Source organism: Nitrobacter sp. CN101 (assembly GCF_055390255.1).
On record NZ_AP038833.1, the window covers coordinates 3,997,044 to 4,051,434 of the forward strand.

The window sequence follows — 54,391 nt, forward strand, 5'->3', positions numbered from 1 at the left end:
AAATACGACGCTTTTCGCGCTGTTGCCGCTGCTCTACGGCGGCCTCGTTCTCACCATCTGGAATCGGCTACGATTCGCGCTCCCCGATAAATGCAAGGCCTCTTGATGAATTTGCTCTCGCGTTACGACGAGTCCGTAGCCTTTCTCTCCAATCACGATGAGGATTGGGCCAGGTTGATCAAACAGATCGGTCCCTGCCGACACACTCCCAAAGCCGCCCGGGAACCATATGAGGCGCTCGTCCGGGCAATCGCCTACCAACAGCTCACCGCCAAGGCCGGTGACGCGATCATCGGACGTCTCAAGGACCTCTTCGATCACCGCGATTTCCCCGCGCCGGAAGACCTTATCGAGGCGAAGTTCGACCTGTTGCGGACATGCGGCTTCTCGTCCAACAAAATCGCCACGATCAAGTTGATCGCTCAGGCGACAGTCGACGGGGTGATTCCTGCGCGCGACATCGCCACCACGATGGACGATGAGGAACTGATCGATCGCATGGTCGGCATCAAGGGCGTCGGCCGCTGGACCGTGGAGATGCTGTTAATGTATTCGCTCGAGCGGATGGACGTGTTGCCCGTCGACGACTTCGGCGTCCGTGAAGGGTATCGCGTCCTGAAATCTCTGCCCGAACAGCCCAAACCGAAGTCATTGCGCGAAATTTCGAAAGCGTGGTCGCCCCATCGCACGGTCGCGGCCTGGTATCTCTGGCGGATTCCACGCGAGCGCGGAAACGTCCTGAAATGAACGTACGCCGTTGCGATCGTTGATTTGACGTCAAGAGTCGGAGTGTGGGCGGCCTCGGTGACTGTGCATGGTACAACGAAACTCCGTGAGACTGTCGGCAGACGCACAACCCGGAAGGGATGCAGTTGACGCCGCAGTCTGCGACTACGAGACCCGATAGGTCCGAAGATGCCCGATCTTTTTGACATGTTCGCACCAACCCAACCCGCAACCGAGATGATGGCTGACGGCGCTATATTGCTACGCAGGGCCGCGCTTCCCTACGAGAAGAGTCTGCTGATCGCGCTCGCCGACATCATCGCCCAATCGCCGTTCCGGCACATGATCACGCCTGGCGGTTTCACCATGTCCGTCGCGATGACGAACTGCGGGACGGCCGGCTGGGTCACGGACCGCATGGGCTATCGCTATGACCCTAACGATCCGGAAAGCGGGCGGCCGTGGCCGGCTATGCCGGATTGCTTCTCGGATCTCGCGGTCAATGCGGCAACGCAAAGCGGCTATCCGGATTTCCGCCCGGACGCCTGTCTGATCAATCGCTACGAGCCTGGCGCCCGTCTTTCGCTTCATCAGGACAAGAACGAGCGCGATTTCGCCAACCCGATCGTGTCGGTCTCGCTCGGCTTGTCCGCGATCTTTCAATTCGGCGGCCTGAAGCGGAACGATCCGGTGAAGAAATTCGTCCTACGGCACGGGGATGTGGCGGTATGGGGCGGCCCGTCGCGGCTTTGCTATCACGGTGTCCCGGAACTGAAGGATGGCGTCCATGAGACTGTCGGGCGCATGCGCATAAATCTCACCTTCAGGGGAGCCCTATAGGGATCGATATTTCTTTCGGTTTGATAACAATAACCGGAGCGTCACCGGAAAAGCCATGTGGCTAAATGTGTTATCTTTCTGATGGTCGATGCTCGGACGCACTGTTTCTTGCAATCCGTCAGACCCGACGAACGAGGCAAGGATACACGCTACCATGTTTTCGCGCGGCGGATTTGACGCAAAGGCGTACCGGCGCAAGCTCCCCGGAACCGAAGAGGCGGCCGAGGCACTCGTCGCGCTGGCTAAGGATAATTCGGATAAGGCATTCGTCATGAAGTACATCGGCCAGATCGTGGTCGATGGCTATGCAGAATGGGAAATGCTGGACGACGGCGAAGTTGAGGTTCGCTTCACCACCGGTGAGACCTATTTGCTCGGTGAAACGACCATTCTTAGACTTGCCTGATGTTTCTCGCCTGGCAAGCGCCTTTGGCTCATGTGCGACACATCTGAAGTCCGATCGTTACTGATCCAAATTTGAAAGCAATATCCGGAGTGCGAGCGCGCATCTGCGCAGATACACATGATCGGTAAGAGCATGGCGGCAAGGCAACGTCTGATCCAAGGATGCTTGATCCAGTCAAGCAACCGCCCATCGAGCCGTATTTCGGTCGCCACTTCGAAAGAAAATCATTCATGCGAACGCAACCCGACCTCTCCGAGGTCAACGAATCTTCGGCGCGATACATCGCGCGTATTTCACAGTATCCGTGGGATCGAATTTCTTATGACTTGAACACCTATGGCGCGACCATCCTCCCGGGGCTTCTTTCAACCGACGAAATCGTCGCCGCTGCGGGTCTCTTTTCGGACACGACTCTTTCTCGTACCCCGCCGATCGAAGGGCAACGGCAACTATCGCTACGCCGGCTATCCCACGCCTGGATTGATCGGCGACCTGCGAGCCGCCATCTATCCGCATCTCGCGCCAATCGCAAACGTCTGGAACGAGAAGATGGAGTTCGGCGAGCGTTATCCAGTTACTCATCAGGAATATTTGGAAATCTGCCACCGGAACGGTCAAACCCTTTCGACATCGATGTTGATGGAACATGGCGTTGGCCAGCAAACCCTGCTGCATCAAGACATCTATGGCGATCACATCTTTCCGTTGCAGGTCGCCGTCGTTCTGTCCCAACGCGGAATGGACTACGTCGGCGGAGAAATCGTGATCATGGAGCAACACCCACGCATGCAAACACGGCCCGAAGTTATCGTCCTCAACAAGGGTGACGGCGTTGTGTTCGCGTCATCGAATCGTCCGGTGACCGGCAAGCGGGGCACATATCGCGTCAACTTGCGTCACGGTTTCAGCAAAGTGCGCGAGGGGCGGCAAGTCGCTCTCAGCATCATCTTTCACGACGGGGCCGCGTGATTGAACCGCTGGCAGTACATGGATTTGATGGAGAATATTCATGCCAACTCTTGCACTGACCCCGGCCCAGCGCGTCAATCGGATCGATTGGGAGCAGATGGCAAAAGATCTCGCCGACGACGGCTCGGCCGTTGCCCGGAAACTTCTGACGCAAGAAGAATGCGAGGCGTTGACGAATCTGTATCCGAAGCACTGCATTTTCCGCAGCCGTGTTGTCATGGCGCGCTACGCTTTCGGTAAGGGCGAATATCAGTATTTCAGTTATCCGCTTCCCAGCCTCGTTGGGGAGTTGCGCACCGCGTTCTATCGCCACCTCGCGCCGATCGCAAACGACTGGAACATGCGCATGCGGATCAACACCGTCTATCCGACCGAACATGCCGACTATGTCGATGTCTGTTACCGCGCTGGCCAGAGGCGGCCAACACCGCTCCTCCTCGAATATGGCGCGGGAGACTATTGCTGCATGCATCAGGACCTGTACGGTGATTTGGCATTCCCTATACAAGTCGTGATCCTGCTGGCCGAACCCGAACGGGATTTCACCGGTGGCGAATTTCTGCTGGTCGAACAGAATCCACGCGATCTCTCCAAGGCGGAGGTAGTTCCGCTTCAACAGGGCGACGCAGTGGCGTTCGCGGTCAATCACCGCCCGGCGAAAAACGCGCGCGGAACCGCACGGGTGCATCTACGCCACGGTGTCAGTCGATTACACTCGGGGCATCGCCACACATTCGGCATCATTTTTCACGATGCGAAGTAGAGCGGGACCAACCTAACTCCGGCAATCCCGCTTTTCGTTGATTCACATAGTCGATCGGCGCGTCCGCATGCGGCGAGCCGTGCCGTTTCGGTGCGGATACAAAGTTTCGATTTGAAAACAAGGATCGGAGTTTGAAGGCAAATCCGCGGAAGTAATTTTCGATCATGAGGACACAACAAGGAGACACGACCATGAATCTCATGATTAAAACTGACGCGCTGCGGTCCAAGCCGCATCGGAATTCTGCACCGGTCGCCGCCGATATCATTCGGTATGCGATTGCCAATTCTGAACTCGGCAAGGTGTTGGTGGCGCGCAGCACGAACGGCGTTTGTTCTGTCCTTCTCGGTGACGATGCCGAGGCGCTGGCGACCGATCTCGCCATTCGCTTTCCTCAGTCCACGCTCGTTCAGAGCGGAACGGCGGTGGAAGATGATGTCGCGAAGATCCTCCGCTACATTGCGAAGCCCTCTGGGGGTCTTCATCTGACACTCGATATGCGCGGCACTCCGTTTCAGCGCCGCGTCTGGGAGAAGCTTAAGGCAATCTCGGTCGGCCGCACGGTCAGCTACATGGAATTGGCCAAGTGGGTCGGCCCGCTCGTCAATCCGCGCGCAGTGGCCGGAGCCTGTGCGGCGAACCCGATTGCTCTCGCCATTCCCTGTCATCGCGTCGTCCGCAGCAACGGCGATCTCGCCGGCTATCGCTGGGGCATCGAACGCAAGCGGGTTCTCATTCGGAAGGAAGCCGAAGCATGACTAAGCACGCGCGAAAGGCGGTTCCAGCCTCTGCGGATACGTCTTCGGAGGCCCGGATCGCCGCCTACGATTGGGCGACGCTCGCCAGTGAACTCGACGGGTATGGCTGTGCGATCATTCCGAATCTGCTTTCCTCGGCGGAGTGCCGTGCGATTTCGGCACTCTATCCAGACGAAAGTCACTTCCGAAGCCACATCATTATGAGTCGCCACGGCTTCGGCAAAGGCGAGTATCGTTATTTCAACTATCCGTTGCCCGACCTCATTGGTGACCTTCGGACTGCGCTTTATCCGCGCCTTGCCAGTATCGCCAACGTTTGGAACGAACGAATGGGGATGGATCAGCGTTTCCCCGCAGATCACGCGTCATTCCTTCAAGACTGTCACGATGCCGGCCAGACGAGGCCGACGCCGCTTTTGTTGCAGTATGTCCCTGGCGATTTCAATTGTCTGCATCAGGATCTATACGGAGATATCGCTTTCCCGATTCAGGTCGCGATCCTTCTTTCGCAACCGTTCAAGGATTTTTCCGGCGGCGAATTCGTTTTGACCGAACAGCGGCCGCGGATGCAGAGCCGTGTCGAGGTGGTCCCGTTGCTTCAAGGTGATGCGGTCGCGTTCGCGGTCCACAATCGTCCAATTCAGGGGACGAAGGGCAATTATCGCGTGAATCTGCGCCATGGTGTCAGCCGCATCCGCTCCGGTATGCGACATACCGCCGGAATCATTTTTCACGACGCGCGTTGATTAAACGCGGATGGTCTCGCGCACAGCATGGCACCATCTGCTCGGGTGCAACATCATCTGGTGCCAACCGCGATGAATTGGGCCTCGATCAGGGCACCTGGAGAGCGTGCTTGCCCATCTCTTTCCGAAAGTCGATGTCCCTGTCGTCCAGTTATTGATCAACGCTCTAAAGCCGCTGGACTATCATCTTGACCTCGCCGTCAAGCTGAGTGTCTTGCGCAAGCAAGACGTGATGATCATCTCCAGCGGCAACGTCGTGCATAATCTTCGCCTCATTGAGCGGAGCCGCCCCGACATTGGCTTCGACTGGGCGCACCGCTTCGATGACATGGTGGCCCGCCAGTTGACCGAAGCGCCTGCCGGTATTCTGACAGCGGTCGAGCATCCCGACTTTCACATGGCTGTCCCCACACCTGACCATTTTATCCCTCTTCTTTATACATCGGGATTGGCCGCGGCGGACAGGGATGCCCAGGCTCTGCTTCGCGGGTATGCCATAGGATCGATGTCGATGACCTGTTACGGCGTGGGCATGAAGGAGGCGGCGTGCGAAGAAGCAAACGGAGCCGCGCAGCTCCCCAAAGGCGTGCCGCCCGAGCAGACCAACATCTAAACGCACCTCGCTCTTGCAATACGAGTCGCTGACACGCTCCTACCTGGCTTATCGCGATTCAAATCCGGGCATATTCATGGTGCAGTCCGCCCAGCATCAGGTGCGTCCATCCGCCGCCAACTAAAGCGCGTGGGTAGTCACCAGACCTCCGGCATCGCCGGCTTCTTCGGCGTCCCCGTGGGCTTCCTCGGCTACGGTACCTGGAAGATTTTCGGCGTCTAAACTCCAGTCGGAGCGCCACTTCCGGGTGAAGCAGAGTTAGCTCTTCGGCTGGGATCAGGATCAGGCGTATTAGCGGCCGTTCAAGAACGAAACTGGGATTCGCGCAAATTAGCTTTAAGGCTGATTTTCTGAGATCGGCGATGGATTGTGATGCGCTTCGGAATGACCCGTGGGAACCCGCGGGATGCCCAAGTCGCATTCGAGCGCCTGCCGGTCCCACTCGGCTAGGTCCGCCGCCGCTTCGTACGTCGATTGCAGGAAGCTCGTGAGGTCCTCCTGAGGATCGGCGCTGGTCCGCACCAACTCATAAGGCAGCAGGAACTCTCCAAGCTTCTGGTCGAAGCGGGCGGCCGCCGGCTCGACGAGGCGACCGGCGAAGCCGTAGGGCACCGGATAGGCGTAGGAGTAGAACATCGCCTCATCCACCCCGCCGCCGCCGGGCCAGAATCCGGCCGAAGATACTTCGTGGCTATAGGCTTCCTGCGTAATCGAATCGGGAAGCGCAGGCACCCCGCCGGGATGGAGCGGCGCTTTGCGGCCCGAGAACCGCGTCACAGCCAGATCGAACGAACCCCAGAACAAGTGCACCGGCGAGACCTTGCCAAGAAACCCGGTGCGGAAACGTGCGAATACGCGATCGATCTGCACCAGCGCCCGATGGAATCGCTCGACTGCCTCACGGTCGTAGGGCCGCAACGCGGTGTCCTGCGCAAATGGTTTTGCATCGGAGATTTCGTTCGGAGCGCCATGAATGTTCATCCGCCCGCCAAGTCGTTCAACCAGCATAGTCGTTCGGCTCAGGAAGTCGGCCACGCTCATCGCTTCCAGCGGAAAGCTCTCACGCATGTCGGCCGTTTCGCCGATCAGCGCATGGTCGTGGAAGTCAAAGGTCAAGGTGATGGCCGACTTGGCGTCGGGCACCATTCCCGTCGTCAGACCGCGCGGTGTAACATAGAGCGTAGCGTGCCAGGAGTGATTGACCCAGGGTGTGTGCGCGAGCCGGTACTTGCCGACGATCTGGGTCCACAGATGGAGGGCGGAGCATGTTTCGGCCCAATCGCGATAGGGCAAGGCCGGCCAGCCGGTTTCTTCCTCGCTCATTCGATCGGCTCCATAGCTTGCCGCGCGAGTGCTTTTTTCACACCCTCGTCCGCTTCCATATGCGCGCGGTACGCTTTCAGCGCCGGATAGTCGCCGATGGGCAGCGGCGTCTTCTCGATCCAGCGCGTCAGCACATAGAGGAAGGTGTCGGCGAAGGACCGCTGGCCGAGATACCATTTGCCGCCATTCCCGCTTAGAACGCCATTCAACCGCTCGTAGTGACCGACGAGTTTCTCATAGGTCTTACGCTTAACCTCTTCCTGCGCCGCCGCGCTCTCGGCAAATTTTTGGGTGTTAAAGTGACCGCCATAAGCCGCATGGACTTCCGAACTCATGTAGGCCAGCGCTTCGGCTTCCTTGCGGCCGAGCCGGCTACTGGGCGCATAGCCCTCCTTACCATAGGTGGCGCCGAGCCAGGCGAGGATCGCCGTCGCCTCGGTCAGCACGTTCCCGTCTTCGAAGCGTAGCGCCGGCACCTGCCCCCGAGAATTGATGGCGAGATAATATTCCTTTTTCTGGTCGCCATAGGGAATGTTGTGGATTGCGACCGGGGCGTCGAGCCACGCGACAGCGATGTTCGGCGAAAGCGAACAAGTGCCAGGCATCGTGTAGAGGGTCGGCATCTGATATTCTCCCTCAACGCTTGGGTTCTGGATGCGCGTGCTACGCCAGTCGCGTCGAATGCCAGACTCCAAAAGGATAAAACAAAAGTTCTCACTTGTCTCAGAGGCTGACGGGGAACACGCTCAGCGAAGCACAAGTTCACCTCGTCGTAAACGTACTCCACTCGGAAGGTCGCGCGTCTCGATAAGTGAAAGATGCGCCGCGGCTTTGCCCTAGCGCGGCAAGTATCTTTTGGTTCGGGATGCCGGCGCAAAAGACGAGAGCCAGCCCATTGCCGATAGCCGTCTGAGCGGAAGGCGGCGTGGCCGAGTGCCCATTGTGCGGGGCGAGATCAAGCCGAATCCATAGCCGATACGACAGACAGGCTGCGGATTTGCCCTGTGAAGGCAAGGAATACGCCTTCGCGTGATCACGCAGAGGTTCGTTTGCGAGGTGCCTGATTGTTGGCGGCGAATTTTCGCTGAACGGTTCGGCGACGATGTTCTCCCGTCTCAGTCGCAGAGGACGGCACGGCTGGATTGCATCGTCCACCATCTGGGACTAGTACTGGGTGGCAGACGCAGCGTGCTTCGCCAAGCGACTGATTCTGCCGTCAGCAATGATACGTTGCCAAGCAAAAGACCCACTGAACGACCAACAGGAAACGGCTGGCGTTCGCCGAATACCACGATATGATCAACGCATTCCCTGCGGATCGATCCGATCAGCCGTTCAGCATACGCATTTTGCCACGGTGAGCGAGGAGACGTCGGACGATCTCGAATGCCGATGGATCGAACGCGGCGGATAAATATCTCGCCATAAGCTCCATCGCGGTCCCGGACGGCGCGCTTGACCCATGCCTCCCTCTTTCCGTCCACTAAACCGGCAGCAGCCTATATTTAGAATCTTGCGCACTAACGGCGCGCTCCGTTTAGCAGGCTCGCGATCCCTCCTTCGCCGCGACGCCTTCCGAGCATTTCTTTAAGCGCTCGATGATCCATCGCCCGGCCGGTCCTGGAGGTTCGCCTTCCCGATAAACAGCGAACATGGGAAGAGGCAGCCCTCCAGGCGGCGCCTCTTCAATCGAAAGCTCGGCGAGCCGCCCTTCGGCAATATCCCTTGCCACGGTGTGCAGGGGCATGCCTCCAAATCCCAGGCCACTGACAAGGAAGGCATGCTTCGCAAAGAGGTCCGCCAGGCGCCAGGTAGACGGCGACATCACGCCGATGTTGCGGCCTTCCGTGAGCGTGGATCGATCCGTCAGGACCAGCTGCACATGCCGCGCCAACTCCTCTTTCGGGATAATGCCACGGTAGGATGCAAGAGGATGGCTCGCTGCAGCAACCATCATCAGTTTGACATCGAACAGGCGCTCCTTGATCAAACCGGTTGGAAGCGTCGGCAGAGAACCCACAACACCAAAACTCGCTCGCCCATCCAAAACCGGCTGCACCGCGCCACCGAGCGCCTCGACATAGAGACGCAACGGCGTCGCCGGAAACTGGATACGAAATTCTCGCGCAGCCTCGGCGATCACCTCTATCGGCAGAAACACGTCGAGGACAGCCGTCAACTCGGCCTCGAGCCCGCCAGCAATCCCCTTCGCCCGCGCCTTCATGGCGTCGACGCCGGTGATTACCGCGCGCGCATCCGCCAGCAGGACAACACCTTCCTTCGTCAGCCTGGGATAACGCCCCGCACGATCGAACAGCACGACGCCAAGCTGAGCCTCCAGACTCAGAATCGCTTCGCTCACCGCTGACTGGGTTCTTCGCACGCGGCGCGCTGCGGCCGAAAAGCTGCCTTCATCGGCAGAGGCCACGAACATCCGCAACTGGTCGAACGACACGCTTTCAAGCATCGATCACTCCATCGGTGCAGCCGATAGATAATATCAAAATATACTGGCTCCACCCGATATAAACCATCCCTCATATTGTGCGTGAAGGCAACGCCGCTGCCCAAGCAGCCGAAGGAGCACACGATGACACTTCGCATCCACACATTCACGCCGGTCCGTCTCGGACGCTACGTCTTGCAAAACCGTCTGGTCATGTCCCCGATGACCCGAAGCCGCGCCAAGCCCGACGGCACACCGGGAGACCTCGCGGCCGAGTATTATGCGCAGCGCGCCGGCGTCGGCCTGATCGTCGCGGAAGGCACGCAGCCTTCGGACGACGGGCAAGGCTACCTGACGACGCCGGGCATCTACACAGCGGCGCACGTCGCGGGATGGAAGAAGGTGACAACGGCCGTGCATAACAAAGGCGGTCGAATCTTCATCCAGCTCATGCATGCCGGGCGGATGTCGCATCCCGACAACACGCCGCACCATCGCCAAGCTGTTGCGCCATCCGCAATCGCACCCGCATCGCAGACGTTCACCGCAACAGGGATGCAGGAGATTCCGGCGCCGCGCGCATTGTCGACTGAAGACATCCACCAGACCGTTGCCGACTTCCGTCACGCGGCGCGCGCGGCCATTGAGGCTGGCGCCGACGGCGTCGAGATCCACGGCGCCAACGGCTACCTCGTTCAGCAGTTCTTCGCCCCGAACGCCAACACGCGCACCGACCAATATGGCGGCTCGATCGAGAACCGCACCCGCTTCGCGATCGAAGTCACCAAGGAAATCGCAGAGGAAATCGGCGCCGACCGGACGGCCATCCGCCTGTCTCCCGGATCACCCCTCGGCGGACTCGACGAGGGAGCGAGCGGTCCCGATCTCTATCGCCATCTCGTCGCCCAACTCGACAAGCTCGGCCTTGCCTACATCCACGTCATGCACAACGGCAACGATAGACTGATGGCCGACCTGCGCGCGCGATGGAAGCAGGCGCTGATCCTGAACAGGCCCGGACGCCCGCGCGAGCAAATCGGCGCTGATGTGGCTTCGGGACTGGCCGACCTTGAGGCTTACGGCCAGATGGTGCTGGCCAATCCTGATTTCGTCGCGCGGCTTAAGAGCGATGCGCCGATGAATCAGGCGGACCACGCCACCTTCTTTGGCGGCACCTCACAAGGCTACACCGATTATCCCGCGCTTGAGGTCGCCGCCGCCTGAGCCTCGCGACGTTGTCCGTCACAGATCGAGCTGCGCAGCGCGGGCAGTTCAGGACCGCCAGGCCCCAACTCAATAGAACGTTCCAATTACAGGAGTCATTGCCATGAGCATTATCCGCTATCTTCCCTTCGCCGGTCGGCTAATGATCGGCCTTCCCTTTGCAATGAGCGGCTTGAGCAAGCTCAGTGCCTATAGCGCCACAACCGGCATGATCAACGCCGTCGGATTGCCAATTCCGCCGCTTGCCTATGCGGTGGCCGTGGCCGTCGAACTCGGCGGCGGTTTGCTTCTCATCGCCGGCTATCGTGCTCGCTCCGTCGCCGCTGCTCTTGCCCTGTTCTCGCTCGCAGCAGCGGTGTCGTTTCATAACAACTTTGCCGACCAGAACCAGATGATCCATTTCCTCAAGAACGTGATGATGGCGGGCGGGTTTCTGCAGATCGCGGCATTTGGCGCCGGCGCATTCAGCATCGATAACCAGCGCAAGGCCGGTGGCATAGGTTCAAGCCTCGCAGCGACCGCCTGACCATCCGCCACGACGTTCTCACTCGCAGTTTCGACCGTGACGGACCAAGTCCGATCGCAGACATCACATTGAGGACGTCGTCGCGGCGCTCGCTCCCTGATCTTCCTGCAACAGAATAATCGCGGGTCGGTGCACCTCAAGCCGCATTCGATGCCAAACGGAGAAAACCATGTCCAACACCGTATCGACCTTGTTGCTTCGCAACCTCCACGATGTGTTTGGCGAGATCGATCCGGTGCGCCGACGCCACGTGATCGACGAGATTTTTCATGAAGACGCCGTGTTCTACGATCCCAAGGGTGGTGTCTTCCGTGGCCATGACGAGATCGACCGTATCGCCGGCGCGATCAAGGCGACCCATCCCAACTTCCAATATCAACCGATCTCCCCGCCCGAGGAAATGGGCGATGGTGGCCGGGTCCGATGGGTGTCAGGTAGCTCCGGCAAGCCGCCAGCTTACGCCGGGACTGATTTCGCAATCGCCCGGGACGGCAAGATTGCCACCGTCTATCTCTTCTTTGACGACCTTCCTAACTAAAGAAATTAGACGAGTAGCCTTACTCCAAACTTCTCGCGATCGCATCACCGTTCAGGCTCTTTGAAATGGTTCAGGACGGCCCCCATTTTAAATCGATGCGTTTGGTTAAAAGAAGCACGCTATTCTGACAAGGTTTGGGAGAGGTTATTATGAAGAGGCTTTCGCTTTGCGCGACGGCAATAATCTGTTTCATTGGCCAAGCGCATACTGCAAACGCACGATCGGCCTACGATGGTTCTTGGGACTTGGTCTTCGTGACGCAACGAGGCGCGTGCGATCCTACCTACAACTTCACCGTCAATATTTCTAACGGAGTTGTGACGCATCCTAATCTCGTGAGGTTCAGAGGATACGTCGCGAAATCTGGTGCGGTTCGCGCTTCGGTGACTGTTCAGGATAAATACGCCTCCGGCTCAGGTAGACTCTCCAGTATTTCTGGCCGCGGGACATGGAACGGCCACGCAGGAAATGCGCGATGCTCAGGCTATTGGACCGCGCAACGGAATTGACATCTTCACAACGCGAAAACGTGAGAATTTTGACCAGAGACTCGAACCGCAGGCTTCCGGACAAATCTTACATCTTCTTGTAAGCGACAAGCGCCTTGCGCCAAAAGCGGTCACCTGCACGCTATTTCTTAGGTTCTGCGTGAACGCCGGTCGATAGGATCGGACTGCCATACATCCAACCGTTGATTCCAAGGCGACTCCGCCGGCTCCCGCTGGTCCTTCTAGCGTGCGCCCCCTACATTGACTGCAAATGAGCAACGCCCTTCACGTTCCCTTCGACGCCGCGACCGCGCGAGCAGCCCGAAGGACGTGTTCGCCCGTTTACCCTCGCCTCGTTGTCGCGACGACGATCCTAGCATCGAGCTTGGCGTTCATCGATGGTTCGGTCGTGAACGTTGGACTCCCAGCGATCGGTCGGAGTTTTGATGCAGACGCTATCGGCCTGCAGTGGGTCGTCAATGCCTATTTGCTTCCCTTGAGCGCACTACTTTTGCTGGGAGGAGCAGCGGGAGACCGGTTCGGGCGCCGTCGGCTCTTGATCGTAGGCGTTCTGCTGTTTGGTATCGCCTCTCTGGCTTGCGCGGTGGCGCCGACCCTTGTCTTGTTGCTGCTTGCTCGCTTCGTGCAGGGTGCGAGCGCCGCAATACTGATGCCGAACAGCCTTGCGATCCTGGGCCAGAGTTTCTCTGGAGAGGCGAAAGGCCGTGCGATCGGCATATGGGCGGCGGCCGGAGCTGTCGCGGGCGCGATCGGACCTATCCTTGGCGGGTGGCTCATCGATGCCGGCAGCTGGCGCCTTGTCTTTCTGATCAACGTTCCGTTGTCTATAGCCGCGATCTTGCTGGCGTCCCGCTACGTCGACAGGGACGTCGACGACACGGCCGGCAGTCTCGACTGGTCAGGTGGAGTGCTGGCTACAGCTGGCTTGGGCCTTGCGACCTGGGCATTGACCGAAGGATCCGGGCGGGCCTGGCCGCCTGCTGCCTTCGTCGTCCTGGGAGCGGGTTTAATCTTCTCGCTGCTCTTCCTGTCGGCGGAGCGACGGCTTGGCGACAGGGCCATGATGCCGCTTGCATTGTTCGGGTCCAGAAGCTTCGTCGGCCTCACGCTTTTGACACTCCTGCTGTACGGCGCTCTCGGCGGGTTGTTCGTGCTGGTACCCTATGTGTTGATTCAAGCGGGCGGGTACACCGCGACGCAGGCCGGCGCGGCGCTCCTGCCCCTGCCGCTGGTCATCGCCGTGGCATCGCCTGCTGCCGGTGCGCTGGCAGCCAAGGTAGGTCCACGATGGCTGCTGACAGCAGGACCGGTTATCGTCGCGGCCGGCCTTCTCCTGATGCTGCGGATCGGGTCGGCCACAAGCTACTGGCTTGGGATGTTTCCCGCGATGGCCGTGATCGCTTTGGGAATGGCTTGTGCGGTCGCGCCGCTCACAACCGCAGTTCTGATGTCCGTCGACAGCGGCCACACGGGTGCAGCATCCGGGCTGAACAGCGCAGTAGCGCGTACTGGCGGATTGGTTGCTACAGCCCTTGTAGGGCCTGTGATAGCGTCATCCGGACCTGCTTTACTTTCAGCTTTTGGTATCGCTGCAGCGATAGGCGCAGTCATCTGTTCGGTAGCAGCGGCGAGCGCCGCTATGTTGATACGCCCCGGCGGGAAAACCAAGCCGTTTAACGGGATGGACGGCTCCCCCTCCACCATTCAGGCTGAGAGCCAGCAACAGGAAGGAGAGCCGCAATGACCGTCGAGACGCTCGGTATCGATATCGCCAAGAACGTGTTCAATTTCACGAGGGCAATCATCATGGCTGCGTAGCGCTGAAGCGGCGGGTGATGTACGATCAGCTTCTGGACATTGTCGCGCAAGCCGCGCGCTGAACGATTGCAGCGTATCTCGATGTATTCCGGAAACGGATTGTATAGGAAGTTGTAAAGGCCAGCTTCCGATGACGGCAATACGCTCGCACAGCCCATCTTGTCATCGATGGGCTGTTTTCGTCCCGCCTGCAACGCGATGAATTGCCCCAAAAAATCGATGAAGGCCATCGTCTTGCTTGCTCTTGTCGCGCAGTTGAAAAACGAAGATGCGGTCTAGAATGCCAGCGCCTCCTCGATATCGCCGACTTCCAGCGCTACGTGGATTTCCTCGCAGCCGTCTGCATCGCTTGAGAGCCACCGCGCACCGCGCCCGCCATATTGGCTCCGGTCGGGCCGGATGGACCGCAGCCGACCATGACGATCGGCACCGCTGCGGTCGCAGAGGGGGACTATCTGATCTCACCATTCGTGATGACGCCATGCCAGATGCCGAACACGCTGCCATCGAGAGATGGCGTGACAGCGATGGTCGCGAAACCGACCTCACCGATCCCGCCTGCAATCGTCCATTCGCCGGCTGGATTGCAACCCTGCACGAGGTAGTAATTGTCGCCGAACATCTCGTCCGCATCGAAAGTTGCAGCACGAGCACCCTGTTCTGAGCAGGCGATGTCGCAGCCACGCATGTTCCTGAATCTCGATGAGAATGCAGTAGTCGCGGCTTCCGCATTAGTGTGCCGCTACCTGCCAACGCATTACGCGGACAGGAGCGCGGGCAGGCCCGCGCTGTCGTGAAAGCGTAGGCCCGGTTGCCACATGCAGGGTCTGGCCAAATGTGCTATGATTGTAGACCATGCCCCCAGCACCGCAATCAGTCACCGAAACGCGCCGACACCAGATGTTTCCGGTTCTGGAGACGGCAGAGATCGAGCGAATGCGCCGCTTTGGCAAAATACGCCATTATCGGGCGGGCGAAGCCCTGCTGGATGTCGGCAAGGTCGCTCCGGGCTTCACCATCATTCTGACCGGTCGGGTGAATGTCACCCAGCACGACCAATCGAAGCATAGCCGGCTCATCGTGACCCATGAGCCAGGCTCGTTCATGGGCGAACTGGCGCAGCTTACCGGCCGCCCGTCTCTCGTCGATGCTCGCGCGGAGGACGCAGTCGAGGCGCTGATCATCCCGTCCGACCAGCTTCGCGCCTTGCTGATCGCCGAGGCGGAGCTGGGCGAGCGTATCATGCGCGCGCTCATCCTGCGTCGTGTCGGCCTGCTGGAAACGGGGGCCGGTGGACCGATCATCGTCGGACGTGCCGGGAATGGCGACGTGCTCCGGCTTCAGGGGTTTCTCCGGCGCAACGGCCATCCGCAACAGCAGCTCGATCCCGAGAGCGATCCGTGCGCCAAGGCGCTGATCGAGCGGTTTCATCTGGATTCCGGTCAACTGCCGATTGTGCTGTGTCCGGGCGGACAGATGCTGCACAATCCGACCGAGGCGGAGCTTGCCCGCTGCATCGGCCTGCTGAACCCGATCGACCCCGACCGGCTCTACGATGTCGTTATCGTCGGCGCCGGACCGGCCGGTCTCGCGGCGGCGGTCTATGCCGGCTCGGAAGGGCTTTCGACGCTGGTGCTCGACTGTCGCGCCTTTGGCGGACAAGCCGGTGCCTCGGCCCGGATCGAAAATTATCTCGGCTTTCCGACCGGCATCAGCGGCATGGCGCTGATGGCCCGGGCCTACAACCAAGCGCAGAAGTTCGGGGTCGAGATGGCGATTCCGGACGAGGCCGTCCGCTTGGACGGATGCGATTCCGGCCACGGGCCGCTGGTGCTCAAACTGGCCAACAACGAATACGCCAGGACCCGGTCGATCGTGCTCGCGACCGGCGCCCGCTATCGGCGGCTCGCGGTGGAAGGTCTCGAATCCTTCGAAGGCACAAGCGTGCACTATTGGGCTTCGCCGCTTGAGGCAAAACTGTGCGCCGGCGAAGAGGTCGCACTGGTCGGTGCGGGCAATTCCGCGGGACAGGCCGCGGTCTATCTGGCAAGCAACGTCAGAAAGGTCTGGATGCTCGTGCGCGGCACGGATCTCGCCGACAGCATGTCACGCTACCTCGTGGATCGGATCGCCGGGCTGCCCAATATCGAAGTGCTCACGCACACCAATGTAACAGGTCTCGAAGGACACGACGGCGTTTTGGAAGCGGTCCGCTGGCGTCGACGGGGAACGGAGAACGAAACGCGGCAGCCGCTCCGGCACATGTTCCTGTTCATCGGCGCCGATCCGAATACGGGTTGGCTCGCCGGCACCGGCATTGCGCTGGATGCAAAGGGATTCGTGCTGACCGGCGCGGCGGATGGTGCGAACCGGCACGCCCTCGAAACCAATCGCCGCGATGTCTATGCGATCGGCGACGTTCGGTTGGGCTCGGTAAAACGAGTCGCCGCTGCCGTTGGCGAAGGTGCACAGGTCGTCGCAGCACTACACGCCGCTCTCGCGGCTTCGCAGGACGACCAGCTTCGGGCGGCATCCTGACGCGCGTCGATTTCAAATGAAGCGCGGGATCTGGCCATTGTGTGGCGTCGGATTTCCGATGTCGACCTCGGTGTCATCGATATAGCACCAGCCCCATCCTTCCGGTGGATCGTAGCCTTCGATGATCGGATGGCCGGTCGCTTCGAAATGCTGGCGCGCATGACGATGGGGCGACTGATCGCAACAGCCGACGTGCCCGCAGCTCCGGCACAGACGCAGGTGTACCCAAGGCGATCCGATGCGCAGACATTCCTCACAGCCAGGGACAGGCACGGACGTCACATTGGAGACTGCGGACGCGGCGCTCCTGAAAAACCGAGTTACCGGCGTTGCAGAGTTGATCGCGTTATCGCGCGCGACGCTTGCCAATATCTGGCATAACATCGCGCTCGCGCTCGGCCTGAAGAGCGTTTTTCTCGCCACCACGCTTTTCGGCGCAACACCGCTCTGGATGGCGATCCTGGCCGACACTGGTGCGACCGTTTTGGTGACGGCAAACGCCTTACGGCTGCTGCGCTTCGAATTCAAAGCGTGCGCAGGACCATAGCAATTCGACTATGTTGTCGGGCTGCTGCCGCCATCCGCCGCGTCGCCAGTACTGGTCAGGCAAGGCGCGATCTTCTCAGCCGGTCACGGACCGACAGAAGGCCAAGCACGGTCAGTACCGCGAAAACCGCACCTGCGAGAAAGGTCCCTTGCGGCCCGGTCACATCCCAGAGCGCTCCGGCAATCACACTGGCGGCGAGCAGCGCCAGGCCGGTGACCAGGTTGAACAAGCCGAAGGCGGTGCCGCGGAGCTCCGCCGGCGCGGTCTCGGCGATGAGCGTTGACAGCAATCCTTGGGTGCACCCCATATGGAGACCCCAGAGCACAACGCCGATGCTGACGCCGAGGATGTCAGCTGCGAAGGCCAGGACGAGATCGGCGAAGACGAGCAGAGCCAAACCGAGGATCAAGATCGTTAACCGGTCCACCCGGTCGGACAAGGCTCCAATCGGATAGGCAGAGAGCGAATAGGCGAGGCTCATGATCACCAGAACGATCGGAATAAGCGCGACAGGATGAGGAACGCCTCGCTAAAGCGAGCAAGCGTGAAGACCGCTGCAATCGCCACCACCCACCAATAGGTGGCGCCAAGACGGCCGAGCTCTTCACGATGGAGCGGCATGCGGATCCGGCGAAGCTCCTTGGGCCGTTCGGGCTCCTTGATTGCAACGAGGATCAGGCCAACGGACAAGATGGCTGGAATGACGGCAATCCAGAATACCGCCTGAATGTGGTCCCCCGTGAGCCACATCAAACCAATGGCGAGAAGTGGCCCAAGGAAGGCGCCGACGGTGTCAAGCGACTGACGCAGGCCAAAGCTTGCGCCGCGCAGCTCGGGCGGCGCGATGTCTGCGACGAGGGCATCTCGCGGTGCGCCACGGATGCCTTTACCGACCCGATCGACGAAGCGCGCAGCGACAAGCCAATCGAGCGATGAGGCCAACGGAAAGATCGGCTTTGTCAAGGCAGCAAGGCCATAGCCGAGAGTGGCTAGGAGTTTGCGCTTGCCGAGCCAGTCGCTTAGAGACCCGGAAAACACCTTGGTGATAGAAGCGGTTGCCTCGGCGATGCCTTCGATGATGCCGACGGCAAGTGTCGAGGTGCCCAGCACAGCCACCATGTAAACCGGCAGGAGCGCATGGATCATCTCCGAGGAGATGTCCATCAGCATGGATACGAAGCCGAGTGCCCACACCCCGGCCGGAATGTGTTGGCGCGACGTGGAGGCCGTCATGCGCACGATTTGCTCATCTCCAAAGGTTCTTGTCATGGCGGCGAACAACCATGTGCTTTGCCTGAACGATGACCTTGTGTGGGCCGTCAAGATAGCGAAGGTCTATTCCTTGATCACGGCCCTGTGCCTACCGCAAATTAAATCCGAACATAATGCATGGTGCAGTCGCCCAGAATCGGTCGACAGAGAATGCGTCCGGCTGTCTCGACGGCACGTGATATCGGCGCGTCCTTGTTCAATGACAAATGGGCGCGCGTGCCGTTGTAGTAGCCCATGTACGAGAGCAGCACCTGGCGCAGATGGCGTTCGCCGAATACCACGATATGATCAACGCATTCCCTGCGGATCGATCCGATCAACCGTTCAGCATACGCATTTTGCCACGGTGAGCGAGGAGACGTCGGGCGATCTCGAATGCCGATGGATCGAACGCGGCGGATGAATATCTCGCCGTAGTCGCCATCGCGATCCCGGATCAGGTAACGAGGGATTTGCTCCCAGCCACACGCCTCCGTCAGTTGATTGGCGATCCATTCGGCCGTCGGATGCGCGGTCACCCCAAACCACAGGATCTGCCGCCGGCCGTGGCCCATGATCAGCAACCCATAGAGCAGTCGGAACGAGATTGTCGTAACCACGAAAAGGTCCATCGCCGCGATACCGTCAGCATGGTTACGAAGGAACGCCTTCCAGCCTTGTGACGGAGGGGCCTTCCTCCGCGCCATATACTTGGCGACGCTGGTCTGGCCGATCTCGATACCAAGCTTGAGAAGCTCACCATGGATTCTCGGCGCTCCCCACAACGACAACCGCATCGCCCGATTCTCAATCAACTGCCGGATTAGGTTTACGATAAGGGACAGGTGCAGGCGGACTTAACTCGATTTGGGCTGGCCAAGAGTCTTCGGAAGGAGCCTATGCTTTCTCCGCGCGGGCATGACCTGAAGCTGAGACGACGATGATCGCTCCGAACGGTACACCGTCTGAACGAGCGTTCGGTCCCAGGAGCTGACGCGAGCACATCGCTGCCGAGAACGGACACGCTAGAGTATGACCAGCTCGGCGAGTTTGCCGGCGACGTCAGCCATCGGCATTTCGGCAGTGTCCAGGCCATTTCGCGAGGCGAGCATTGGGCTAACTTCGCGGAGAGCTTCGTACGTCGTGTTATGGACGATGGGAACGAGCTGGTCGCGCGCTAGGAGTACCGAAAGCTCCTTGTCCGCGACGCCCGCCGCTGGGAGACGCTTTAGCAGCGCAGGGGTCACCAGCACGATCCCAATCCGCGACTTCGCCAAGCCCTTGTCGATCGCGCGAAGAAACGGCTCGCCGAGGCCAATATCATTCTCGCTAAACCAAACCGAGATGTCGTGCGCCACGAGCAGGTCGTACAGTTCCTTAGCGACCCCCTGCCGATCATCCCACGCGTGGCACAGAAAGATGTGCCGAAGGTCGGGCAGAGACGCTCGCTTCTCGACGGTTTCGCGGATTGGCGTGAGAGCCCGCACTTCCTGAGGCGTGTAAAACTGGGATGAACCGGCTCCCGACCAGCGCGGCTTTGTGCTGCGGCTCGCCCCACCTCCGCTACGCCGGCCGCCTCCACTAGTCCCTGACGAAGCGTGGGACGGCGAGGAGTAGGATGGGGAAGAATAGTACGAACGCGAATACCCGTAGCCGCGACCATAGCGGCTACTACATGCGGGGCAGTTCGCCGCAGCGGACGCCGAGCGATGGCCTCGTGATGGTGCTGTGCATTGCGCCATGTGTTGTTGTGCCTCTACACGCGTTACGCCGATTAAGAATTCAGGTTTTCAGAATTGACATGAGTCTCTCGAAGGCTCTCGCAACAGCGGCGACAATGCCTTGCCACCAAGGCTGCATTTTCTTGTCGCGAACCTCGTGCCGCAAGATTTGGCCACGCATCACAGCCGCCGCCATATCGTCCGAAAACGCCGGCAACCACCGCACGCGACCAGCGCTTATCACATAGTGCGATTTGCAAGGCGCATCACAGACCGCGATGGATGGCGTCACCGTAGCCATTCCGCCCTCCTGCGTGATCTGATGACTATCGGGCACAAGGAGACTTACACGATGTCCGCATCCGCATGCGCACAGTAGAGCGCCGATTTGGAACTCTTCGCTGTGATAGACGACGCCGCTAAGCAGCGGTTTCGGGATGCGTTCGACGGCCTGGTAAACGAATTTCACGTATTCACCCCTAGTCAATTTCGAGCATTGCAGAGTCGAAGATCCGCGACGCCGCCGCGCTTTCTCGATCAAACAGACCAAAATGCTGCTTGAAGCGGATGACGGCCATTGTCGCGTTAAGCGCATTCAGCTCTGTGATTTGTGGTTGTTTTCGATATTCATCGTCCTTGGCATTTTTAACCGGGAGCCGCGCCGTGCCGACGGCGCTCTCAAACGCTTCGCGATCAACGCCGGTGATGCGCACATAGCCGCTGAGCCCTACCGTCGAGCGATTGAGCCCCATGCCGCAATCCACATAGGGAATGGCGTTGGCGCTCAGCCAATCGACAATCAAATGGCGCGCAGGGCCATCGTCCACGGAGACGAATACGAAATCAAATTCCTTGAGCCGCGCGACATTTTCCGATGTGATACGCTCGGCGATCGGCTCGATCCCGGCGTGCCATTGATCGTAATAGAAAGCGAGCGCCTCGACTTTGAGCTTGCCAATGGCGTGCGGAATAAAACCGGGAAACCGGAAAATCGTGTGTACATGCACCCTGTCGTCGTCAAACAGAGTGATCTTCTGCAGATGCGTGCGCGCTACGAAGTCTAGGATGTAGGATCCCGTTCCGCCGAGGCCGATGATTGCGATTTTCTTACCACGCAATAGCGCCGCAACATCGTTGATGAGGTAGCGCGCGGACATCGTGTCTGGAAAGCGGAGCGGCGAGCCCTGGGCGGCGGCGTTGACCGCGATGCCACGGAAAGGTGTCGCGTTTGGAAACGCCGCAATGGCGGGCGCTGTGATCGTGTCGAGGTACGTTCTCACCTTTTCTTCGAACGATTTGTAGTCGCGCATGGCGCCGTTCTCGTCATGCAGCTTGAACGAGAATGAGTGATCCGTGACCAAATCGGGCGTGACGCTCACGCGCGCTTCGCCGCCGCCCAGCCTGAGTGCGCGGCCGAGCTGGTCAAACGGCCTGCTTCCGCGCCACCACACCTGATGGTTTTTGGGCGGATCGATCGTGGTGCCGCTCAAGTCGACTGGGCTCACCCAATCGCCGTGCTGGAGCTGGCCTTCTTTGTCGAGGTACGGAATTCCGAAAAGGACAATGTATCCGCCGAGAAAGCCGATCAGATAGCCCGTCTCTTCGAGATCCTTCAGGAACGCGTTATGATTCACCAGTTCCGGCAACTCGAAAGCGCATGCCATCCTTCACCTTCACTTTCTGACCAGGGGCCAATGTACCGCTCGGATTTTCCGCCGGCCCGTGTGAGTACTTCACGAGGTATTCGTTTGACGGTTGACCTCCGTCACCGAGATAGAATTCGACTACGCGGTCATAGGTGATCACCTTGGTGATCAGTTCATGCGCGTCACCGTTCACGAGAACGTCGAAAACCTTCTGACTGTAGAAGTGTTCGTCCTTTGTCAGATGGATCTCGGTCTCATCGCGCGGGACGCGATCGTCCTCATCGTTGCCTTCGTCCACACGGTAGAGATCTTGTTGCTTGGGAATGTCCGCGAGGCGGTAGAGCGCCTGGCCGGTCGTGGGATTTGGCGACTCAAAGACTTCGCGATTGATGTGGATGCGCACCGAGTGCGCTGCGGCGCTAGCATTCACTTTTGGCCTCCTCCCGCTTCAACGGGCTCTTGCCTTTCTCCCCGCCGGATGCCAGTTTGGTGTCCGGCCAGACAACACCGAGGGCCAAAAATACGCCCTGGTAGGTCATTGGCCTAAGCAGGGCGCGTTGTCTACACAGACAACATAAAGATCCTGTATGTGCATGTCAAGGAGGACGGATGCCGGAATCAGCGCTTGGGCGTTGGCTAAGGGTGCTGCGCGACGATCGCAGCCTGAGCTTGAGGGAAGTCGCGCACCGGAGTGAGGTCGACCACGCCTATATCCATAGGCTGGAGACCGGCGCAAAAGAGGCGCCGTCGGGTGAGGTCATCAATAAGCTTATTAGCGCGCTGGTCCCGGCGCCGCGCGAGGTCGAAATCCTCCGCTTTCTTGCCAGCCATCCCAACGTCGACGCAGAACTGGCCGACTTCGCCGCCAAGGATACAAGCGTCACGCCCGAAGAATTTCATATGCTCACCACTGTCGTGAACCGTGGAGCGCGGCCCAATTACGCTATCTCGCTCGAACGAATTCGCCGCTTCATGCGCGAGGACGCAAATGGATGAGCTGACCGTCGCAATGAAGGCGCGGGAGTTCATCGCGAAATGCGGTCCCCTGGCGCTTCCCGTCTCAGTTGATCACTACGCTGGGCAGATCGACGGGGTCGTGAACGCTGAAGCCCTGCAGGAGAACGAGGACGCTTGGTCGGTACGCCTGCCCAACGGCAAATACCGAATCTGCGTGAACTGTGCGCATAACGGTCGTCGGCAGCGGTTCAGCGTCTGCCATGAGGTCGCTCACGTCGTATTGGAAATCTCGGCCGACCACTCTGCTCCAAGTTGGAGCTTTGCGCGCAGGCCGCCGGGAGAAATTGCCTGCGATATCTTCGCCGCCGAACTACTTCTTCCCTACAAGCTCTTCAAGCCGAGGGTCGACGCCGCCGACATGAGCTTCGCTACTATCAGCGATTTGTCCGACGAGTTCGACGCTTCATTGATATCTACCGGCTCACGATTTGCGACGTTCTCCCGTGAACCTTGCGCGTTCGTTCTCTCCGAGGGCGGCAAGGTTAGGTACAGCTCGCGCTCAACGTCGCTCCGCGAGGCGAAGGCTTGGATTAAACCGGGAACAGATCTGCCAACGGATTCTTACAGCGCGCGCGTGCGGGCGGGGTCGACGCCATCTTCGCCGGAAGACGCCGATCCTGGCCAATGGTTTGAAGCGTGGAATGGCGACGGGTCGCTGTATGAAGCCGTCCGGCATCTACGCCAATGGGATCAGACATTGACGCTCTTGTGGTTCGACGAAGAGGATCTTGCTCCTCCTGCGAGCGAAACAACACGCTGGAGCGAAGACGATTACCTCTTGCGGGAACTGGACGGCAATCTGCCTTGGCCGGGTAAGTCGAAACGCCGGCGCTGAAAAGAGCGGAGCCACCATTGTCCGCGAACAGTCACAAGTGAACCCCGATAGGTTATCTATCGCAGACCACTTCTGCCCCTCAGGTCGCACTCAGTTCGTGACCTCGGCCTTACCAAGGGTGCGCTCTACCGAGACGTTTGCATTCCAGACTCTCCCCAGTGGCCGGGCTTCCAAAATTGAAACGGCAGGCCAGCATTGGAGAGAGAACCGCTGCCAGCTAAGTTCCGTTCGACGAATAGATGCCCCCATTCGGAGCAGATAAGGGCACGTGGAATTAATCACGCCACCGGCGTCAACTTCGGCCGCCTGATGCGCGAAGGCTTCAGTCATTTCGATCCGGTCGGCGCGCTCGAAGGCATGGCCGCGCAGCGCACCGCCGAGAACGCGGGGGCCGACGAACAGATCAACATCTTCCTCCCCGCTAGTGTCGAAGCGGGCAAGGATGCGGGCATCACCGACATCGATGTGCTGGAGGCAACCGACTATTACCGCAACCGTTGCCCGGCTTCAGGGTCGGGCACGCGCATGCTGGTGTCGCATGCCGCCTCCGCGATTGCATGGGATGCCTTCGCCTTCGCCGAGACACTGCTTACCCAGCCGATCATGCTTGTATTTGGTGACAAGCCGGGAGGCTTCGGCGCCTATCGCGACGGCATGGAGCTATATGGCCGCGCTGCCTCCAAGAACAAGGAAATCATCGTGGTCGAAGGCTGCTCGCACTACGACCTCTACGACAAGCCCGAGCCCGTGCGCCTGGCGCTGGAAAAGCTGGTGCCGTTCTTCAAGACGCATCTAAACGGCGCGACCGCCGCAAGCCGGCCTCAGGCGGCAGAATAAGCACGCGCTTTTCTCCGTGAAGCGGCGCCGGGCTTCGGCGCCGCTCCATGCAGTTGTGAGGGGTGGAAAATGACGAAAGTGCTTGTTCTGGGCGCGAGTGGTCGCTTACGAGACATTCACAGTCGGAGGCTCCTACCCATCACGCCCTCCGGCGGAACACGAAACATCTCCTTCGAAAATTGGCGTGTAGAGCACAGGGCTGCCGCTACAAATCCAGACTTCGAAGTCGTTTTCTTGAGGTAGGCCAGGAGTTCGATCATCGGCTGGTAGGCAGGCCTGCTAACCGGCGGCCCAAACTTCGGGTGCTTGAAGCCGGCTATGCAACAGGCAAGGGTTGCTCGGGGATCAAGGTGCCATCCATGTCAAAGACCGCCATACGGTCGACAATCGGCACGAAATCGGAGGTGTTGTTGGCCGTAACCCTAGTCACGAAATCGATGATCGCGGTCTTGATCGCGCCGTCATTCCAAGATGGCCGCGGGTCCGGTTGCGTAATCGCGAGACCGCTCGCGATCATCAAGGCGAGGCTCGCGAACAGGATATCTCTTACCGCAGAGAGCGGCTGCCATCGCGGTTTCGTTTAGCATTGTCGTTTTCCAGCTTGAGGACTGATTTTCGGCCCGCCGCTTCATGCGGCGGGCCGTTTCTCACATTCAATCCACCCGCTTCACCGGAGGCGGCGCCCAGGAACCATTCGTCGCCTCGGCCTTGGGCCAATAGAGGCGCATGTTCATGGTGAAGGCTCCGCTCTTCGGAGCGGGCAGCCAATTCGCTTCCTTATCTTTGCCCGGAGATTCGCTCTGTATGTAAAGGTCGAGCGATCGGTCGGCATTGAAGGCGAGCTTGTCGCGGTCGCCGATCGCATAGCGATTGATCGAGTTTGCCGTGAAGAGCTGTCGCTCGTCGTACATGGTTAGCGACCAGAAGCCCCGGACCGGCGGAATCTGGTCCTTGGCGAAGTGCAGGACATAGCGCTTGTCGCTGCTAAACGGCTGGCCGTCGGCGTCGGCGAAGGCCGTCGGATACAGCGCATCCTCTATGACGTTCGCACCATATCCGCCATAGGCGACTCCGGCCCGATGCAGATAGTCGGTCCCGTAGGTGCCGATGGCCGTCACGTTGGTTCGCCATCCATTCGCCTGCACGCCGGCTTTGCTCCAGGCCTCCTTGATCTGCTTGAGCGCCACAGCCGGCGCTGCGTTCAGTGCATCCTGAACCTCCTTCGGCGCGGACGCGAGATTGAAGCTCTTTCCAGACTCGATGCCGATACGCTTCATCCGGTCGATGATCGGATTGTCATTGGCGTGCGGTGGATTCGTCTTCATCAGTTCCGCGAACATGCCGAAGAACGTGGCCGCGTTCATCTTGTCGATCTGGTCGGGCGGCCCACTCATATCCTGGTTCGGATCAACCCTACCTTTTGGCGGCGTGTAAGGCTTGCCATAGGCGCTCAACGGTACGGCTGTCATTCCGCCCTGAAACTTGCGCACCGCCTCATAGTCGGCTTTGCCATTGGTCTGGGTTCGGCCGATCAAGAGGCCCAACCCAGTCGGGCTCCGATATTCTTTGACACCTGCAGGAAGTGTCCCCTGCCAGGTCGGGCCGACGATCGCGAAGGTCTGCGCGCCATTTCCCGTCGTACGGGTCCCGGGCACCGTGAAGACATCGCTCCAATAGTCGAGGAAAGGCAGCAGATAATAGCGACCGTCAGAAGCGGGAACGCTGATGACCAGCGGCTCTTTGGAAACGTCGTACCCGAGAGAGGAATAGAGCGTGTCGGCATTCGGCCGCACCACAATGGTGAAAGACGGGTCGGGGAATTCCCGCATATGGCCAAATTGATTGATCGGCGCGCTAGTCCCAGTCGGTTCCACGACATTCTTGCCCACGCGGAAGGTGACTTCCGACAGGACGAGTGGATAGGCGTAGATGAAGGCCTCACGCGCGATCTCGCGCGCTTCGTCCTCCGATACTGCCTGCTGCGCCGACGCCGACGCTCCCAGCATCATCAGCGAGCATACCGCAGAGATTAGAATTTTCTTCATTTGCCACTCCTGTAGGGAAGCTTGTTTGGCCATGGCAGGAGCGCAATGAACTCCTCGCCAGAAGATCGCGTCTCAGTTGACCCGTTTGAAGGGCGGTGGGTTCCAATCACCGTCGAGAACCTCCGGCCGTGGAGAATAGATGCGCATCGTCGGCTGGAAGGTGCCCTTCGGCGCTGGCAGCCAGTTCGCTTCTTTGTCCGCTCCGGGCGAGTCCGCCTGGACGTAGATGTCGAGCGAGCCGTCGGCGTTGAAATTCAGCTTGTCACGATCGCCGATGGCAAAGCGGTTGATCGGGTTCGGAACCTGGAAGCCATCCTTGTCGTACATGGTGACGGACCAGAAGGCATTGGCCGGGGGAGTCTGCCCCTTATCGAAATGAAGCGCGTATTTGTTGACGCCGCTGAGAGGCTTGCCATCGCCATCGACGAAGGCCACCGGGTACACCGCATCCTCCGGAAGATTGGCGCCGAGCCCTCCCAGCGCAACGTTCGCACGCCGTAGATACGACGTGCCATAGGTGCCCATGTTCTCACGTCCAATATTCCAGCCGTTGACTTTGTCACCGCTCCTCGTCATCGCCACCGGCATGAACTCAAGCATGTCCTTGGCCGCCTTATTGATGATCGAAACCATCTCCGGATCGAGCTTCGCCGCATCGAACGGTTTGCCAGGCTCGATGCCGAGCGCCCGAAGACGAAACAGCATCGGATAGTCATTGGCGTGCGGCGGATACTTGACCATCAGGTCGACGAGCCGCGCCAGCATTGCAACGCCGTCGAGATTGTTCACCTGCACCAACGGCGGCTTGGTGTTGTCGACAGATGGATCGACACGCATGTTCTTCGGCGGCGTATAGTTGTTGCCCCATTGTGACAAAGGCGTCAGCTTGTAGCCGTCCTGCACCTTGTGGACGTTGGAATAATCGGACGGGCCGTTGGTCTGCGTACGGCCGAGAATCCAGATGGCCGAGGTCGGCGCCACAATCTTGGTCATGCCGTCGGGTAGTGTGCCGCCCCAGCCCGGAGCGACAATGGCGTAGGTACCGGCCTTGTTGCCGGTCGTGCGCGTGCCGACGACGGAAAAGACGTCGGTCCACATGTCGAGCATCGGAAGAAGGTAGTAGCGATCTCCGATGTTCGGCACCGAGAGAATAATGGGATCGCGGGAGAGATCGAGCCATGCGAACGAATAGAGCGTGTCGAAATTGAACCGGACGACGTCCTTTTCGTCGGCCTTTGGATACGCGCGTGCGTGAGCGAACTGATTGACCGGCGCCCGCATATTGATCGTTGCGTTGTCAGGCACGTTGATCGCCTGACGCATGGTCACATCCATGCTCACGATGGGGTAAGCGTACAGATAGGCCTCGCGAGCGAGGGCGTAGACTTCTTCGGGCGTTAGAGTTGGCCTTGTTGTCTGCGCCGCAGCAACACTGCAGAGACACAACAACAGCCCGAGCCCGAATGCGGCTCGACTACATGCTTCTACGATCTTGTGATACATCGTCGCCCTCACTGGTACGGTAACCCGACTGGGACCCAGAGAGCGACGCCTGAGACGACGGCGAGACTGTGCCCCCAAGATGAGGTGCGAGGGCGCTCACGACGCAGATGCCTGCCCTCGGCGTTCGAGGCCGCCAGCGGTCGCGCACTAAATAGCATCATCGAGACAGCACGTTTGTGCCGAATGGGACAATGTGCGGGACAAATTTTTGAAAGTGGCCAAACGATCGGTTATTCAGACACACGCAATTGTTCAGATCGGACCTTGAGGCTCTTACGATGTTCCCGATCAGCAAGCCGAAGCCGAACAGATCATGTTGAGCCGCACCTAGCTTGCACTCGCGCCGGAATCATTTCGAGCAGAGGTACTGCGTTGATCTATCCTCATGGACTTCGCGCAAGGCGACTCGGTCCGTCATCTCGGCCACCCAGCGAGTGGAGTTTATCGGCTCGTGACCGACACGGTCAGCGTAAGTCTCGCGCCGGCCGGCCGCACACCGCCTTAACTGTTGTTGGCGGGGCATTCTCACATTCCATTCAACATAAATGGGCATGGAGAGCGTCAACCAACCCGCGGCCCCTTGCAGCCGGTTCTCGACGTCGAACTCGCGCACGAGCTTCCCCCTTGTCGTGGCAGGCACCTTGCCGACATTGAACGTGTAGCTCGTGGTCCCGCCGAGTGCGGCGACCCTTCTTCTAAAACCGCCGAGCCTAGCGCCTGCGCCGCCGTCGTGACTGATTTGTTGGTAGTAGTAGCCAACGACGCCGATCGAGAACTGCTTCGACAGATATTGCGATACGGCCCCTTCAATGTGGAATTCGGTGCCGGTTCTATAATCGGCCGCCGGCATCGACGGTCTTGGAGAGCAGGCACGTCCACTCTCTAGTTCAGTTCACTAGCTTGCATAACTGGGAGCGTATATTTGTCCCGAATCGGACAATTGGGGGGGCTTTTCGATGGCTCTGGTCACACGATCTGACGCCGATCGGCTCATGAGCGAGCGGGGCTGGTTGCCGCTGTTGCCGGAATCGTTCCGGACCGAAGTGCTGCGGCGCTCCACCTTGATGCATTTCGCTCCGAACGAGCCGGTATTCCATCTCGGCGACCCGGTGGGCGGGATCTACGGCCTCGTGAGGGGCACCGTCAGCATCAGCCTTGCTCCGGCCGGCTCGACACCACGCCTAATCCTATTGGGAGCCCCGGGTCACTGGACCGGTGAAGGCTGCTTCCTCACGCGAAAGCCACGTCGCGGCGAACTGAGGGCTGTCGTCGAAACGACGATGCTGCATCTTCCTCTCGAAGCGATCGACCAGATGGCCGCGCGCGATCCTGAGGTGGTGTATCATGTCGCGCTCATGCTGATGATGAGCGTCGAGTTCCTGTTCCGTGTGATTCACGATCTGCAAAAGCCCGAGGCAGATCGACGGATCGCCTCGGTCCTTCAGCGCACGACGTGGATCGGAGAGGCACCGATCCCGCTGACTCAAAGCGAGGTGGGCATCATGGCCAATGCCTCGCGCAAGCAGGTGAACGCCGCCATTAAGCGCTTCTCCGAGGCCGGATGGCTGGAGAACACCTACCGCTCCATCACCATCACCAACCCGGGCGCGCTCGGCCGCTTCGCCGAAGGAGACGGTACGGATTGATCGCCCGTCGGGTATCCGCGGGGCCGCCACGAGATCGTCCTCCATTCTGACCCGCCAGTGAACGCCATGACGTCGATATCTCGAACCGCCACCAAGAGCATGCTCGCGCAAACCGCGCTTTTCTCGCCATCATGGCCAATTCGTCGGGACAGGTCTTCCTGCTGGCCATGCTCCCCCGCTCGGCCGGCGGCTCCGGTTTCTCCGACATCGGGACAGGAAACATCTCCGCCTGTCGAATGAAGCCCTCCCTCTATATGGGCTCGGACACGACGCGGACGATTGGGGATGGCACGTATACGGGTGCTGCCGGCACTCAAGATCAAACAGAATCTCAAGCCAGGGATGTATGCAGACGGGCTCGGGCTTTACCTGAAGGTCCGAGCCGGCAATTCCAGGAGTTGGATTTTCCGGTATCGCACTGGCGGCAAGTTGCGGAACATGGGCCTTGGCCCGTTTCATACCGTGTCACTCGCTGAGGCCCGCGAGAAGGCGGAGGCCTACCTCCTGGCGTGTCGGCTAAGCTTCAGGCCGCTCGCGCTTTCGGAAGATTGGCAAAAGAGGTGCTGACTTGCGCTTAAAATGGAGAGGCCGCCCCAGACGAAGCTGCTTTTGCTGCCTGATCCTCTCCCGTCGTCGGCGGCGGCGAATAATTCCATTGGCCCATCGAGGTGATTGCCTGACCACAGGACCGTCATCACCGTGAGTGGATTGGCGTCGGGGCGCATTTTAAGAACTGGAGGCTGTCGTCGAACGGCGGCATGGAACGAGCAATAAGACTGCCCAGAAACCACTGGCATTGCCGGGCGATTGGAGCGTTACTGTCTGCGCGTTGAGTGCCTGCTTCGGCCACTTAATGGCCTGCCCCGCCGGTGTATTTGCCGTGACGGGGCTTCGGTGGTGGCAGCGATGATGCTGCACCAACCGGAGAAGCCAGATGACCAAGACACAATCCCGCAAAACTGCAATTCGATCCACCGCGTCCCGACGCGGAAAATTCGCGCGCGGCTCGGCGGCCAAGACCACCAAGGTAGCAACCGTTAAGAAAAGCAGTTCAGCGCCAGCTCGATCGTTGAATCCGCCAGTGAAGCATCGCGCCGGCAGCAAGCAAGGCCGGGTGATCGAGATGCTGATGAAGCCTGAGGGTACAACGATCGACGACATTATGCAGGCCACAGATTGGCAGCAGCATTCGGTGCGCGGCTTCTTCGCTGGTATCATACGGAAGAAGCTCAAGCTGACGCTGACATCGGAAGCTGCTGAAGCCGGTCGGATCTACAAAATAACTGGTAACGCCGCGTCGACCGGATCGAAGTCTGACAAGGCCGCGGCCTGATGCCATGCCATGGTGCGAAGTGCAGGATCACGAAAGCCTGTCAGGCGATGGCTTACGAGATTGTCAATGGAAGAGGAGATTGCGCATCTGCGCAGTCTCGATCTGATTGGGCTACAGTCCCGCTGGCAGAGTGTTGTGGGGCGTCCGGCCCCAGAGCACCTGCCCAAGCATCTGCTGTTCGGCATCCTCGCCTATCGCATCCAAGCCGATGCACTTGGGGATCTCGATGTTGCGACGGTTCAACTTCTGAAGCGTGCGGCTACCGTGCAGTCTTTGAATGAGGTTTTGCCGCTCATCGCGGCCCAAGATCAGCGCAAGCAAGCGATGGTGCCTGGCACTGTGCTCACGCGGGAGTGGAACGGGCAGCTGCATCGGGTGATGGTGGTCGAAGGCGGCTTCGCTTTCGAGGGCAAGACCTTTGATAGCCTATCCAAGATTGCATTCGCCATCACCGGCACGAACTGGAATGGACCCCGCTTTTTTGGCTTGCGTGCCGGGAATGGCAAGGGGGTGCGAACGTGAAGCCGGCCGACAACCGGGTCGTCCGGTGCGCGATCTATACGCGGGTGTCCACCGACTCTGGCCTTGATCAGGAGTTCAACTCGCTGGATGCCCAGTATGATGCGTCCCAAGCCTATATCCGAAGTCAGGCGCATGCAGGCTGGTCGCTGGTCAAGGCTCGTTATGATGATGGCGGCTTTTCGGGCGGATCGACCGATCGCCCTGCCCTGCAGCGGTTACTAGCGGATGTCGCGGCCCATCGGATTCATATCATCGTCGTCTATAAGGTGGACCGGCTGACACGCGCTTTGGCTGACTTCGCGAAGCTGGTCGAACTGTTCGATGCCCATGGCGTCTCGTTTGTCTCGGTAACCCAGCAGTTCAACACCACCACATCAATGGGACGACTGACGCTCAACGTCCTTTTGTCTTTCGCTCAATTTGAGCGGGAGGTCACCTCGGAGCGCATCCGCGACAAGATTGCAGCCTCTAAACGCAAGGGGCTGTGGGTCGGTGGCATGGTTCCTCTAGGCTACATCCTCAAGGAAGGTCAGCTTCACATTCACGAGGAAGAGGCCAATACCGTTCGGCTGATTTTCCAGCGCTATCTGGAACTCAGCAGCGTCAACCGCCTGGTTAAGGACCTCAAAGAACGAGGCTTTAAGTCCAAGGTCCGGCAGCTGGCATCAGGCGGAACGCGAGGAGGTGTGCCGTTCACGCAGGGACCGTTGTTTTACATGCTGCGGAACCGTTTCTATCTCGGCGAGGTCAAGTTCAAGGGCGAGATCCTGCCTGGACCTCAGCCGGCCTTGCTCGACCGCACACTGTTTGATGCCGTTCAGCAAAGGCTGACCGAACAGTGGTCCCATCGCACGACGACACGTATCCGAACCCGCGCTCTCCTTGCCGGACTGCTGTTTGATGACGCGGGTCATCGCATGAGCTTGACCTACTCCAGTCGGGACCGCGTTCGGCATCGCTATTACGTCTCTGCGCCCTGCATCCGGGGTCAAACGGATGAGCCAGTTGGCTCTGTCACCCGGGTGCCTGCGTCCGAGCTCGAAGCCACGATCTCCAAGGCGGTCATTGCCAACACCGACATGGATGAACCATTCTCGAACGAAACGTTGTCTCGAGACACCCTTGAGCGGTTTGTCACCCGGATTGAGGTCCGTAAGAACCAGTTGGCAATCAATCTGAGATCTGAAGGAAACGACAATCAAGAGATCCTGAGTCCCTACGATCCGAATTCGGCTGAACAATCCGCCCTCACCTCGCGCACCGTCGTCGTGCCCTGGAAGAAACCATCAAGGCCCGCCCGAGAAATTCTGCTGCCAGCGAATACGCCAGAGCATCGCGCCCGGCCGATGAAGGCCGAACGCCGATCGGCTCTCATCCGATCGATCGGCCGCGGCCAGCTTTGGCTTCAGGAGATCGTCGAGGGCCGCGAGACCATCGAAAGCCTTGCCGCCCGCCAACATTGCAGCACCCGACATATTAGTATGACCATCTCCCTCGCCTTCCTTGCGCCGCCCCTCGTCACAGCAGCCGTTGAAGGACGATTTCCCCGCGGAATCGGTGTCGCTACCCTTCGCGATGCGCCGGCTGAATGGTCACAGCAGATGAGGCGCCTCGGCTTGGCGCCAGCAGATGCTCCCGGTTCTGCCACCCGGTAACCGCGCCTCATTTCGTCCGTCAAAATTTCCAGGAACGGGAATTTACGCCGCAGAGACAGGACCCCAAAATCAGCCCAGACGGGTCACGGAGACCGCGCCTCCGCAGATCAGAATACGAAAAAGCCCGCCAACAGCGCGGCTTTTTTGTTAGTCTCTGGAAATCTGAGAAATAGCAGACTGGGTGGTGGAGCTGACAGAGATCAAACTGGGTGCTCACCACGCAGTCTGTCGAACAAGTCTCTGCGTTTCCAGGAACGGGAATTTTTCGAGCAGAGACAGAGCCGATTTTTTAGCAGGATTCCGACATAGAGACGGGGCCTTGAATTAAACAATGCGAGAAAGCCCGCAGTTAGCGGCGATTTCGCACCAAATAAAATTCATCAGCTAAAACAAAGACTTGGTGGTGGGCGCGACAGGGATCGAACCTGTGACCCCTACCATGTCAACACAGTGTGTTGACGGAAACTTCAGCGAAAATCGCCCTTACGGTGCTCGAAACGTTCCCGTCCGTTCACGTTCGGATCACGTCAATCTTGGGCGTTTCTTGGGCGACGATCCACCCTCTGAAATGCGAAGCCCCGCCGCGGCAAACGGCAGGGCCAATCGCAAAGCAGTCATGAAGCCCCGTGACTTTAGCGACGATCTGATTTTTCGGCAAGCAAATCGTATCACTCGCTTGTGTGTGGTCAGCTACGCGACTGCCGTCGTCATCGCTCAGCTCGCATATGGTGAGGGCGCGTCATGACGTGGCCCCACCAGATTGCGACCCGCGCGATCGGCGGAACCGTTTCCGTCAGAAAGATGCGCGATCCGAGCGACGACAGCGAACGATTTGCGGTGCTGTACGAATCGCACGGCAGTCGATGGCAGTCCTCCGTGATTTTTGAGGATGCCTCTCTTGCGGACGCTGGCGTGAGAGCCTTGGCCGACTTCCTGGGCGCGGAGGTTGTCCGATGATGGACCCATCCCGCGGCTATATCGCGATGCCTCGGTCCATTTTCGACCACAAGGCATTTTCTCCGGAACCGCTCTCCGAGCGAGAGGCCTTCCTCTTCATTGTAGCGGCAGCGGCATGGAAGCCCCGGCAGGACCGTATCGGCCGCGCTGTCGTTGACCTTCAGCGGGGTCAGTTTGCGGCGTCGACACGGTTTCTCGCGGCTCGATGGGGGTGGTCAGAAGCGAGGGTCAGACGGTTTTTTATTCGCCTCTCCGGGCGACGCACCGGCGACGCAGCAACCGACGCGCAGAGCGACGCAGCAACCGACGCTTTGATCGACGCAGTGTCGACGCGGGACGTGACGGTCATAACCATCAGGAATTACAACGAATTCAACAAGTCGGCCTCGCCGGACAAATCGGAGCGCGACGCACCGATCAACGCAGTAACCGACGCACCGATTGACGCACTCCGTGATTCAAAATCGACGCAAATAGGAGAAACAAACCTAGAAGAAGATAAGATTCTTCCGTTCCCTAACGGGAACGGCGGCGCGCGGGAGCAGCCCGCATGCAACGTTGTCACGTTGGCAAAGGCTAAACCGGCACCGCCTGTGCAGCCTGCTAAGATTCCCGACCCAGAGTTCACACAAACACCGGCGGGGACGGTTTTCGGCGAGTGCCGAAAATATCTACAGCGCACTGCCGATCTCACCCCAGACCAAGCACGTCGGATTCTGGGCCGTTGGCGTAAGTCGTTCAGCGACGGTCAGATCATCGATGCCATATCCCGCGCGCAGCGGGAGGAAGCTCAGGATCCGATCGGGTTCGTTACGGGCTGCCTCAAGCGCCCCCTGCGTGATCAGCGACCTACCGGCGCCATGTCGGCGATCGCCGCCATCGAGGGGGTCGAGCTGTGAACAGACTTCTCAGGATTGTCGACAACGCAGACGCATCGATTTCCGAGATCGGGAATGTTTGTCGGATTTCGGCGGCACTATCGGATTTGGCCATCGAAGCAACCTCCGCTCGCTCGAAGGAATTTCTGATCCGGATCGACGCGGCGATCTCCGAGGCTGAGACCGTATCCGGCTTAGCCGCAATCGATGCCTCCATTTCGGAAGACTGTAGGCCAGCGGAACCGCAAGAGTTGAAGCGGCAACTGCAGATTTTGATCGGCTCATTTCCGAACGCTGCAAAGCAGGATCTCAGTATATTCGGCGTCGCTCTGATCGAGGACGTGGCCAGCGAGAAGCCGTCGATCGGCGCGCTCACGAACGCGTGCCGCAAGCTGCGTCGTTCGAACACCTTCGTGCCAGCCATAGCTGAGGTTTTGGAAGCGCTTTCCCAAGAAGCGCGCCGCCAGCACGGGGAAGCCACGGCGATCCGTGACTTTGCCCAGCGCCTTGGTGTGGCAAAGGCGGCCGCGGCAGCGGCCCGCGAGCGGATCAGCCGGGACTTCGAACGGCTCCTCGCGATTTGCCTGGGACTTCTCGACAGCTGCGGAAACACGAATTGGATTCCGCCTGAGGTACTGCAGGAAGCCAATCGCCGACGATCAGCCGGTGCAATCGATGATGCGTCTGCTGCGTCGATGCGCCAGCGGTTGGATGCCCTGCCCGGTCTGCAGCGGATGCCCCATAAGGACAGCGGGTGGGCGCAATGATGTTCGCGAAGAGCGGCAGCGCGCTAGCTGAGGAGGCGGGGTCCTTCCGACTTGAGCCCCATTCAATCCCGGACCGGCCGGGAAGTCGAACGTCAAATCCCGCAGATTTCAAGAAATGGTCGGAAACGAATGCAGGGACGGAAAAGAGGCGGTCAGCCGGGCAACAGCAACGCCCTAAAACACGGTCGGTACAGCGTTCCGGCTCGAGCAGCCCGGCGTGCCGCCTGGGAAGCGGAGCGAGCCGAACAGGCCAGGCGTCATGCCGAATGGATGAAGACGATCCCCGAGACGGACTACTCGGCGATCTGCGCCGCGCTCGAGCGCTTGAAGCACCGCTCTCAATGACGTCAGGCCGGGGGGCGGGTGGGTTTGAGCCGTCAGTACATCACACCGCGTACCGGCGCCCAAGCTGCGTTTGCACTGAGAACGAAAATCAAAGGCGGGGCATCGGGCTTGGAGGCGGAAAGGATCTGAGTAAGCCATTGATTGGAAAGTCATCTTGAAATGTTTGAAAGTTAGATCGGTGACGGGACAGATTGATCGCGAAATCAAAGAAATCAAACGCGGCCACGGAGGCGCGCGCCCAGGCGCCGGCCGAAAGCCAAAAGCTGGAAACTTGCACTGTGCTTATTGCGGCGACGCGAGGGTTGCACTCCTGGCTAGGTCCGTGAGGCATTGTCGGCCTCTCGCGTTCGTTGTCGCCGCGCTCGCGCTCGGCGCCCCCCTCGACGACATCCGTCGCGCGCTGGGTATGTCGGCCAGCCAATTCGCCGCGCTCTATCTCAACGACCCGCAATGGGTGGGGGGTAGATCCGATGTGTGAACCCGTCGCCGATGAACTACCGGCGCCCTACTCACGCGCAGAATTTTTCCCGTCAGGGAATTTTCAGCATCAATCAAAGGGACGCTGACCTTAGCTCTATCAACCACTTAGCCATGATCAACCAGCAGATCAGCAAACAGAAATTCAAACGGATGGGGTACGCAATGACAAAATCAAAAGGCGTCGGTCGCGGCGGCAAGCGGGATAATGCCGGACGCAAACGGAAACCTCACGATCCTGTAGCCGACGGTCCAGACCAGTTTCCGGCAGCTGCCGGCGCTATCGTGAAGGCGTTGGCCGTGGCTACGCAGGCCCAGTTTGTCTTAGCGATGGCTGCACTCGGCGCCGATATCGACGAGACGCGCCTAGCGCTCGGTCTCAGCCGTGAAGGTTTCTCCCAAAATTTCGGCCGCATGCTCGCGGAGCTGGACTGAACAAGCGTGGACCGTGCCCCCGTGCGGAAACTAAATGCCGAAAACTGACGCCCAACGTTCAAGGGAACGGCGCGAACGCAAGCGGCGTGGGGAGCGGCTCGTCAGCGTCCCGCTGATGTCCGGTCAAATGCTTGTCGTTCTTGATGCCGGGTTAGTGGCTGACGTCCTGACCGATGTCGGTGCCGTCAAAGACTGGGACGCGGAAAACGTCTCCATCCTTAGTGAAGCTGTTGTTACGGCGCTTCAGAATTTGAAGCGTCACGCGTGACGGAAGCGAAAATTCCGCTCTGCTATGATTCTCCAGATGCTGAAATTTTGGAAGAAAACTATGAGCTCTCACGCCGACGTCGCTTCGATCGTAGCTGCGGCTAAGCCAACCGATCTAGTGGAGCTCGAAGCCCAGTTGGAGGCGGCGCAAGCGTCGCTCCGTGCGGTCTTCCGGAATCTGTCGGTCGAACAGGAGAACGCGTCGAACGAATATTCGAGTCCCTTCAAAAACAAAACCGATGTGACCATGGCAGCTGCGGCGGAGAAGGTGGCGACGTTGACGGCGAGAAAGAACGCGCTTGAGAAGACGTCAGCGGAAATTCGACGACAGATAGAGGCCGCCAGGCCGGCGTCGATCGCGGCTATTCGCGAGGCGTTGGATCCGGTTCGTAAACAAGCCGCGAATGATATCAGCCTTGCTGCCAAGACTCTTTACGATGCCCTGGCTCGTTTCAACGAAACCTCGGAAGCTCTGGATCGAAATGGTGCTCGTGCGCCGGCGCTGCCAGCATCGATTCCTGTCCTAGATCTCATCGTTAATCAGGTCGCGAAGGGTTGACGATGCTGAATTTCGCGCCAAGCCAAGTCGCGTCCATCTCCGTGCCGGTTGCGGATGTTGTTGACGGCATTTTGACATTGAAGTTAATCGGATCGATCGGCCCAGACGAACCCATAAACGCGGCTTCCGTCAGGCGCGTCATTTCCCGGGGCGGATTTTGCCACATCCATATGATCATCGCTTCGACGGGCGGCGATGTCCGAGAAGCCGCCGAGATTTATGCCGCGCTCCGAAACCAGCCGGTGCCAGTGTCTGCGGTGGCAAGAGGCTACTGCTATTCTGCGGCTGTTATCATCTTCCTGGCCGCAAGTCTTCGGATTGCCTCTCATGACGCCGTGTTTTTGATCCATCAAACACGTCACCCTCGGGATGCCTTGTCGGAAATGGTCACCGCGAGCGAGTTGCGCGCGGCAGCTGAGAAGCTTCACGCTTTAGATGAAGAGAACGCCCAGCTGCTTGCTGACCGCACCGGCAGTCGGATCGACCTCTTTCGCGATGAGATCAAGACAGAAACCATGTTGGACGTCGCGGAGGCGATCTCGCTCGGTCTCGTTCATAGTTTGGAAGGCGATGAACTCAACCCGGGCTGGCCAGAAATGGCCCGAGTTCCGATGCCCGGAATTGTCTGTCCGCCGCGTGTCTTGACCGAGAATTTTTTCGATGCCTGCCGTTGCGCCGGTTCGCTCCTTCGCAAAGGAGCAACGTCGTGAAGCTTGAAGAGATCGAAGCCAAGATCGCTGCGCTGAAGGCCCGCAAGGCGGACCTCGATGCCAAACCGCTTCGGCTCCCTGACGGCGGTTGGGACGGCGATATCATGGCGGCGGAAGCAGTGGTTGAGCAGGAACTGAAGCGCTTGTCTGGCTTGCGCACGAAGGCTTTGGCCGGAGTAGAAGATGAGAGCGCTTCTCCCGCACAGCCTACTCGACAAGGCGCAGCACTGGCCTGGCCGATGCCGGTCGACTTCAAATCTAATCCGGGCGATGAAATCGATCCCCTTTTGAATCGTGTGGATGCTGTTCCGACAGGTGCAGCATTCGACGAAATGACCGGAAAGCTTTTCAACTTTAATCTGGCGGGGATCGTCCACCACATGGACGTGGTTCGCAAGAGCCTCAAAAACGGCAATCGCTCAGTTTCCTATTCACAAGGGCAGCATTCCGCGATTCTTGCCACACTTGCTTTTGTGCAGACCGAAGCGCGCATTTTATCGGCTTATGGACGAGACCGCCGCAACGAAGTCGAAAAGAAGCTGCTCGCGCGGATCGAAGCGCTCGAGGCGCGGCCGGAATTAAAATATCTCGGCGTTTGGGCTTCGGAAAAAGTCTACGGCGCGGGCAACTTTGTCACTGAGGGCGGTTCAGTTTGGCACGCACAGCGCGCGAGCGTCGGCGAGAAGCCGGGCGCCGGCGATGCGTGGCAGCTAGCTGTGAAGAAGGGAAGGGACGCTCGATGATCGCTTCCGTTCTGACCAGCTTCGCTGGCGCTTGCCTGAAGCTGAACCTCCAACTTGATCGGGCTCCTCGAGATGTCGAATGCACGCTCTGTGAAGACGGCCTGACTGTCATGCTGACGGCGCCGGACGATCGGGGGCATTTTGTCGGAGCGTCTTTCATGCTCGGCGAAGTAACTGACGAGGAGGCATTCGATCCTCGTCCTTACGAGGCGGCATGGATAAACACTCGGAGTGCAGATTAGATGGCTGGCGATAGCACGGCGGCGCTGGTTGTTGCGTTGAGCGCGCAGCTAACAAAATTCGAGCGGGATATGAAGCGCGCCGGCGACATCGCCGACCGGTCAGCATCCGAGATTGAGGATCGGTTTTCGAAGATCAATCCCTCGTTTAGCGGATCATTTCTTGGAAACTTTCTGGGAAATATCTCCACGACCGCGCTCGAGAAAATAGTCGAAATCGTCAAAGAGGCGAAGGACCGCTTCATCGATCTCGGAAGGGTGTCCGAGCAAGTCGGCGAGTCGATGAGCTGGATTTACGGCGTACAGGAAGCGGCCGGCAAACTCGGCGCTCCGGTCGATGATGTTACGAAATCCGTTCGCAATCTGGCTCAGCAGCTGGATGAAATGCAACGCGGCGGCACCAACGGATTGTCGAAATTACTCGATGCGAATCCAGCGGTGCTGCAAGGGATCGCTCGGGACGCCTTGACGCTTCAGGACGCCATCCGGATAACCGGGGACTTGTATCAGAACACGCTCAAGCCAATCGAAAAGCTCGATCTCGCGAAGCAGCTCGGTCAGTCCGAGAGTTTGAGTAAATTCTATTCGCAGGGCGGAGACCAGGTTCTGCGGCTTACTAAGGCCGCAAGCGATGCGGCGCCGGACCTGGATAGGCTACGACAAAGCGCATTGGCTTTCGACGAGGCGTGGAAGGCTGCGGTCGATCATGTGAAAGGCTATATCGCGACGACTCTGGTTGACGAAGCGCGCGACGCTCTTTCGAAATTCGCCGACTTCGCCTTAGGCGTACTGAACCTCATGAAAGGCGGCCTGTTGGATAGGCCCGAGGGGTTCGGCTTGAACTGGGTTCAGCCGGCGATCGAAAAGTGGTCGGGCTTAAAACAGGTTCTCGACGCGACGAAGGGCGCGGCTTCGGCAGCCGCCGCGGCTGTTGAGGGTGGTGCTGAGAAGGAGGGAGTTCCTCTTCCGAAATCGCGGCCGCTAGATGCGCCTGACTTACGGAGACCGGCGACCAGGGTGCCAGTGTCCGGCGGGTCCAGCTCTTCTGACGTCGATGCGGTCGATCGGGCAATCACCTCGTTAAACAAGCATATTGAGGCCACCCAGGCCGATGCTGCCGCAGTCGGTCAGGGGGCAGCGGCCTTAGCCCGTTTTCGGGCAGAAGCTGCCGAGGCTGCCGCCGTGCAGGCAAATGGCGGGAAGGAAACAGCTGAACAAGCGGCGGCGTTCAAATTGTTGGAGGATCGCGCGGCGGCAGCGGCTGGAAAGTTGGCCCAGGCCAAAATAAATAGTCAGATCGATTTCGGCCAGCAGGCAGCACTGCTGTCCGATTCCGATGTCTCGATCGCACGGCGGCTATCGGAGAAATTCGGCAACGATGTGCCGGCCGCTATGGCCAGCAGCGAAGCCGCGACGCTTCGCTTCAACGACGCGCTGCATCAGATCTCGTCCTCAATCGACAATGACCTTACGTCGGGCCTCGCCGACATTGTGAGCGGCACGAAATCGGTAAGTGATGGCTTTACCGCGATGGCCGCGAGTATCCTGAGGGACATTGAAAAAATCATTATCCAAACGGCGATCGTTCAGCCGCTCATGCGCGGGCTGTCGTCCGCCTTTGGCGGCGTTGCCGGGTCCGGCTTCAATCCTTTTGCGGCCCTGAGTGGCCATGCTGATGGCGGTCTCATTTCGGGGCCGGGCGGGCCGCGCTCGGACAATATTGTCGCGCGCCTAAGTCCTGGAGAATACGTCATCAATGCGGAAGCGGCTGCTCGCAACAAAGGCCTTCTTGATCTGATCAATAACGGCTCCTTGCCGCGGTTTGCCGACGGTGGTGCGGTGGGGAGAATTTATCCTGAGGCACCGACCAGGGCCCGTGGTGGCAGCAACTCCATTCATTTTGGATACATCAACATCCAGGTGCCGGAAGGCACAAGTCCAACGGACGCTTCGGCTATAGCAAATGCTGTCAGGTCGTCGATGGTCCAAGTGGTCGACGATCGCATCCGATACCATTCCCGTCCGCGCGGAAGCTTAGCGAGCACATGAAATGAAACTTACAGGCATCATCACTGGCCTGGTGGCGATTGCACTCGTCACAGCCATCGCATTCACGCATCGGCCTTCAAAGCAATGCGACAATTTTCTGCAGGAACAGCTTGCAGCCTGCGACATGACGAAAGGCGCATCCAAATGAAGTCCCGCAATTCAATTTTCGCTGCGCTGACTTGGTTGGCGCTCGCGTCGCCTGCCTATGCCACTCAGGGCACCGGTTGCATGCCGACCACGGGCACCGTGTCTGGCCTCACGATGGCGCAAAATATCAACGCGGGGATCGCTGCGCTCATCTCAAGTAATTCCGGCGCGTCGGCGCCGGCGACGGACTGCTCGGCCTCTGCCGTCAAGGGGCAGGTCTGGCTCGATACGTCGACGACGCCGAATATTCTCAAGCAATATGACGGCACGTCTTGGATTGCGCTCGGTGCGATGGATGCCTCAAACCATCTCTGGGCGCCCCCGGTAGGGGGTGGCACTGGCGCCGTCACTGCAGCCAGCACAACCGATATCTGCGCGTCACCAGCTGCAGTTCAGACGATCTCTGGCACCACGACGATTACCAGCTTTGGGTCAGCTTGTGTTGCGGGCCAAATCAAAAAATTGGCTTTCAGCAGCGCGACCCCGATCACTTATAATGCAACCTCGCTGATCCTACCGGGCGCCCGCGACTATACTGCAACGGCGGGCGACATAGCCGAAGCTATCTACTTCGGCTCGGGCAACTGGCGCATCAGCAGCATCACGAAAATCGACGGGTCGAGTGTCGTCAATCCTGCTCTTCCACTTGGGACTATCCTTTATGGAGATTTTGCCGAGGTGCCGGCCAAGTCTCTATTGGGGTTTGGCCAAGCTGTCTCTCGCGCGACCTATCCCGACTATTTCGCGGCGATGACGCGGACCCAGAGCGGTACGCTCACCTCTGGCAACAACACTATAACGTCAGTGGCAAATACCGCAGGCCTCGGCGCCGGAATGCCTGTTGAAGGCACAGGGGTCCAGGCTGGCACCGTCATTTCCAACGTGACGTCGTCGACCATCGTCATGAGTAAGACCGCGACCGCCAACGGAGCGCAGTCCATCTCCGTCGTCATTCCGGGCTATGGCTCGGGCGGCGACAGCACGACCGTCGGCGTGAAGGATTGCCGTGGCCGCGTGCTGGCGGGGCGCGATGATTTGGGAGGAACGTCGGCGGCCCGATTGAGTAGCGTCATTTCCGGGGGCGGTTCAACGGTACTTGGCGCAACGGGCGGAGCGCAGACAAATACGATCGCAAAAGCGAACCTGCCGAATTTTGCGCCAGCGTTTGTTGGCATTCAGGGCGCCGTGAACGTCACCTCAAACCGCGGTGACATCGGATTTGCTCAGCAGGGCATTAACGTTTCGGCGGGTTCCTCGCTTTTCCCGACAAGCTCGGCCGGCGCGGTCACCTCGGCCGGCCTCTTCACACCTTCTGGAACCGTCGGATCGATCAATGGCGGTGTGACACAGCAGGTAATGGGCATCACCCAGCCGACCAGCATCACCGAATGCGCAGTGGTGGTGTTGCCGTGACAGATCATCGGCGATCAAACGACCATCCGATGTCAGAACAGCCGCCTTCCCAATTTGAATGCGCAGAGGCTCAAATCGCGGTCGAGGCTGTATGGCTCGCCGCTCGGCAGAGATCGACCGCGAGAGAGGATTTGCTCGCACTGGAAATGATGATTCAGGGATTGGCGGTGCTTAAGAAGGTGGATGCCGAAGTGCTCCGAGTGGATCTCGCGGCGGGTAGACTCGGCATAGGTCCCTTCCTGGCGGATCTGAAGCCGAAGGGGAGCGGTTAGTTACCCCGTCCGCGGTAGCGGGGCTTTATTCCCGCGACTTGGAGCGGTCTTCATCGACCCCCCCCCCCAGTCAAATCGCGTGTGAGTTGTGCTCAGTTAGCATTGCCTCTCGCTGGCGTTGTGGCATGTTGCGCGCGCTGGGGGAGGGACAATGGCCAAAAAGACTTCGTATCTATTCTGCCGTTATCAGATTTTAGTCGACGAATCTCCGTTGTCGGCATCAGAAGAGCTTTCGCTGCTTGTTTCGGTGCTGGGTAGACCGATCGCATATAGGGTGCGTGAGCCCGATCCAGACGATTTCGACACTTACTTGATGAAGCCCCGCAGCAAATCTATGCACGGATACAGCGTGCATACCTGGGAGGTTGCTCAGGACATTAAATTCCGAGAGCGAAGTCGATACGACCGAACAAATGACGATGTTCAAAACGAGATTGTCCCTACAGATGAGATCCGACATACCAAATTTGTAGCGGTTCCTCTTCTTCGTGTTGTCGCAGTTGACGACAGCTTAAGCGAACGCTCTTTGGGTGCTAGATCTGCTGTCGGAAGATTTCGCGGTATATTAGAGAGTCATCGCGATGATATCGACGTGACGGTAAGCTTTGCTGGAACGCCGCAGGACGCTCAACGAGCACTTGAGACGTGGAGTCTTGATCAATTCAGTTTTACAGTACGCCCGTTCAATCCGACCCCGCGAAAGCCGGGGGATGTCATGGACGAATTAATGCAGAATGACGGCGTTGGCATCCTTCGCGCCATTGCTAAACCTGCCGGCGAGCAAGACATGCGCGATAGTCATGCTGGACTGATTGCCGAGGCACGCGGACTCACCGATGCTGGATATGGTCAATATGGTGCGACGGGAACCACCCCAGACGGTCTTCGCGCGAGCATAAGCCAACCTAAATTTAGCACCGAGAAGAAAAAGAATCTCGAAACTGCCGCTCAAAATCGAACGTTGAAGGTCTATATAGAGCGGTCCGATACCGCTGAAGAGGAGGAAAGCGCTGTCGTTAAAGCGCTTATCGATCTTTATGGCTGACCCGCTAGGCCGTCCAGGATTTTTCGTCGCCCTTCTCGATGACCTTCGAGACGATGTGCGTCGGTACGGACCCAAAAAGCTGATACCGACCTTAGCGGTAGCTTGTGCAATTGTGGGGATGCTGGCGGCGCTCGCCACGCCTGAAGATCACTTTTGGAATAAGGCCGAGATCTCAGTCGCGTTTTTTGCCGCGCAAGTCACCATCAACGGGCTTCTGCTAGGGCTTTCTTGGGGAAGTTTTGCAAAAATTTATGAGATCGCTTCCCGACCCGAAATGGCAGCGTTTCTGCGAAAACATAACCTTCTTAATACTTATATCTTCCACGTGGACTTTATTCACATTGCGCAGGTCGCGGCTCTTTGCCTATCGGGCATGGCCTTGTTTCTGAGCGTTTTGGATCGGCTGCCATCTTTCCTGTCCGACTATGTGAGCCTGCTTTCCGTACAAAGGACGGTAATGGCACTTTCAGTCGCGAGCAGCCTTTATGCGCTTCGCTATGCGTTGGGCGCCGTCAGACTCATGCAAGACCTCGTTTGGTACAGTGCAAGATTGGCAACCAGTGGCGGCCAGCAGGATTTGGTCGTTCGCGAAGGCGGAAAGTCTGGTTGATCGAGCTCAGCGGAACGTCTCTGGCAGGTCCTAACTTGCATTTCTCGTAGCTTATGGCTGTAATCGCACTTCAGTGTTTTGGGGAAGACTAACGTGGCGATTGGTACTGTGAAGTGGTTCAACGAACAAAAGGGCTATGGTTTCATTCAGCCCGACGACGGCGGCAAGGATGTGTTCGTCCATATCTCTGCCGTGGAAAAGGCAGGATTCACCGGCTTGGCAGAGGGCGCTAAGGTGTCCTACGAAGTCGTGGCGAACCGCGGCAAAGAGAGCGCGGAGAACCTGCGGATAGGCTAGTGAGCTGAGCCGGATGTACGCTCGCTCGCGATGTGGATGGCCCGGGCTATGCTTCGGGCCATTTGCTTTTCCGCCGGCAGCTCGCTTGCAACTCAATCCCGCTCCGGCGGGGTTTTCTATTCCGGGTCCGCTTGAGCAGCGGCGATCAATTCAAAAGAAACATGCCGTAGAGGGACACGACAACAACGGCTAAGCTTCCGACAGCCATTAACATCAGAAAGTAGCGTTGGAGCAGTTCGCTGCCTGGAGTCACTGGGCGCTCCCCTAGGATGAGAGCTTATAAACGTTCTAGCACGATTTAGTTGCATGGAGCTGAACGCTCAACTCATTCCATCGGGCGCAAAAAGGCCCGCCGGGGAAGCGCCAGCGGGCCAATTCGGGTTCGGTACTGCGCGGTAATCAGTCCCGTTCCGGGCGATTCAACGCGGGGGGTAAAAGAGCGTTCCTCAATCTATCTATAGTAAGACATTCGGGCGCCCGGTTTTTGAACCCCTAGTTGCGATTATTTTTCTGTACGAGCTTTCGTCTCTAGCAGATCGGGTTCATCGCGGAGGCGGACACCTTCAGCAACGTTCTGGCGATCAATGCTGGCGCGGATGTAAGCCTCGAGGTCGTCTCCAAGCTCGGCTTCGACCTGCTCCTTTGAGAACCCCTGTTCGCGCGCAGCATTAAGCAGGTTATCGGCCAAGCGCTGAACGGCGGCTTGACCCTGACGAGCGCCCTCTTGTTCGTCCGCGTGAACGCTTACGTCGAGCCAGAAGTCGACGAACTCTTTTGCTGTAGTCATGGCGCTACCATACGGCCCTGCCAGGGAATTGCTCAAGCGGATCGGCGGGCAACCACCAAAAAGCCGTGAGGCACGCGCTCCGGTCACGACTACCGCTTCGCCTTCAGCCCGAGCAGCTTGCGGGCGGCGGCGTCCCGATCTGCAAAGCGGCGTGCTTGTATTTCAGGGGTTCACTGATTGTTCGATTCATTCAATGACTCAATCATAGCGCGATGATCCTCGACTTCATCCGGCGTCATCTTCTGAAAATCCTCTTCAGAATAAGACGGATCTGCTCGAATAATAAATTCCTCTTCATTAAACTTTCCGGATACCAGCCGCGAACCGTCATCAAACCAGTATGACTTGTGTTCACCAAACGTTTCGGTGGCGATCCGCCCCCAATCGCCACGAGCCAATTCGTCCTGCACTTCTTCGATCGCGACTGCGCCGCTTCCTGCTTGTTTCTCTGTGAGGAAATCTTGCGCCTTTCCCATCTCTCGGGTGCCACACTCTGTATAGGTCGTGGTCCGCCGCATGGGTGCCTCCATTCTTAGACAAATACTTGAGCCGGCGAGAGAGAAGGGTGCGGAAATCTGGGCGGGTCAGCCGCACCGAGCGGATGCTTCCGTCGTCCACCGGGCATTACATTTAGAACAGTGCCGCTTGTTGGTGACGACATCGGACGAATATTGCGAACTCACCGATGCTGCGCAAAAGCAGGTGTTGGGTCCCTCGGGACGCGACCATCGAACAGGAAGTTCACGAGCAACACGATTTGCCCATCTGCGCTCAGAACTTTTCTGAAGATGTTTCGGGTAGACCATGGCGTACATAGCGAGCTCCCTTTTGTGGGCGGGAGCACTGGAGTGTCTCTCTGTCGCTGGCGCCTGTTGGTATCGTGCCTACGATATTCTCTATATAGGAAGTCCACTGACTTTAACTAGGGCGCGCATCCAACCAGCTAAAGCGCTGGATCTGTAGCCCTGGCTGCCGCGAACGTCGCGACTAGCAGTTCGCCCACTGTCACTTGTGCTTCGCCTTCAGCCCGATCTCTACGAGGCGGCGGATGGCTTCGGAGCGGCCTGGTTCGTCAGGCTGCTTCGCGGCCCACGTATCGACCGAGGCAATAAACTCGTCTGATAAGCGCATGGTTCGAACGGGATCTTTCCCTGTCGCAGGCCGGCCAGATCCGGGCCGCGCGCCACCGTGCGCCTTGGGTATTGCCTTTTTCATGACTATGTAATACCGTTTCCAAGCTTGGAAAACAAGCGGCCCGCCACGGTGCTGAAGACACCGCGACGAGCCTGGCCCAAACTATGAGGTAAGTCATGGCTCAGGTTGTTTCTGAGAATAGCACAGCTGTGCTCGCGAAAGATGCTGGCATAGGCCAGACCTTCGCAGAACGTCGTTCGCACCCCCACAATCCAGCCGCCGCGGCTGCCCAAGATCGTCGAGCCGGCAAAGCCCGCCAGCGCGTCAAAAAGCTACGGGAAAGGGCATCCGCCGAGATCGACCGTCTGATCGCCTTCCTCGATGTCAGCGACGGCTACACCATGGACGAGCGGGAGGCAGACGGCGATTTTGAGCCCGGGCTCGGCTGGACCCGCGGCGGTGCGACAGGCGGCACGCTCGACGTTGAGGAGGGCTTCAGCCATGTCGGATCCTAACGGACGCTCGCCTTTGGATACCTCCCGCCGCGGCTTCCTAACCAATGCGGCCGCCTTGACCGCTGCTGGCACCGCAATGGCTCTGACGGCTCATGTAGGGCCGGCTGAGGCGTTGGCAGTGGTGAAACGAATTTCAGACGAGAATTCGTTTCCCGCTGACGCCGACATTGAACCGTTCTTTATCGATACGAGAATTCGGATTCGCGACAGCCTGTCCGAATGGAGGGCCGTCAACGCCGAGTGCAATATGCGAGATAGAGCGGTTAGGGACTGGGAGAAACGAAATCCGCTGCCCGACCTTCGCTTGCCGGGCGATGAGGGCTACAGCGAGACTTACCGCAGCGATTGGCATACACGCCACCAGAACGCGATGCGCCAAGCTCGACTTGTCCCGCCCAAGGTCAAGAGAAGCGAACTCGCCGCCGCTTACATTGTGGCGGTCAAGGAGTTTGCTGCGTTTGACGCTACGAACCTTACCGAGCTGAGGTTCAAGACCGAAACAGCGGCAATGATGGATAGCGCCGACGGCATAATAGCTCGCTCGGTGTTATTCGACATCATGAGGCTAGGAGAGGATGGCGCTTGGGGGAATGCTAGCGACCTCAAGATCGAGCAGGTGGCGCCATGACAGAGGACCAGAGGAAAGCGGCCGAGTGGGCCATCTTAGAGGAATGGCTGCAGGCAGAGATCGATATCGCCGCCTCAATATCGCTGCTGCCCGCGGAGGCCGAAAAGAAGGCGGTGGCCCATGTCGAACCTTGAGAACTGGCATCGGCGCCAAGCTCTCGCTCTGGCAAGTCAGTTGCCGGACAACGCCAACGACGCCCTGCTTGTCATCGAGGCTACGCGGGAAATCGTAGAGCGGTTCCTGATGCCAAAGCGGGTCGAACCGCTTCCCGAAAATGTGCTGACTCTCCGCAAGTGAGAGGAAATCAGCCCGCCGGTGATATGCTGGCGGGCTAGTTACAGATTCGAGGAAATTGTGACGGTTCCGGCAACAATCAATGAGGCGCTAGCCCTAGATCACATTGCGGAATGGGTCGCCTGGACACACTCGAACAAGATTGAAGTGCTCGGTGTGAGCGCCGGCATGTTGGAGCCACATGACGGCCGGAAAGTTGCGATCCACATGTTCAAGCTGTTCGCGGCGGGATCCCTCAATAACCAGATGTTACTGGCTGACTATGCTCGGCAGGGGTGGGGGCTCGCCTATGATGCCTTGGAGCAGCTTTGGCTCGAACAGATTAATCGCGGCGAACCAAGCAGTTTTCTTACTATGTTTATGTCTGAAACAAAAAAGTTTCCAATCAAACGGAGGCCGGGCGAGAGCCAGCAATCGCACCTGCTCCGGGATATAGCCATTCTCTTCATGGTGGATGAATTGCGGCGCCCTCCGTTCAATATGAAGCCGACACGGGGCGCAACTGCAAGATCAAATGGCGGCTTACCGAGCGGTTGCTCATTGGTTGCCGGTCAGTTGGGCCTTTCCGAAGACTCGGTCGACAAAATCTGGAAACGCCTGAAGTCTCATCTCTGACCCGTAGGTAAAAGTTCGGTCCCGAAGAATTCCTATGACCTGGCGCGCCAGCCTTGCGAAAACGGTAGCGAACGTTGACGAATTGCACGGAAGGGCAAATGACTCAGGAACAGGACTTCAATTCGATCGGACCGGACACGCCTTTGCGGCTAAAGGCAGCGGCCGCGATCGCGTTCCCGGACGGGTCCATGACGGCCAGTGGTCTGCGACGCGAGATAGGCCGCGGTCGGCTGGCATATGAGCGCATCGCCAACAAGGATTTCACGACACTCCGCAACATCGAACAAATGAGGGCGGCATGCCGCGGCCATCGAAAGGAATACGATTGTTCACACGGCGGCGGCGAGGTCGCCCGGCCGTCCTCGTTATCCTCGACGGATCAATCGAAGTCAGCACTGGCTGCGGCCCAGACGATCGCAGAGCAGCTGAGAAGGCCCTCGCCGACTACATTGCCAGAAAGCACCGGCCCGCATGGAAAAGTGGTCACCCTTCCGAGGTAGCTGTCGCTGACGTGCTGGCCTTTTACGGTAAGGAAAAAGCACCGACGAACGCTCACCCCGAGTTAGTGGGATATCACTTAATCCCATTGCTGAAGCACTTCGGCTCCAGCACTTGTTGGGAGATCAGCGGTGAAAGTTGCAGATCTTACGCCAAACGCCGGATGGCGGGAGAGCTTGGCCGGCCTGTCAAATCAGCCACGGCGCGACGTGAACTCGTGACGCTGACTGCGGCGCTGAACTTTGCGTACCTCGAACGGAAGTTGTCCCAGCCCGTTCCAGTCGCCCTACCCGCCGACAGCGAGCCACGAAAAAGGTGGCTCACGAGGGAGGAGGCGACATCCCTGATCGCGGGCGCGTTGGGCTTCACAGCGACGGCGTTTGACGTCAAATCCCGCAACCCGAGTCGGTGGGGCCGCCTATTTCAGCCGTCTTATCATGTTGCTCGCTTTATCCTGATTGGCCTTTACACAGGTACCAGGCACGAAGCGAACCTCAATATGCGCTGGGGCGTGAATTCTAAGGGCGGCTGGTTCGATCTAGATCGCGGCGTCATGTATCGCCGCGGCGAGGGCGAAGTCGACAGCAACAAGCGCCGCGTCCCAGCCCCCATCCCGGACCGCCTTATCCCGCATCTGAAGCGTTGGCGGCGCGCGACCACTATCGGCCCCGTCGAGTATGCCGGGAGGTTGATCGCAAAAGAGCGCAGGGGATGGCATCGCGCGCGGGAGCTAGCTGGACTGGCTGAAGACGTGACGCCACACGTGCTCAAGCACACCTGCATCACTTGGCTTCTTCAAAACGGGGTGCCGATCAGACAGGTTGCCGGCTTCGTCGGCACCACAGAGAAGGTCATAGAGACGACGTATGGTCACCACTCGCCCGAGTTTCTGAACGCAGCGCGAACAGGATTCTCTGGGCGAAGCTTGGGCGGCCGAAAATGAGAGGAGTGATTATTTTGGCTAAGTCATTGAAAAGAATGGTGGGCGCGACAGGGATCGAACCTGTGACCCCTACCATGTCAAGGTAGTGCTCTCCCGCTGAGCTACGCGCCCGGAAACTTCCGAAAGGAGTCGCCGGTCCTATATCGGCTCCCGCGCGGACAGGCAAGGATCAGCGGACAATAATGAATCAAGCCGCCAGCATCTTGTTCACTTCGCTGACCAATTCACGCAGATGCACCGGTTTGGACAACACCTTGGCGTTCTTCGGCGCCTGGGAATCGGAATTCAGCGCGACGGCCGCAAAGCCAGTAATGAACATGATCTTGATGTCGGGATCGAGTTCCGAAGCGCGGCGCGCCAGCTCGATGCCGTCCATTTCCGGCATTACGATATCGGTGAGAAGCATTTCAAATGGCTCCTCACGCAGCCTCTGATATGCTGACAGGCCGTTGTCATAGGACGATACCTTGAAACCGGCATTCTCCAGCGCCTTGACCAGAAATCGGCGCATGTCGTTGTCGTCTTCGGCAAGGAGGATTTTGTGCATGATGGAGGTCATTGGAGCCCGGCTGGAGGAGCAGTCACTATAAGCCAAATCTGGTAAATTTGGAGTGAAAACGAACTTTGGCTTGGCAGAAGGGTCGTGATTATCGACAATGCAAATTCAGGAACGCCTGTCCAGACAAGTTCGACAGGCGGCTGCGCAAGGACGACGCCGGCGATGAACCAGTTTGACGGTGACCAACCGCCTTTCGAGATCGCTGAGCCGGCGATATGGCGATCCCCCATCATCTTTAACTCTCCTCATTCCGGTTCGGTCTATCCGGAGCAATTCCTGTCCGCTTCGCGGATCGATCTCGCTGGCCTGCGCCGGTCAGAAGATTCATTCATGGATGAATTGATCGGCGGCTTGACCGATGCCGGCTTTCCAGTGGTCCGGGTTAACTTCCCCCGCTCCTACGTGGACGTAAACCGCGAACCTTACGAGCTCGATCCTCGAATGTTCACCGGGCGGCTGCCGAGCTTCGCCAACACGCGATCGATGCGGGTCGCCGGCGGTCTCGGCACTATCCCGCGCGTGGTCGGCGACGGCGAGGAAATCTATCGCGAACGTCTCGCCGTGGATGATGCGCTCGGCCGAATCGAACTGCTCTACAAACCCTATCATCGCGCGCTGCGGCGGCTGATCCATAAGGCCCATCAGACGTTCGGAACGGTCATCCTTGTGGATTGCCACTCGATGCCATCGACCGGAATCTCGTTTGATGAACCGAAGCGACCGGACATCGTGATCGGTGATCGCTATGAGACCAGTTGTGCGCCGCAGCTTCCCAACGTCATCGATGACGTGATGAGAGGCCTCGGCTACTCGCTCGCCCGCAACAAGCCCTATGCGGGCGGATTTATCACCGAACATTACGGAAATCCGGCCAGCGGGCTGCACGCGGTTCAGCTCGAACTCAACCGAGCGGTCTACATGGACGAACGGCGGCGTGAGCGCGGACCCCGCTTCCGTCAGGTTGCAACGGATTTCCTGACGCTCGCCGATGCCCTGGCCGCCATCCCGCTCGGCGATCTCGGCTCCTTCCGGTCCGCCGCAGAGTAGATTCCCGGCGTTCAATCAATGTTCGGAAGTGCCGCAAGGAAAGATTGCCTTGGCGACCCGAACCGACGGCAGTCCATAAAGATGCAAGTTTTCTGAAGTTCAGATCGACGAGGACGGCGAAAGCCTGGATGGTCCTTTGCAAAGCCGCGCAAAGAAGCAAAGAAAAAGGGCCGCTCGTCGAACAAGCGACCCAAGTCTAGGGAGGAAACGCCCAAGGAGGGCTAGCGATAGCGCCGTGGCTACCGCACCGCAACAATATGTAACCGCGCTGCACAAAATGCAAGGGATTTCGAGCGATTTCCTTTCAAATAGCTCTAGTTTCATCATCCATGTGGTCTTCTCCGGTTCATTGAGTCTCGACTCAAACTGTTAATTTATTAAGTATTTCAATATTTTAATCTGATTTCGGCACGATCCTCCCGGATCAACCCAGAGCGTTCAAGGCGGCAACATCCGATCCACGATCGATGCAGTCCCGGACCCCGCAGCGATAATGCGAGAGCGGGAAAACTGTGCCGCGATGGAATGGCAGACGATGCGATATCCGATCCGGACATGTATAGGAGGCGACTTAGCTAGGGGTCGTAGCGCCCGAACATTGCCCGGTGAGGTATAGCGTGACGGTGATTGACTTTACCGCCTTTATTGACCGTCTCGCGACGGCCTCGGGCGAAACCATCCTGCCATTTTTCAGAACGACTCTTCTCGGCGTCGAAAACAAGAGCGCCAGTCGCGACTTCGATCCGGTAACGGAGGCCGATCGGGCGGCCGAAGCCGTAATGCGCCGGATGATCCAAGCGAACTTTCCGGAGCACGGCGTCGTCGGCGAGGAATTCGGCAATCAAAACGAAGACGCCGAATATGTCTGGATGCTGGATCCCATCGACGGCACAAAATCCTTTATCGCAGGTTTTCCGATTTGGGGCACGCTGATCGCACTGCTTCATCGTGGAATGCCGGTGTTCGGCATGATGCATCAACCCTACATCGGCGAGCGGTTCAGCGGCGACAACCGCTCCTCTCGCTATCGAGGACCGTCGGACGGGCGCAAACTTGCGGTGCGGCGATGCCCGTCACTTCAAGAGGCAACTTCGTTCACGACAAGTCCCCTCCTAATGAATCCCGACGATCGCGCAGCATTCAACAAAGTCGAAGCCGAGGTGCGGCTGACCCGCTATGGCGGCGACTGCTATTCCTACTGCATGCTAGCCGCGGGCCATCTCGATCTCGTCATTGAGACGGAACTGAAACCCTATGACATCGCGGCGTTGATACCGATCATTACCGGGGCTGGCGGCGTGATCACAACATGGGAAGGGAAGCCGGCACAGGGCGGCGGCCGCGTCGTCGCCGCTGGCGACCGCCGCGTCCACGAGGCCGCACTGAAGTTGCTGAATTGCTAGAGTTTGATTCACGCAGTTGAATCGGACACGAAAACTAGAACAGCGGCGTGCCAGGCACGAAGGCGTCGAAGGCGGCCCAGAACTGGGCACGGTAACGACCCTGTTCCTGCAGGATTTCATGCTTCGATCCGGCGATGACGAGGTGCAACCCGCTGCGGAGGTGATAGGCAAACTCCTCGATAGCCGGAGTGGAGACGATGGCGTCGTTGCCGGCCGCGATCAACAGCAACGGCTGACGGATCTGTGACGGGTAACTTGCGACGCGAAAATCGTGCATCGTCTGGAAGGCTGTGTCGGCCCACGCCACTGTCGGAGAAGCAATTCCCAGCGTGGGGTCCTCCTCAAGAATTGCGACATTGCGGGCGAATCGCACGGGATCGCTGGTCAAGGGATTGCCGACGAAACTGGCAACGCCGGTGAGTTGGTCGCTTCCGCCGGGAACGTAGCGGCCGCCCTG

At 58.8% G+C, this 54,391-nt stretch carries 65 protein-coding genes, 1 tRNA gene and 4 pseudogenes (2 of these 70 only partly in view); 48 read left to right on the top strand and 22 right to left on the bottom strand.

From position 1 onward, the window contains the following. The 9 genes from ACZ5IL_RS19970 to ACZ5IL_RS20010 all read left to right on the top strand — a co-directional run. Positions 1-106, top strand: partial view of a hypothetical protein gene (locus ACZ5IL_RS19970; protein ID WP_464594191.1) — the 3' end only. It extends 269 nt beyond the left edge of the window; 106 of the gene's 375 nt are visible here — the last part of the coding sequence; the start codon falls outside the window, past its left edge; the stop codon is at positions 104-106. Beyond that, complete coding sequence (locus tag ACZ5IL_RS19975) at positions 106-747, top strand: DNA-3-methyladenine glycosylase family protein (RefSeq protein WP_464594192.1); 642 nt, start codon at positions 106-108, stop codon at positions 745-747. The genes ACZ5IL_RS19970 and ACZ5IL_RS19975 overlap by 1 nt, the downstream gene beginning before the upstream one ends. Positions 748-915: 168 nt before the next feature. After that, positions 916-1,566, top strand: a complete 651-nt coding sequence (alkB, locus tag ACZ5IL_RS19980; RefSeq protein ID WP_464594193.1) for a DNA oxidative demethylase AlkB — start codon at positions 916-918, stop codon at positions 1,564-1,566. A 154-nt stretch (positions 1,567-1,720) separates the two neighbouring features. Further along, positions 1,721-1,972 carry a hypothetical protein gene (locus ACZ5IL_RS19985; protein WP_464594194.1) on the top strand — a complete coding sequence of 84 codons (252 nt, stop codon included), beginning with the start codon at positions 1,721-1,723 and terminating at the stop codon, positions 1,970-1,972. Positions 1,973-2,308: 336 nt separating this feature from the next. Continuing rightward, positions 2,309-2,941, top strand: a complete 633-nt coding sequence (locus tag ACZ5IL_RS19990; RefSeq protein WP_464594195.1) for a 2OG-Fe(II) oxygenase — start codon at positions 2,309-2,311, stop codon at positions 2,939-2,941. Between the two features lie 40 nt (positions 2,942-2,981). Then, positions 2,982-3,704: a 2OG-Fe(II) oxygenase gene (locus ACZ5IL_RS19995; protein WP_464594196.1), complete on the top strand. Its 723-nt coding sequence runs from the start codon at positions 2,982-2,984 to the stop codon at positions 3,702-3,704. A gap of 191 nt (positions 3,705-3,895) precedes the next feature. Beyond that, positions 3,896-4,462, top strand: coding sequence for a methylated-DNA--[protein]-cysteine S-methyltransferase (locus ACZ5IL_RS20000; RefSeq protein ID WP_464594197.1), 567 nt, complete (start codon positions 3,896-3,898; stop codon positions 4,460-4,462). Then, entirely contained in the window at positions 4,459-5,208 is a 750-nt protein-coding gene (locus ACZ5IL_RS20005) for a 2OG-Fe(II) oxygenase (RefSeq protein ID WP_464594198.1), read from the top strand. The genes ACZ5IL_RS20000 and ACZ5IL_RS20005 overlap by 4 nt, the downstream gene beginning before the upstream one ends. A gap of 106 nt (positions 5,209-5,314) precedes the next feature. Next, a complete protein-coding gene (locus ACZ5IL_RS20010) occupies positions 5,315-5,821 on the top strand; it encodes a DODA-type extradiol aromatic ring-opening family dioxygenase (RefSeq protein WP_464594199.1) in 507 nt (168 codons plus the stop codon). A gap of 336 nt (positions 5,822-6,157) precedes the next feature. Here ACZ5IL_RS20010 and ACZ5IL_RS20015 read toward each other — a convergent pair whose 3' ends face one another. Together ACZ5IL_RS20015 and ACZ5IL_RS20020 are read right to left on the bottom strand one after the other, a co-directional pair. Then, complete coding sequence (locus tag ACZ5IL_RS20015) at positions 6,158-7,144, bottom strand: DUF5996 family protein (protein ID WP_464594200.1); 987 nt, start codon at positions 7,142-7,144, stop codon at positions 6,158-6,160. Continuing rightward, the gene (locus tag ACZ5IL_RS20020) at positions 7,141-7,767 is read right to left on the bottom strand and encodes a glutathione S-transferase family protein (protein ID WP_464594201.1); all 627 of its coding nucleotides are present in this window, start codon (positions 7,765-7,767) and stop codon (positions 7,141-7,143) included. Before ACZ5IL_RS20020 ends, ACZ5IL_RS20015 begins: the two co-directional genes overlap by 4 nt. A 311-nt stretch (positions 7,768-8,078) precedes the next feature. On the opposite strand from ACZ5IL_RS20020, the pseudogene ACZ5IL_RS20025 reads away from it, so the two are divergent. Beyond that, a pseudogene (locus tag ACZ5IL_RS20025) lies at positions 8,079-8,377 on the top strand (transposase family protein); the annotation flags it as partial. Positions 8,378-8,484: 107 nt separating this feature from the next. Here ACZ5IL_RS20025 and ACZ5IL_RS20030 read toward each other — a convergent pair. Then, positions 8,485-8,628: pseudogene (locus ACZ5IL_RS20030) on the bottom strand (hypothetical protein); the annotation flags it as partial. 53 nt (positions 8,629-8,681) lie between these two features. After that, positions 8,682-9,611, bottom strand: coding sequence for a LysR family transcriptional regulator (locus tag ACZ5IL_RS20035; RefSeq protein ID WP_464594202.1), 930 nt, complete (start codon positions 9,609-9,611; stop codon positions 8,682-8,684). A 123-nt stretch (positions 9,612-9,734) separates the two neighbouring features. Between ACZ5IL_RS20035 and ACZ5IL_RS20040 the strand changes: the two genes are divergently transcribed. From ACZ5IL_RS20040 to ACZ5IL_RS20055, 4 genes are all read left to right on the top strand, one after another. After that, the gene (locus ACZ5IL_RS20040) at positions 9,735-10,814 is read left to right on the top strand and encodes an alkene reductase (protein WP_464594203.1); all 1,080 of its coding nucleotides are present in this window, start codon (positions 9,735-9,737) and stop codon (positions 10,812-10,814) included. A gap of 103 nt (positions 10,815-10,917) precedes the next feature. Beyond that, positions 10,918-11,340 carry a DoxX family protein gene (locus tag ACZ5IL_RS20045; RefSeq protein ID WP_464594204.1) on the top strand — a complete coding sequence of 141 codons (423 nt, stop codon included), beginning with the start codon at positions 10,918-10,920 and terminating at the stop codon, positions 11,338-11,340. A gap of 169 nt (positions 11,341-11,509) precedes the next feature. Further along, a complete protein-coding gene (locus ACZ5IL_RS20050) occupies positions 11,510-11,878 on the top strand; it encodes a nuclear transport factor 2 family protein (RefSeq protein ID WP_464594205.1) in 369 nt (122 codons plus the stop codon). An 897-nt stretch (positions 11,879-12,775) separates the two neighbouring features. Further along, positions 12,776-14,131, top strand: coding sequence for an MFS transporter (locus tag ACZ5IL_RS20055; protein WP_464594206.1), 1,356 nt, complete (start codon positions 12,776-12,778; stop codon positions 14,129-14,131). Between the two features lie 525 nt (positions 14,132-14,656). On the opposite strand, the gene ACZ5IL_RS20060 is transcribed toward ACZ5IL_RS20055, so the two are convergent. Beyond that, positions 14,657-14,893 carry a hypothetical protein gene (locus tag ACZ5IL_RS20060; protein WP_464594207.1) on the bottom strand — a complete coding sequence of 79 codons (237 nt, stop codon included), beginning with the start codon at positions 14,891-14,893 and terminating at the stop codon, positions 14,657-14,659. 167 nt (positions 14,894-15,060) lie between these two features. On the opposite strand from ACZ5IL_RS20060, the gene ACZ5IL_RS20065 reads away from it, so the two are divergent. Continuing rightward, positions 15,061-16,743: an FAD-dependent oxidoreductase gene (locus tag ACZ5IL_RS20065; RefSeq protein WP_464594208.1), complete on the top strand. Its 1,683-nt coding sequence runs from the start codon at positions 15,061-15,063 to the stop codon at positions 16,741-16,743. A gap of 12 nt (positions 16,744-16,755) precedes the next feature. On the opposite strand, the gene ACZ5IL_RS20070 is transcribed toward ACZ5IL_RS20065, so the two are convergent. Continuing rightward, the gene (locus ACZ5IL_RS20070; RefSeq protein WP_464594209.1) at positions 16,756-17,025 is read right to left on the bottom strand and encodes a UBP-type zinc finger domain-containing protein; all 270 of its coding nucleotides are present in this window, start codon (positions 17,023-17,025) and stop codon (positions 16,756-16,758) included. Here ACZ5IL_RS20070 and ACZ5IL_RS20075 point away from each other — a divergent pair. Next, positions 17,006-17,290: pseudogene (locus ACZ5IL_RS20075) on the top strand (heavy metal translocating P-type ATPase); the annotation flags it as partial. The gene ACZ5IL_RS20070 and the pseudogene ACZ5IL_RS20075 overlap by 20 nt on opposite strands. A 55-nt stretch (positions 17,291-17,345) precedes the next feature. Here ACZ5IL_RS20075 and ACZ5IL_RS20080 read toward each other — a convergent pair. The 6 genes and pseudogenes from ACZ5IL_RS20080 to ACZ5IL_RS20105 all read right to left on the bottom strand — a co-directional run bounded on the left by ACZ5IL_RS20080 (position 17,346) and on the right by ACZ5IL_RS20105 (position 22,338). After that, positions 17,346-18,523: pseudogene (locus ACZ5IL_RS20080) on the bottom strand (MFS transporter). Positions 18,524-18,660: 137 nt separating this feature from the next. Next, positions 18,661-19,338, bottom strand: coding sequence for an integrase core domain-containing protein (locus ACZ5IL_RS20085; RefSeq protein ID WP_464594210.1), 678 nt, complete (start codon positions 19,336-19,338; stop codon positions 18,661-18,663). A gap of 228 nt (positions 19,339-19,566) precedes the next feature. Beyond that, a complete protein-coding gene (locus ACZ5IL_RS20090; protein WP_464594211.1) occupies positions 19,567-20,283 on the bottom strand; it encodes a toll/interleukin-1 receptor domain-containing protein in 717 nt (238 codons plus the stop codon). A gap of 40 nt (positions 20,284-20,323) precedes the next feature. Continuing rightward, a complete protein-coding gene (locus ACZ5IL_RS20095; RefSeq protein ID WP_464594212.1) occupies positions 20,324-20,857 on the bottom strand; it encodes a ubiquitination-like system serine protease family protein in 534 nt (177 codons plus the stop codon). Then, complete coding sequence (locus ACZ5IL_RS20100) at positions 20,742-21,926, bottom strand: ThiF family adenylyltransferase (RefSeq protein ID WP_464594213.1); 1,185 nt, start codon at positions 21,924-21,926, stop codon at positions 20,742-20,744. Before ACZ5IL_RS20100 ends, ACZ5IL_RS20095 begins: the two co-directional genes overlap by 116 nt. Then, positions 21,886-22,338, bottom strand: coding sequence for a multiubiquitin domain-containing protein (locus tag ACZ5IL_RS20105; RefSeq protein WP_464594214.1), 453 nt, complete (start codon positions 22,336-22,338; stop codon positions 21,886-21,888). The genes ACZ5IL_RS20100 and ACZ5IL_RS20105 overlap by 41 nt, the downstream gene beginning before the upstream one ends. A 212-nt stretch (positions 22,339-22,550) precedes the next feature. On the opposite strand from ACZ5IL_RS20105, the gene ACZ5IL_RS20110 reads away from it, so the two are divergent. The 3 genes from ACZ5IL_RS20110 to ACZ5IL_RS20120 all read left to right on the top strand — a co-directional run bounded on the left by ACZ5IL_RS20110 (position 22,551) and on the right by ACZ5IL_RS20120 (position 24,597). Further along, entirely contained in the window at positions 22,551-22,904 is a 354-nt protein-coding gene (locus ACZ5IL_RS20110; protein WP_464594215.1) for a helix-turn-helix domain-containing protein, read from the top strand. Continuing rightward, positions 22,897-23,760: an ImmA/IrrE family metallo-endopeptidase gene (locus ACZ5IL_RS20115; RefSeq protein ID WP_464594216.1), complete on the top strand. Its 864-nt coding sequence runs from the start codon at positions 22,897-22,899 to the stop codon at positions 23,758-23,760. Before ACZ5IL_RS20110 ends, ACZ5IL_RS20115 begins: the two co-directional genes overlap by 8 nt. Before the next feature lie 309 nt (positions 23,761-24,069). Continuing rightward, on the top strand, positions 24,070-24,597 hold the full coding sequence (locus tag ACZ5IL_RS20120) for a hypothetical protein (protein ID WP_464594217.1): 528 nt from the start codon (positions 24,070-24,072) through the stop codon (positions 24,595-24,597). 316 nt (positions 24,598-24,913) lie between these two features. Here the strand turns inward: ACZ5IL_RS20120 and ACZ5IL_RS20125 are convergent, their stop codons facing one another. The 4 genes from ACZ5IL_RS20125 to ACZ5IL_RS20140 form a co-directional block, all read right to left on the bottom strand. After that, entirely contained in the window at positions 24,914-25,114 is a 201-nt protein-coding gene (locus ACZ5IL_RS20125; RefSeq protein WP_464594218.1) for a hypothetical protein, read from the bottom strand. A 136-nt stretch (positions 25,115-25,250) separates the two neighbouring features. Further along, on the bottom strand, positions 25,251-26,642 hold the full coding sequence (locus ACZ5IL_RS20130; protein ID WP_464594219.1) for a DUF1254 domain-containing protein: 1,392 nt from the start codon (positions 26,640-26,642) through the stop codon (positions 25,251-25,253). A gap of 72 nt (positions 26,643-26,714) precedes the next feature. Continuing rightward, positions 26,715-28,145, bottom strand: coding sequence for a DUF1254 domain-containing protein (locus ACZ5IL_RS20135; protein WP_464594220.1), 1,431 nt, complete (start codon positions 28,143-28,145; stop codon positions 26,715-26,717). Between the two features lie 349 nt (positions 28,146-28,494). Further along, a complete protein-coding gene (locus ACZ5IL_RS20140) occupies positions 28,495-28,995 on the bottom strand; it encodes a SphA family protein (RefSeq protein WP_464594221.1) in 501 nt (166 codons plus the stop codon). 106 nt (positions 28,996-29,101) lie between these two features. On the opposite strand from ACZ5IL_RS20140, the gene ACZ5IL_RS20145 reads away from it, so the two are divergent. The 21 genes from ACZ5IL_RS20145 (at position 29,102) to ACZ5IL_RS20245 (ending at position 45,511) form a co-directional block, all read left to right on the top strand. Further along, positions 29,102-29,791, top strand: a complete 690-nt coding sequence (locus ACZ5IL_RS20145; RefSeq protein WP_464594222.1) for a Crp/Fnr family transcriptional regulator — start codon at positions 29,102-29,104, stop codon at positions 29,789-29,791. 285 nt (positions 29,792-30,076) lie between these two features. Continuing rightward, positions 30,077-30,358: an Arm DNA-binding domain-containing protein gene (locus ACZ5IL_RS20150; RefSeq protein WP_464594223.1), complete on the top strand. Its 282-nt coding sequence runs from the start codon at positions 30,077-30,079 to the stop codon at positions 30,356-30,358. A 367-nt stretch (positions 30,359-30,725) separates the two neighbouring features. Continuing rightward, positions 30,726-31,124 carry a DUF3489 domain-containing protein gene (locus tag ACZ5IL_RS20155; protein ID WP_464594224.1) on the top strand — a complete coding sequence of 133 codons (399 nt, stop codon included), beginning with the start codon at positions 30,726-30,728 and terminating at the stop codon, positions 31,122-31,124. 66 nt (positions 31,125-31,190) lie between these two features. Next, on the top strand, positions 31,191-31,646 hold the full coding sequence (locus ACZ5IL_RS20160; RefSeq protein ID WP_464594225.1) for a DUF2924 domain-containing protein: 456 nt from the start codon (positions 31,191-31,193) through the stop codon (positions 31,644-31,646). Continuing rightward, complete coding sequence (locus ACZ5IL_RS20165) at positions 31,643-33,301, top strand: recombinase family protein (protein ID WP_464594226.1); 1,659 nt, start codon at positions 31,643-31,645, stop codon at positions 33,299-33,301. Before ACZ5IL_RS20160 ends, ACZ5IL_RS20165 begins: the two co-directional genes overlap by 4 nt. A 741-nt stretch (positions 33,302-34,042) precedes the next feature. After that, the gene (locus ACZ5IL_RS20170) at positions 34,043-34,258 is read left to right on the top strand and encodes a hypothetical protein (protein ID WP_464594227.1); all 216 of its coding nucleotides are present in this window, start codon (positions 34,043-34,045) and stop codon (positions 34,256-34,258) included. Beyond that, positions 34,255-35,157 carry a hypothetical protein gene (locus ACZ5IL_RS20175; RefSeq protein WP_464594228.1) on the top strand — a complete coding sequence of 301 codons (903 nt, stop codon included), beginning with the start codon at positions 34,255-34,257 and terminating at the stop codon, positions 35,155-35,157. Before ACZ5IL_RS20170 ends, ACZ5IL_RS20175 begins: the two co-directional genes overlap by 4 nt. Positions 35,158-35,387: 230 nt before the next feature. Beyond that, complete coding sequence (locus ACZ5IL_RS20180) at positions 35,388-35,903, top strand: hypothetical protein (protein WP_464594229.1); 516 nt, start codon at positions 35,388-35,390, stop codon at positions 35,901-35,903. Between the two features lie 834 nt (positions 35,904-36,737). Next, entirely contained in the window at positions 36,738-37,160 is a 423-nt protein-coding gene (locus ACZ5IL_RS20185) for a hypothetical protein (protein ID WP_464594230.1), read from the top strand. Between the two features lie 34 nt (positions 37,161-37,194). Then, a complete protein-coding gene (locus ACZ5IL_RS20190; RefSeq protein ID WP_464594231.1) occupies positions 37,195-37,428 on the top strand; it encodes a hypothetical protein in 234 nt (77 codons plus the stop codon). A 60-nt stretch (positions 37,429-37,488) separates the two neighbouring features. After that, a complete protein-coding gene (locus ACZ5IL_RS20195) occupies positions 37,489-37,986 on the top strand; it encodes a hypothetical protein (RefSeq protein ID WP_464594232.1) in 498 nt (165 codons plus the stop codon). A 2-nt stretch (positions 37,987-37,988) separates the two neighbouring features. Then, positions 37,989-38,696: an ATP-dependent Clp protease proteolytic subunit gene (locus ACZ5IL_RS20200; protein ID WP_464594233.1), complete on the top strand. Its 708-nt coding sequence runs from the start codon at positions 37,989-37,991 to the stop codon at positions 38,694-38,696. Between the two features lie 104 nt (positions 38,697-38,800). After that, the gene (locus tag ACZ5IL_RS20205; protein ID WP_464594234.1) at positions 38,801-39,439 is read left to right on the top strand and encodes a hypothetical protein; all 639 of its coding nucleotides are present in this window, start codon (positions 38,801-38,803) and stop codon (positions 39,437-39,439) included. Next, positions 39,436-39,681: a hypothetical protein gene (locus ACZ5IL_RS20210; protein WP_464594235.1), complete on the top strand. Its 246-nt coding sequence runs from the start codon at positions 39,436-39,438 to the stop codon at positions 39,679-39,681. Before ACZ5IL_RS20205 ends, ACZ5IL_RS20210 begins: the two co-directional genes overlap by 4 nt. Then, positions 39,682-41,727, top strand: coding sequence for a phage tail tape measure protein (locus tag ACZ5IL_RS20215; protein WP_464594236.1), 2,046 nt, complete (start codon positions 39,682-39,684; stop codon positions 41,725-41,727). Position 41,728: 1 nt separating this feature from the next. Next, positions 41,729-41,875, top strand: a complete 147-nt coding sequence (locus ACZ5IL_RS20220) for a hypothetical protein (RefSeq protein ID WP_464594237.1) — start codon at positions 41,729-41,731, stop codon at positions 41,873-41,875. Continuing rightward, the gene (locus tag ACZ5IL_RS20225; RefSeq protein WP_464594238.1) at positions 41,872-43,287 is read left to right on the top strand and encodes a hypothetical protein; all 1,416 of its coding nucleotides are present in this window, start codon (positions 41,872-41,874) and stop codon (positions 43,285-43,287) included. Before ACZ5IL_RS20220 ends, ACZ5IL_RS20225 begins: the two co-directional genes overlap by 4 nt. Next, positions 43,284-43,559: a hypothetical protein gene (locus ACZ5IL_RS20230; protein WP_464594239.1), complete on the top strand. Its 276-nt coding sequence runs from the start codon at positions 43,284-43,286 to the stop codon at positions 43,557-43,559. Before ACZ5IL_RS20225 ends, ACZ5IL_RS20230 begins: the two co-directional genes overlap by 4 nt. A gap of 151 nt (positions 43,560-43,710) precedes the next feature. Continuing rightward, positions 43,711-44,604, top strand: a complete 894-nt coding sequence (locus ACZ5IL_RS20235; RefSeq protein ID WP_464594240.1) for a hypothetical protein — start codon at positions 43,711-43,713, stop codon at positions 44,602-44,604. Next, positions 44,597-45,214 (top strand): hypothetical protein, encoded by a 618-nt coding sequence (locus ACZ5IL_RS20240; RefSeq protein ID WP_464594241.1) that lies wholly within the window; start codon positions 44,597-44,599, stop codon positions 45,212-45,214. Before ACZ5IL_RS20235 ends, ACZ5IL_RS20240 begins: the two co-directional genes overlap by 8 nt. A gap of 93 nt (positions 45,215-45,307) precedes the next feature. Beyond that, positions 45,308-45,511 (top strand): cold-shock protein, encoded by a 204-nt coding sequence (locus tag ACZ5IL_RS20245; protein WP_464592280.1) that lies wholly within the window; start codon positions 45,308-45,310, stop codon positions 45,509-45,511. 502 nt (positions 45,512-46,013) lie between these two features. Here ACZ5IL_RS20245 and ACZ5IL_RS20250 read toward each other — a convergent pair. The 3 genes from ACZ5IL_RS20250 to ACZ5IL_RS20260 all read right to left on the bottom strand — a co-directional run bounded on the left by ACZ5IL_RS20250 (position 46,014) and on the right by ACZ5IL_RS20260 (position 47,513). Then, positions 46,014-46,298 carry a hypothetical protein gene (locus tag ACZ5IL_RS20250; protein ID WP_464592466.1) on the bottom strand — a complete coding sequence of 95 codons (285 nt, stop codon included), beginning with the start codon at positions 46,296-46,298 and terminating at the stop codon, positions 46,014-46,016. 170 nt (positions 46,299-46,468) lie between these two features. Continuing rightward, positions 46,469-46,816, bottom strand: a complete 348-nt coding sequence (locus tag ACZ5IL_RS20255) for a hypothetical protein (protein ID WP_464592464.1) — start codon at positions 46,814-46,816, stop codon at positions 46,469-46,471. Between the two features lie 487 nt (positions 46,817-47,303). Then, entirely contained in the window at positions 47,304-47,513 is a 210-nt protein-coding gene (locus ACZ5IL_RS20260) for a hypothetical protein (protein ID WP_464594242.1), read from the bottom strand. Between the two features lie 95 nt (positions 47,514-47,608). Between ACZ5IL_RS20260 and ACZ5IL_RS20265 the strand changes: the two genes are divergently transcribed. From ACZ5IL_RS20265 to ACZ5IL_RS20290, 6 genes are all read left to right on the top strand, one after another. Further along, positions 47,609-47,947, top strand: coding sequence for a hypothetical protein (locus tag ACZ5IL_RS20265; protein WP_464594243.1), 339 nt, complete (start codon positions 47,609-47,611; stop codon positions 47,945-47,947). Next, positions 47,934-48,575 carry a twin-arginine translocation signal domain-containing protein gene (locus ACZ5IL_RS20270; protein WP_464594244.1) on the top strand — a complete coding sequence of 214 codons (642 nt, stop codon included), beginning with the start codon at positions 47,934-47,936 and terminating at the stop codon, positions 48,573-48,575. The genes ACZ5IL_RS20265 and ACZ5IL_RS20270 overlap by 14 nt, the downstream gene beginning before the upstream one ends. Then, a complete protein-coding gene (locus tag ACZ5IL_RS20275) occupies positions 48,572-48,709 on the top strand; it encodes a hypothetical protein (protein ID WP_464594245.1) in 138 nt (45 codons plus the stop codon). Before ACZ5IL_RS20270 ends, ACZ5IL_RS20275 begins: the two co-directional genes overlap by 4 nt. Further along, positions 48,696-48,872, top strand: coding sequence for a hypothetical protein (locus tag ACZ5IL_RS20280; RefSeq protein ID WP_464594246.1), 177 nt, complete (start codon positions 48,696-48,698; stop codon positions 48,870-48,872). Before ACZ5IL_RS20275 ends, ACZ5IL_RS20280 begins: the two co-directional genes overlap by 14 nt. Positions 48,873-48,929: 57 nt before the next feature. Then, positions 48,930-49,484 carry a hypothetical protein gene (locus ACZ5IL_RS20285; RefSeq protein WP_464594247.1) on the top strand — a complete coding sequence of 185 codons (555 nt, stop codon included), beginning with the start codon at positions 48,930-48,932 and terminating at the stop codon, positions 49,482-49,484. A gap of 298 nt (positions 49,485-49,782) precedes the next feature. After that, positions 49,783-50,925, top strand: coding sequence for a tyrosine-type recombinase/integrase (locus ACZ5IL_RS20290; RefSeq protein WP_464594248.1), 1,143 nt, complete (start codon positions 49,783-49,785; stop codon positions 50,923-50,925). Between the two features lie 36 nt (positions 50,926-50,961). On the opposite strand, the gene ACZ5IL_RS20295 is transcribed toward ACZ5IL_RS20290, so the two are convergent. Then, a tRNA-Val gene (locus tag ACZ5IL_RS20295) sits at positions 50,962-51,036 on the bottom strand. A 76-nt stretch (positions 51,037-51,112) separates the two neighbouring features. After that, positions 51,113-51,475: a cell cycle two-component system response regulator CpdR gene (cpdR, locus tag ACZ5IL_RS20300; protein WP_425909818.1), complete on the bottom strand. Its 363-nt coding sequence runs from the start codon at positions 51,473-51,475 to the stop codon at positions 51,113-51,115. Positions 51,476-51,646: 171 nt separating this feature from the next. On the opposite strand from cpdR, the gene ACZ5IL_RS20305 reads away from it, so the two are divergent. After that, the gene (locus ACZ5IL_RS20305; RefSeq protein ID WP_464594249.1) at positions 51,647-52,531 is read left to right on the top strand and encodes an N-formylglutamate amidohydrolase; all 885 of its coding nucleotides are present in this window, start codon (positions 51,647-51,649) and stop codon (positions 52,529-52,531) included. A 617-nt stretch (positions 52,532-53,148) separates the two neighbouring features. Further along, positions 53,149-53,934 (top strand): histidinol-phosphatase, encoded by a 786-nt coding sequence (hisN, locus tag ACZ5IL_RS20310; RefSeq protein ID WP_425906824.1) that lies wholly within the window; start codon positions 53,149-53,151, stop codon positions 53,932-53,934. Positions 53,935-53,968: 34 nt separating this feature from the next. Here hisN and ACZ5IL_RS20315 read toward each other — a convergent pair whose 3' ends face one another. Then, positions 53,969-54,391 carry the 3' portion of an alpha/beta hydrolase gene (locus ACZ5IL_RS20315; protein WP_425906826.1) on the bottom strand. It continues 522 nt past the right edge of the window, so only the last 423 of its 945 coding nucleotides appear in the window; its start codon lies beyond the right edge, outside the window; the stop codon is at positions 53,969-53,971.

Coding starts and splice junctions, on each gene's coding strand:
- ACZ5IL_RS19975 (WP_464594192.1), top strand. CDS start 106: ATGAATTTGCTCTCGCGTTACGACGAGTCCGTAGCCTTTCTCTCCAAT.
- alkB (WP_464594193.1), top strand. CDS start 916: ATGCCCGATCTTTTTGACATGTTCGCACCAACCCAACCCGCAACCGAG.
- ACZ5IL_RS19985 (WP_464594194.1), top strand. CDS start 1,721: ATGTTTTCGCGCGGCGGATTTGACGCAAAGGCGTACCGGCGCAAGCTC.
- ACZ5IL_RS19990 (WP_464594195.1), top strand. CDS start 2,309: ATGGCGCGACCATCCTCCCGGGGCTTCTTTCAACCGACGAAATCGTCG.
- ACZ5IL_RS19995 (WP_464594196.1), top strand. CDS start 2,982: ATGCCAACTCTTGCACTGACCCCGGCCCAGCGCGTCAATCGGATCGAT.
- ACZ5IL_RS20000 (WP_464594197.1), top strand. CDS start 3,896: ATGAATCTCATGATTAAAACTGACGCGCTGCGGTCCAAGCCGCATCGG.
- ACZ5IL_RS20005 (WP_464594198.1), top strand. CDS start 4,459: ATGACTAAGCACGCGCGAAAGGCGGTTCCAGCCTCTGCGGATACGTCT.
- ACZ5IL_RS20015 (WP_464594200.1), bottom strand. CDS start 7,144: ATGAGCGAGGAAGAAACCGGCTGGCCGGCCTTGCCCTATCGCGATTGG.
- ACZ5IL_RS20020 (WP_464594201.1), bottom strand. CDS start 7,767: ATGCCGACCCTCTACACGATGCCTGGCACTTGTTCGCTTTCGCCGAAC.
- ACZ5IL_RS20035 (WP_464594202.1), bottom strand. CDS start 9,611: ATGCTTGAAAGCGTGTCGTTCGACCAGTTGCGGATGTTCGTGGCCTCT.
- ACZ5IL_RS20040 (WP_464594203.1), top strand. CDS start 9,735: ATGACACTTCGCATCCACACATTCACGCCGGTCCGTCTCGGACGCTAC.
- ACZ5IL_RS20045 (WP_464594204.1), top strand. CDS start 10,918: ATGAGCATTATCCGCTATCTTCCCTTCGCCGGTCGGCTAATGATCGGC.
- ACZ5IL_RS20050 (WP_464594205.1), top strand. CDS start 11,510: ATGTCCAACACCGTATCGACCTTGTTGCTTCGCAACCTCCACGATGTG.
- ACZ5IL_RS20060 (WP_464594207.1), bottom strand. CDS start 14,893: ATGCGTGGCTGCGACATCGCCTGCTCAGAACAGGGTGCTCGTGCTGCA.
- ACZ5IL_RS20065 (WP_464594208.1), top strand. CDS start 15,061: ATGCCCCCAGCACCGCAATCAGTCACCGAAACGCGCCGACACCAGATG.
- ACZ5IL_RS20085 (WP_464594210.1), bottom strand. CDS start 19,338: ATGCGGTTGTCGTTGTGGGGAGCGCCGAGAATCCATGGTGAGCTTCTC.
- ACZ5IL_RS20090 (WP_464594211.1), bottom strand. CDS start 20,283: ATGGCGCAATGCACAGCACCATCACGAGGCCATCGCTCGGCGTCCGCT.
- ACZ5IL_RS20095 (WP_464594212.1), bottom strand. CDS start 20,857: ATGCGCTTAACGCGACAATGGCCGTCATCCGCTTCAAGCAGCATTTTG.
- ACZ5IL_RS20100 (WP_464594213.1), bottom strand. CDS start 21,926: ATGGCATGCGCTTTCGAGTTGCCGGAACTGGTGAATCATAACGCGTTC.
- ACZ5IL_RS20115 (WP_464594216.1), top strand. CDS start 22,897: ATGGATGAGCTGACCGTCGCAATGAAGGCGCGGGAGTTCATCGCGAAA.
- ACZ5IL_RS20120 (WP_464594217.1), top strand. CDS start 24,070: ATGCGCGAAGGCTTCAGTCATTTCGATCCGGTCGGCGCGCTCGAAGGC.
- ACZ5IL_RS20125 (WP_464594218.1), bottom strand. CDS start 25,114: ATGATCGCGAGCGGTCTCGCGATTACGCAACCGGACCCGCGGCCATCT.
- ACZ5IL_RS20130 (WP_464594219.1), bottom strand. CDS start 26,642: ATGAAGAAAATTCTAATCTCTGCGGTATGCTCGCTGATGATGCTGGGA.
- ACZ5IL_RS20135 (WP_464594220.1), bottom strand. CDS start 28,145: ATGTATCACAAGATCGTAGAAGCATGTAGTCGAGCCGCATTCGGGCTC.
- ACZ5IL_RS20140 (WP_464594221.1), bottom strand. CDS start 28,995: ATGCCGGCGGCCGATTATAGAACCGGCACCGAATTCCACATTGAAGGG.
- ACZ5IL_RS20145 (WP_464594222.1), top strand. CDS start 29,102: ATGGCTCTGGTCACACGATCTGACGCCGATCGGCTCATGAGCGAGCGG.
- ACZ5IL_RS20150 (WP_464594223.1), top strand. CDS start 30,077: ATGGCACGTATACGGGTGCTGCCGGCACTCAAGATCAAACAGAATCTC.
- ACZ5IL_RS20155 (WP_464594224.1), top strand. CDS start 30,726: ATGACCAAGACACAATCCCGCAAAACTGCAATTCGATCCACCGCGTCC.
- ACZ5IL_RS20160 (WP_464594225.1), top strand. CDS start 31,191: ATGGAAGAGGAGATTGCGCATCTGCGCAGTCTCGATCTGATTGGGCTA.
- ACZ5IL_RS20170 (WP_464594227.1), top strand. CDS start 34,043: ATGACGTGGCCCCACCAGATTGCGACCCGCGCGATCGGCGGAACCGTT.
- ACZ5IL_RS20175 (WP_464594228.1), top strand. CDS start 34,255: ATGATGGACCCATCCCGCGGCTATATCGCGATGCCTCGGTCCATTTTC.
- ACZ5IL_RS20185 (WP_464594230.1), top strand. CDS start 36,738: ATGAACTACCGGCGCCCTACTCACGCGCAGAATTTTTCCCGTCAGGGA.
- ACZ5IL_RS20190 (WP_464594231.1), top strand. CDS start 37,195: ATGCCGAAAACTGACGCCCAACGTTCAAGGGAACGGCGCGAACGCAAG.
- ACZ5IL_RS20195 (WP_464594232.1), top strand. CDS start 37,489: ATGAGCTCTCACGCCGACGTCGCTTCGATCGTAGCTGCGGCTAAGCCA.
- ACZ5IL_RS20200 (WP_464594233.1), top strand. CDS start 37,989: ATGCTGAATTTCGCGCCAAGCCAAGTCGCGTCCATCTCCGTGCCGGTT.
- ACZ5IL_RS20205 (WP_464594234.1), top strand. CDS start 38,801: ATGGCGGCGGAAGCAGTGGTTGAGCAGGAACTGAAGCGCTTGTCTGGC.
- ACZ5IL_RS20210 (WP_464594235.1), top strand. CDS start 39,436: ATGATCGCTTCCGTTCTGACCAGCTTCGCTGGCGCTTGCCTGAAGCTG.
- ACZ5IL_RS20215 (WP_464594236.1), top strand. CDS start 39,682: ATGGCTGGCGATAGCACGGCGGCGCTGGTTGTTGCGTTGAGCGCGCAG.
- ACZ5IL_RS20220 (WP_464594237.1), top strand. CDS start 41,729: ATGAAACTTACAGGCATCATCACTGGCCTGGTGGCGATTGCACTCGTC.
- ACZ5IL_RS20225 (WP_464594238.1), top strand. CDS start 41,872: ATGAAGTCCCGCAATTCAATTTTCGCTGCGCTGACTTGGTTGGCGCTC.
- ACZ5IL_RS20235 (WP_464594240.1), top strand. CDS start 43,711: ATGGCCAAAAAGACTTCGTATCTATTCTGCCGTTATCAGATTTTAGTC.
- ACZ5IL_RS20240 (WP_464594241.1), top strand. CDS start 44,597: ATGGCTGACCCGCTAGGCCGTCCAGGATTTTTCGTCGCCCTTCTCGAT.
- ACZ5IL_RS20250 (WP_464592466.1), bottom strand. CDS start 46,298: ATGACTACAGCAAAAGAGTTCGTCGACTTCTGGCTCGACGTAAGCGTT.
- ACZ5IL_RS20255 (WP_464592464.1), bottom strand. CDS start 46,816: ATGCGGCGGACCACGACCTATACAGAGTGTGGCACCCGAGAGATGGGA.
- ACZ5IL_RS20260 (WP_464594242.1), bottom strand. CDS start 47,513: ATGAAAAAGGCAATACCCAAGGCGCACGGTGGCGCGCGGCCCGGATCT.
- ACZ5IL_RS20265 (WP_464594243.1), top strand. CDS start 47,609: ATGGCTCAGGTTGTTTCTGAGAATAGCACAGCTGTGCTCGCGAAAGAT.
- ACZ5IL_RS20270 (WP_464594244.1), top strand. CDS start 47,934: ATGTCGGATCCTAACGGACGCTCGCCTTTGGATACCTCCCGCCGCGGC.
- ACZ5IL_RS20275 (WP_464594245.1), top strand. CDS start 48,572: ATGACAGAGGACCAGAGGAAAGCGGCCGAGTGGGCCATCTTAGAGGAA.
- ACZ5IL_RS20280 (WP_464594246.1), top strand. CDS start 48,696: ATGTCGAACCTTGAGAACTGGCATCGGCGCCAAGCTCTCGCTCTGGCA.
- ACZ5IL_RS20290 (WP_464594248.1), top strand. CDS start 49,783: ATGCCGCGGCCATCGAAAGGAATACGATTGTTCACACGGCGGCGGCGA.
- ACZ5IL_RS20305 (WP_464594249.1), top strand. CDS start 51,647: ATGAACCAGTTTGACGGTGACCAACCGCCTTTCGAGATCGCTGAGCCG.